38 protein-coding genes (1 of these 38 only partly in view) are annotated in these 40,811 nt (G+C 71.9%); 23 read left to right on the top strand and 15 right to left on the bottom strand.

Going from position 1 to position 40,811, the window contains the following annotated elements; all coding sequences use genetic code 11:
- Window positions 1-413 precede the first annotated feature (413 nt).
- From tsaB to ABZV00_RS19830, 6 genes are all read left to right on the top strand, one after another.
- Window positions 414-1,091: a tRNA (adenosine(37)-N6)-threonylcarbamoyltransferase complex dimerization subunit type 1 TsaB gene (gene tsaB / locus ABZV00_RS19855; protein WP_328420390.1), complete on the top strand. Its 678-nt coding sequence runs from the start codon at window positions 414-416 to the stop codon at window positions 1,089-1,091.
- A gap of 55 nt (window positions 1,092-1,146) precedes the next feature.
- Complete coding sequence (rimI, locus tag ABZV00_RS19850) at window positions 1,147-1,629, top strand: ribosomal protein S18-alanine N-acetyltransferase (RefSeq protein WP_355608195.1); 483 nt, start codon at window positions 1,147-1,149, stop codon at window positions 1,627-1,629.
- On the top strand, window positions 1,622-2,668 hold the full coding sequence (tsaD, locus tag ABZV00_RS19845) for a tRNA (adenosine(37)-N6)-threonylcarbamoyltransferase complex transferase subunit TsaD (protein WP_355608193.1): 1,047 nt from the start codon (window positions 1,622-1,624) through the stop codon (window positions 2,666-2,668). The genes rimI and tsaD overlap by 8 nt, the downstream gene beginning before the upstream one ends.
- A 14-nt stretch (window positions 2,669-2,682) precedes the next feature.
- The gene (locus ABZV00_RS19840) at window positions 2,683-2,937 is read left to right on the top strand and encodes a hypothetical protein (RefSeq protein WP_328426103.1); all 255 of its coding nucleotides are present in this window, start codon (window positions 2,683-2,685) and stop codon (window positions 2,935-2,937) included.
- Between the two features lie 93 nt (window positions 2,938-3,030).
- Window positions 3,031-4,731 carry an ABC transporter ATP-binding protein gene (locus ABZV00_RS19835; RefSeq protein ID WP_355608190.1) on the top strand — a complete coding sequence of 567 codons (1,701 nt, stop codon included), beginning with the start codon at window positions 3,031-3,033 and terminating at the stop codon, window positions 4,729-4,731.
- A complete protein-coding gene (locus tag ABZV00_RS19830) occupies window positions 4,731-6,536 on the top strand; it encodes an ABC transporter ATP-binding protein (protein ID WP_355608187.1) in 1,806 nt (601 codons plus the stop codon). The genes ABZV00_RS19835 and ABZV00_RS19830 overlap by 1 nt, the downstream gene beginning before the upstream one ends.
- A 3-nt stretch (window positions 6,537-6,539) precedes the next feature.
- Here ABZV00_RS19830 and ABZV00_RS19825 read toward each other — a convergent pair whose 3' ends face one another.
- Complete coding sequence (locus ABZV00_RS19825; RefSeq protein WP_328420380.1) at window positions 6,540-7,280, bottom strand: DUF4142 domain-containing protein; 741 nt, start codon at window positions 7,278-7,280, stop codon at window positions 6,540-6,542.
- 401 nt (window positions 7,281-7,681) lie between these two features.
- Between ABZV00_RS19825 and ABZV00_RS19820 the strand changes: the two genes are divergently transcribed.
- The 7 genes from ABZV00_RS19820 (at window position 7,682) to ABZV00_RS19790 (ending at window position 11,082) form a co-directional block, all read left to right on the top strand.
- Window positions 7,682-8,221 (top strand): MauE/DoxX family redox-associated membrane protein, encoded by a 540-nt coding sequence (locus ABZV00_RS19820; protein ID WP_355608184.1) that lies wholly within the window; start codon window positions 7,682-7,684, stop codon window positions 8,219-8,221.
- A gap of 10 nt (window positions 8,222-8,231) precedes the next feature.
- Entirely contained in the window at window positions 8,232-8,756 is a 525-nt protein-coding gene (locus ABZV00_RS19815) for a hypothetical protein (protein WP_355608181.1), read from the top strand.
- Window positions 8,757-8,871: 115 nt separating this feature from the next.
- Entirely contained in the window at window positions 8,872-9,444 is a 573-nt protein-coding gene (locus ABZV00_RS19810; RefSeq protein WP_328420374.1) for a hypothetical protein, read from the top strand.
- Window positions 9,441-9,875 (top strand): hypothetical protein, encoded by a 435-nt coding sequence (locus ABZV00_RS19805; RefSeq protein ID WP_355608178.1) that lies wholly within the window; start codon window positions 9,441-9,443, stop codon window positions 9,873-9,875. Before ABZV00_RS19810 ends, ABZV00_RS19805 begins: the two co-directional genes overlap by 4 nt.
- Before the next feature lie 13 nt (window positions 9,876-9,888).
- Window positions 9,889-10,431, top strand: coding sequence for a hypothetical protein (locus ABZV00_RS19800; protein ID WP_355608175.1), 543 nt, complete (start codon window positions 9,889-9,891; stop codon window positions 10,429-10,431).
- Window positions 10,428-10,751, top strand: coding sequence for a hypothetical protein (locus tag ABZV00_RS19795; protein WP_355608172.1), 324 nt, complete (start codon window positions 10,428-10,430; stop codon window positions 10,749-10,751). Before ABZV00_RS19800 ends, ABZV00_RS19795 begins: the two co-directional genes overlap by 4 nt.
- Before the next feature lie 73 nt (window positions 10,752-10,824).
- Window positions 10,825-11,082 carry a hypothetical protein gene (locus tag ABZV00_RS19790; RefSeq protein ID WP_328420366.1) on the top strand — a complete coding sequence of 86 codons (258 nt, stop codon included), beginning with the start codon at window positions 10,825-10,827 and terminating at the stop codon, window positions 11,080-11,082.
- A gap of 53 nt (window positions 11,083-11,135) precedes the next feature.
- Here ABZV00_RS19790 and ABZV00_RS19785 read toward each other — a convergent pair whose 3' ends face one another.
- The 9 genes from ABZV00_RS19785 to ABZV00_RS19745 form a co-directional block, all read right to left on the bottom strand.
- Window positions 11,136-11,444, bottom strand: coding sequence for a DUF1707 domain-containing protein (locus ABZV00_RS19785; RefSeq protein WP_355608170.1), 309 nt, complete (start codon window positions 11,442-11,444; stop codon window positions 11,136-11,138).
- Between the two features lie 18 nt (window positions 11,445-11,462).
- Window positions 11,463-12,644, bottom strand: coding sequence for an ROK family transcriptional regulator (locus ABZV00_RS19780; protein ID WP_355608167.1), 1,182 nt, complete (start codon window positions 12,642-12,644; stop codon window positions 11,463-11,465).
- Between the two features lie 26 nt (window positions 12,645-12,670).
- Window positions 12,671-13,930, bottom strand: coding sequence for an ABC transporter permease (locus tag ABZV00_RS19775; protein WP_355608164.1), 1,260 nt, complete (start codon window positions 13,928-13,930; stop codon window positions 12,671-12,673).
- Window positions 13,927-14,751: an ATP-binding cassette domain-containing protein gene (locus tag ABZV00_RS19770; RefSeq protein ID WP_328420358.1), complete on the bottom strand. Its 825-nt coding sequence runs from the start codon at window positions 14,749-14,751 to the stop codon at window positions 13,927-13,929. Before ABZV00_RS19770 ends, ABZV00_RS19775 begins: the two co-directional genes overlap by 4 nt.
- Before the next feature lie 107 nt (window positions 14,752-14,858).
- Entirely contained in the window at window positions 14,859-15,956 is a 1,098-nt protein-coding gene (locus ABZV00_RS19765; protein ID WP_355608161.1) for a substrate-binding domain-containing protein, read from the bottom strand.
- Between the two features lie 192 nt (window positions 15,957-16,148).
- Window positions 16,149-16,628: a Cys-tRNA(Pro) deacylase gene (ybaK, locus tag ABZV00_RS19760; protein ID WP_328420354.1), complete on the bottom strand. Its 480-nt coding sequence runs from the start codon at window positions 16,626-16,628 to the stop codon at window positions 16,149-16,151.
- Between the two features lie 10 nt (window positions 16,629-16,638).
- Window positions 16,639-17,841, bottom strand: coding sequence for a methyltransferase domain-containing protein (locus ABZV00_RS19755; protein WP_355608157.1), 1,203 nt, complete (start codon window positions 17,839-17,841; stop codon window positions 16,639-16,641).
- A gap of 43 nt (window positions 17,842-17,884) precedes the next feature.
- The gene (locus ABZV00_RS19750; RefSeq protein ID WP_355608154.1) at window positions 17,885-18,073 is read right to left on the bottom strand and encodes a DUF397 domain-containing protein; all 189 of its coding nucleotides are present in this window, start codon (window positions 18,071-18,073) and stop codon (window positions 17,885-17,887) included.
- Window positions 18,064-18,864, bottom strand: coding sequence for a helix-turn-helix transcriptional regulator (locus ABZV00_RS19745; protein ID WP_355608151.1), 801 nt, complete (start codon window positions 18,862-18,864; stop codon window positions 18,064-18,066). Before ABZV00_RS19745 ends, ABZV00_RS19750 begins: the two co-directional genes overlap by 10 nt.
- Window positions 18,865-19,199: 335 nt before the next feature.
- Here ABZV00_RS19745 and groES point away from each other — a divergent pair, with 335 nt between their 5' ends.
- The 3 genes from groES (at window position 19,200) to ABZV00_RS19730 (ending at window position 22,993) form a co-directional block, all read left to right on the top strand.
- The gene (gene groES, locus ABZV00_RS19740; RefSeq protein WP_130404589.1) at window positions 19,200-19,514 is read left to right on the top strand and encodes a co-chaperone GroES; all 315 of its coding nucleotides are present in this window, start codon (window positions 19,200-19,202) and stop codon (window positions 19,512-19,514) included.
- Window positions 19,515-19,584: 70 nt separating this feature from the next.
- Entirely contained in the window at window positions 19,585-21,225 is a 1,641-nt protein-coding gene (groL, locus tag ABZV00_RS19735; RefSeq protein WP_328420342.1) for a chaperonin GroEL, read from the top strand.
- A gap of 124 nt (window positions 21,226-21,349) precedes the next feature.
- Window positions 21,350-22,993, top strand: a complete 1,644-nt coding sequence (locus tag ABZV00_RS19730) for a molybdopterin-dependent oxidoreductase (RefSeq protein ID WP_355608147.1) — start codon at window positions 21,350-21,352, stop codon at window positions 22,991-22,993.
- A 171-nt stretch (window positions 22,994-23,164) separates the two neighbouring features.
- Here the strand turns inward: ABZV00_RS19730 and ABZV00_RS19725 are convergent, their stop codons facing one another.
- Window positions 23,165-23,548 (bottom strand): WhiB family transcriptional regulator, encoded by a 384-nt coding sequence (locus tag ABZV00_RS19725; protein ID WP_328420336.1) that lies wholly within the window; start codon window positions 23,546-23,548, stop codon window positions 23,165-23,167.
- Between the two features lie 252 nt (window positions 23,549-23,800).
- On the opposite strand from ABZV00_RS19725, the gene ABZV00_RS19720 reads away from it, so the two are divergent.
- Entirely contained in the window at window positions 23,801-24,622 is an 822-nt protein-coding gene (locus ABZV00_RS19720; RefSeq protein ID WP_355608144.1) for a helix-turn-helix transcriptional regulator, read from the top strand.
- A gap of 127 nt (window positions 24,623-24,749) precedes the next feature.
- On the opposite strand, the gene ABZV00_RS19715 is transcribed toward ABZV00_RS19720, so the two are convergent.
- Entirely contained in the window at window positions 24,750-25,169 is a 420-nt protein-coding gene (locus tag ABZV00_RS19715) for a DUF5319 domain-containing protein (RefSeq protein ID WP_328420332.1), read from the bottom strand.
- Between the two features lie 186 nt (window positions 25,170-25,355).
- Between ABZV00_RS19715 and guaB the strand changes: the two genes are divergently transcribed.
- A complete protein-coding gene (gene guaB / locus ABZV00_RS19710; protein ID WP_355608141.1) occupies window positions 25,356-26,918 on the top strand; it encodes an IMP dehydrogenase in 1,563 nt (520 codons plus the stop codon).
- Window positions 26,919-26,945: 27 nt separating this feature from the next.
- Entirely contained in the window at window positions 26,946-28,064 is a 1,119-nt protein-coding gene (locus ABZV00_RS19705; RefSeq protein WP_328420328.1) for a GuaB3 family IMP dehydrogenase-related protein, read from the top strand.
- 69 nt (window positions 28,065-28,133) lie between these two features.
- Here ABZV00_RS19705 and ABZV00_RS19700 read toward each other — a convergent pair whose 3' ends face one another.
- The gene (locus ABZV00_RS19700) at window positions 28,134-31,451 is read right to left on the bottom strand and encodes a ThuA domain-containing protein (RefSeq protein WP_355608138.1); all 3,318 of its coding nucleotides are present in this window, start codon (window positions 31,449-31,451) and stop codon (window positions 28,134-28,136) included.
- 195 nt (window positions 31,452-31,646) lie between these two features.
- Entirely contained in the window at window positions 31,647-32,774 is a 1,128-nt protein-coding gene (locus ABZV00_RS19695; protein WP_355608135.1) for a sugar phosphate isomerase/epimerase, read from the bottom strand.
- Between the two features lie 392 nt (window positions 32,775-33,166).
- On the opposite strand from ABZV00_RS19695, the gene ABZV00_RS19690 reads away from it, so the two are divergent.
- Both ABZV00_RS19690 and ABZV00_RS19685 read left to right on the top strand, forming a co-directional pair.
- The gene (locus tag ABZV00_RS19690; RefSeq protein WP_355608132.1) at window positions 33,167-34,591 is read left to right on the top strand and encodes a M1 family metallopeptidase; all 1,425 of its coding nucleotides are present in this window, start codon (window positions 33,167-33,169) and stop codon (window positions 34,589-34,591) included.
- A 108-nt stretch (window positions 34,592-34,699) separates the two neighbouring features.
- Window positions 34,700-36,157 (top strand): M1 family metallopeptidase, encoded by a 1,458-nt coding sequence (locus tag ABZV00_RS19685; protein WP_355608130.1) that lies wholly within the window; start codon window positions 34,700-34,702, stop codon window positions 36,155-36,157.
- Between the two features lie 63 nt (window positions 36,158-36,220).
- Here the strand turns inward: ABZV00_RS19685 and ABZV00_RS19680 are convergent, their stop codons facing one another.
- Window positions 36,221-37,342, bottom strand: coding sequence for an LCP family protein (locus tag ABZV00_RS19680; RefSeq protein WP_355608127.1), 1,122 nt, complete (start codon window positions 37,340-37,342; stop codon window positions 36,221-36,223).
- Window positions 37,343-37,488: 146 nt separating this feature from the next.
- On the opposite strand from ABZV00_RS19680, the gene ABZV00_RS19675 reads away from it, so the two are divergent.
- Both ABZV00_RS19675 and guaA read left to right on the top strand, forming a co-directional pair.
- A complete protein-coding gene (locus tag ABZV00_RS19675; protein ID WP_355608123.1) occupies window positions 37,489-39,186 on the top strand; it encodes a GMC family oxidoreductase in 1,698 nt (565 codons plus the stop codon).
- A 150-nt stretch (window positions 39,187-39,336) separates the two neighbouring features.
- Window positions 39,337-40,811, top strand: the 5' portion of a protein-coding gene (guaA, locus tag ABZV00_RS19670; protein WP_328420314.1) for a glutamine-hydrolyzing GMP synthase. Its footprint extends 82 nt past the window's final position; 1,475 of the gene's 1,557 nt are visible here — the first part of the coding sequence; its start codon is at window positions 39,337-39,339; its stop codon lies off the right edge, out of view.

Genomic DNA, 40,811 nt, shown 5'->3' with positions numbered 1-40,811 from the left:
CGACACACCCGCACCCGAGCCACCAACAACGACTCAGCCTGATCGAACTCGACACCCTCAACAACCGCCTGCTCGACCCCGAACAGCACAGCCCATACCCTGGCAGAACGCATGCCGTTGCTCCGTCACCAAGTTTTCGCACTTTCGCAGGTCGAAAACTCCAACGGACCAACGGCATGCGCCGTCACCAGCCCCCACCACCACCCACTAACACGACACAAGACCCATAAATATGACTCACAGGTATCACGCCTATCGGCGGATGTGCCGCCCCTGCGGGTACGCCGTCGCCGGCCCACGCTGAACCGCGCCGGGCCGCGTCGGTAGTCGGGGCGGTGGTCGGGCCGGGGCGGTGCTGTGTGCGGGGCGGGGCGTGACCGGGGCGGCGGGCGGGGCGGCTAGGCTGGCTTACCGTGCTCGTACTCGTGGTGGACAGCTCGACCCCCGCGGTGACCGCGGCGCTGGTGGAGGTCTCGGCGGACGGTGTGGCGTCCCGAGCGCACCGGTGCACGGTCGACGCCCGCGCCCACGGCGAACTGCTCGCGCCTCAGGTTGACGCGGTCCTCGCCGATGTTGACGCGCGCCCGCGCGACCTGGGTGCGATTGTCACCGGGCTCGGTCCGGGGCCGTTCACTGGGCTGCGGGTCGGCCTGGTCACCGCAGCCACCATGGGCCAGGTGCTCGGCATCCCCACGTACGGCGTCTGCTCCCTGGATGGGATCGGCTACCCGGCGGCGGCCGGCGAGCCGGTGCTGGCTGCCAGCGACGCTCGCCGCAAGGAGCTCTACTGGGCCGTCTACGACGGCGCCGGCCAGCGGATCGTCGGACCCGAGGTGTCCGCGCCGGCGGTCGCCGCCGCCCGCGCCCGGGAGCTGGGGGCGACGGTCGCGGTGGGTGATGGTGCCCACCGGTACGCGGACACGCTCGGTCTGCCGGTCCGGGTGGAGCCGCGCTACCCGGACGCTACCGTGCTGGCGCTGCTCGCCGCCGAGCGGATCCGGGCCGGGGCGCCCACCGAGCGGCTCACCCCGCTCTACCTGCGCCGCCCGGACGCCGTGGCGGCGACCAGCCACAAACCGGTCCTCCCGTGAGCGCGAGGAGTGAGCCGGGGTTGCGAGCCCCGCAGTCGCGAACCCAGGTCACACCGTGACGGCGGTGCGGCTGGAGCGGTTCCGCTGGTGGCACATCGACCAGGTGCTGCCGATCGAGGCGGACCTCTTCGGCGCCGAACAGTGGTCGCCGGCGATGTTCTGGAACGAGCTGGCCAACCGGCACCACTACCGGGTAGCCATCGATGCCGACGGCGCGGTGCTCGGCTACGCCGGGCTCGCCGGGGCTCCGCCGGACGAGGTGTGGGTGCAGAACATCGCGGTCCGCCGCGACGCCCAGCGGCGCGGCGTCGGCCGTGCCCTACTGGAGGAGTTGCTCGCCGAGGCCGCCCGGCGCGGTGTGCGCAGCACCCTGCTGGAGGTCGCCGTGGACAACGCCCCCGCCCAGCGGCTCTACGCGACGTACGGGTTCGAGCCGATCGGGGTGCGGCGCGGCTACTACCAACCGAGCAACACCGACGCGTTGGTCATGCAGCGCGTCGCCGAGCCGACCGGGGACGGACCACACGATCATGGCTGACGAACCGCTGATCCTGGGCATCGAGACCTCCTGCGACGAGACCGGCGTCGGCATCGTGCGGGGGCACACCCTGCTGGCCGACGCGCTCGCCTCCAGCGTCGAGGAGCACGCCCGGTTCGGGGGAGTGGTACCCGAGGTGGCCAGCCGGGCCCACCTGGAGGCCATCGTGCCGACCATGGACCGGGCACTGAGCGAAGCCGGGGTCACCCTGGCTGACATCGACGCGATCGCGGTCACCTCCGGCCCCGGGCTGGCCGGCGCGCTGCTGGTCGGCGTCGCCGCCGCCAAGGGGTACGCGCTCGCCGCCGAGAAGCCGGTGTACGGGGTCAACCACCTGGCCGCGCACGTCGCGGTGGACACCCTGGAGCACGGCCCGCTGCCCGAACCCGCAATCGCGCTGCTGGTCTCCGGCGGGCACTCGTCTCTCCTGCTGATCGACGACCTGGCCCGGGGCGTCACCCCGCTCGGCGCCACCATCGACGACGCGGCCGGTGAGGCGTTCGACAAGGTCGCCCGGCTGCTCGGGCTGCCGTTTCCGGGCGGCCCGCCCATCGACCGCGAGGCGCGGGCAGGGGACGCCGCCGCCATCGCCTTCCCGCGTGGCCTGACCGCCGCGAAGGACCTCGCCGCGCATCGGTACGACTTCTCGTTCTCCGGGCTGAAGACGGCGGTGGCCCGCTGGGTCGAGGCGCGGCAGCGCGCCGGTGAGTCGGTGCCGGTGCCCGACGTGGCCGCGTCGTTCCAGGAGGCGGTCTGCGACGTGCTGACCACGAAGGCGCTCGCCGCCTGCCGGGCGAACGGGATCGAGACCCTGGTGATCGGCGGGGGAGTGGCGGCGAATTCGCGGCTGCGGGCGATGGCCGAACAGCGGGCCGAGAAGTACGGCATCCGGGTTCGGGTGCCTCGGCCGAAGCTGTGCACGGACAACGGGGCGATGGTGGCCGCGCTCGGCTCGCACCTGGTCGCCGCAGGGGTCGCCCCGAGCCGGCTGGACCTGCCGGCCGATTCGGCGCTGCCGCTCACCACGGTCAGCGTGTGACGGAGGCGACGGACATGATCGTGCGGATGTGGGAGGCACGCGCGGAGGCGTACGGCGTCGCCGACCTGATCACCTGGGTGTGTGACACTGCCCTGCCCGAGTTGGAGCACGACCCGCTGTACGTGTCCAGCGAGGTCTTCTCCTCCACCGACCACCGGGTGGTGGTCATCTCCAAGTGGCGCAGCAACCCGCGCCCACTGCCCGAGCCGCCCGCGTTGCTGGTGGCCCGCGCCCCGCACTCCTGGGACTTCACCCAGGTCGACCGCTGACCCCGTCGGGCCCGGTGTCAGCCGTGAGCCGCGGCACCTCCGGGCGGTAATTGGTTCGCCGGTCCGCTGCCGGCCGCCTAGCGTCAAGCCGCTATGCGCTTCTCACTGGCCGGCGAACCCGGCGTACCCGATTCCCGGTCGCCGACCCGCTACCTGATCTGGTTGGCCAGCCGGCACAAGCGGCTGTTCACCGGCGGCATCGCACTCGGTGTGGTGTGGATGGTGGCCCAGGCGCTGATGCCGGCCGCCGTCGGTCGTGCTGTCGACGGGCTTGCCCACCGCGACGAGGGCTCTTTGCTCACCTGGGGTCTCGTGCTGTTCGGGCTGGGCGTGCTTCAGGCGGTCGCCGGGATCCTGCGGCATCGTTTCGCGGTGCACAACTGGCTGGCCGGGGCGTTCCGGACGGTGCAGTTGACCGTCGGGGCGGCGAACCGGCTCGGCGCCGCGCTGCCCCGTCGGGTGGCCGCCGGCGAGGTGGTGAGCATCGGCACGGCCGACATCGGCCAGATCGGGAGCGCCATCGACATCACCGCCCGAGGCACCGGGTCGCTGGTCGCGATCGTCACCGTCGCGGTGATCCTGTTGAACGCCTCGGTGCCGCTCGGGCTGGTCGTGGTGCTCGGCGTACCGGTGCTGATGGCGGTGGTGGCGCTGCTCATCCGGCCGCTGCACCGCCAGCAGCAGGCGTACCGGGACGCGGAGGGGGCGCTGACCACCCGGGCCGGCGACATCGTCTCCGGGCTGCGGGTGCTGCGGGGTGTCGGCGGCGAGCCGGTGCTCTCCGCCCACTACCGGACCCGTTCGCAGGAGTTGCGCACGCGCGGCCTGCGGGTGGCCCGGGTCGAGTCGCTGCTGGAGGCGGCGCAGGTGCTGTTGCCCGGGGCCTTCCTGGTGCTGGTGACCTGGCTGGGTGCGCGGTTCGCGTTGCAGGGCCAGATCAGCGCCGGGCAACTGGTGGCCTTCTACGGCTACACCGCGTTCCTCGTCAGCCCGCTGCGCAATCTGACCGAGGCCGTCGACAAGCTGACCCGGGGGCACGTGTCGGCCCGCCGGGTGGTCCGGTTGCTGCAGCTCACCCCGGAGCTGGTCGACCCGGCACAGCCGGTGGCGCTGCCAGACGGGCCGGGTGAGCTGGCCGATCCAGAGTCCGGGGTGGCGCTGCGGCCGGGGAGGTTCACCGCGTTGGCGACCGCCGCCCCCGAGGACGCGGTGGCGATCGTGGACCGGCTCGGCCGGTACACCGATTCGGATGCCACGCTGCACGGCGTACCACTGCGGGCGCTGGCACTGGCGACGGTGCGCGGGCGGATCCTGGTGGCCGACAACGACGCACATCTGTTCACCGGCCCGCTCCGGGCGGAGCTGGACCCGCACGATCGGGGCGATGACGAGGTGCTCGGCGCGGCGCTGGCCGCGGCGAGCGCGACGGACATCGTCGAGGCGCTGCCGGACGGGCTGGACAGTGCGGTGGCCGAGCGCGGCCGGGAGTTCTCCGGCGGGCAGCGGCAGCGGTTGCGGTTGGCCCGTGCGCTGGTCGCCGACCCGGAGACGCTGCTGCTGGTCGAGCCGACCAGCGCGGTCGACGCGCACACCGAGGCCCGGATCGCGCAGCGGCTGGGTCCGGCCCGCGCGGGCCGGACCACCCTGGTCTGCACCACCAGCCCGCTGGTGCTCGGCCGGGCCGACCGGGTGATCTTCGTGGAGGACGGCAAGGTGGTGGCCGAGGGGACACACGCCGAACTGCTGGACGGCGAGCCGCGCTACCGGGCGACGGTCAGCCGGGAGGAGGACTGATGGCCACCGCACTGCCGGTCGCCGACGCGCGGCAGGTCCGCCGGTACGCGCGGACGCTGGTCCGCCGGCACCCGCGCGCGCTGGCCCTCGCGCTCGGCCTGCACGCGCTGGCCGCCGCCGCCGGGCTGGTCGCCCCACGGCTGCTCGGCGACCTGGTGCAGGGCATCTCCCAGGGTGTCGTGCAGTCCACCGTGGACCGGATCGCGCTGCTGATCGCCGGGTTCGTGCTGGCTCAGTCGGTGCTGGTCCGGTTCGCCCACCTGGCGTCGTCCCGGCTCGGTGAGCGCGTCCTCGCCGAGCTGCGCGAGGAGTTCGTGGACCGGATCCTCGACCTGCCGCTGGCCACCGTCGAGCGCGCCGGCACCGGGGACCTGCTCACCCGGACGTCCCGGGACGTCTCCGCGCTGTCCCGTACCGTGCGCCTGGCGGTGCCCGAAACGTTGATCGCGGTGGTCACCTCCGGCTTCATCGTCGGCGCGCTGCTGCTGATCGGTCCGCTGCTCGCGTTGCCCTGCCTGCTGGCGGTGCCGCTGCTCTTGGCCGGCACCCGCTGGTACCTGCGCCGCGCCCCCGCCGGCTACCTGCGGGAGAACGCGGCCTACTCGGACATCACCGACGGGATCAGCGAGACCGTCGAGGGTTCGCGGACCACCGAGGCACTGCGGCAGCAGGCGCGCCGCCGGGCCCGCACCGACGCGGACATCCGCCGGTCGTACGGGGCCGAGCGGTACACCCTCTACCTGCGGACCGTCTTCTTCCCGGTGGCCGAGATCGGGTACGTGGTGCCGGTGGTCGCCACGCTGCTGATCGGCGGCTGGTTCTACCTGCGGGGCTGGGCCAGCCTCGGTCAGGTCACCGCGGCCACTCTCTACGTGCAGCAGTTGGTGGACCCGGTCGACCGGCTGCTCTCGTGGTTGGACGAGCTCCAGGTGGGCGGCGCCTCGATGGCCCGCCTGCTCGGGGTGGCCCGCACCGGTGAGACTCCCGCCGCCGTGCCCGCCGACGGCGGCGCGCCGGCTCGGGCCGCGTCCTCCGATGCCGGCCCGGAGCAGCTCGTCGCCCGGGACGTCCGGTACGCGTACCGGACGGGACGGGACGTCCTGCACGGGGTGACCCTGGTGCCGCGGCCGGGGGAGAAGCTGGCCATGGTCGGGCCGTCCGGCGCCGGCAAGTCCACCCTGGGTCGGCTGCTGGCCGGGGTGCACGCCCCGCGCAGCGGCTCGGTGACCGTGGCCGGTCGTCGGCTGGACGAGCTGCCGTTGGACGAGCTGCGTTCGCACGTCGCGCTGGTCACGCAGGAGCACCACGTCTTCATCGGGCCGCTGCGCGAGAACGTGGCCATGGTCCGTCCGGGCGCCGACCCGGCGCAGGTGCGGGCGGCGCTCGCCGCGGTGGCCGCCCTGGAGTGGGCCGAGGCGCTGCCCGACGGGCTGGACACCGTGGTCGGTGCCGGTGGCCACCCGCTCTCCCCGGCGCAGGCGCAGCAGGTGGCGCTGGCCCGGCTGGTGCTGGCTGACCCGCACACCCTGGTGCTGGACGAGGCGACCTCACTGATCGACCCGCGCGCGGCCCGGGAGCTGGAACGCTCCCTGGCCGCCGTGCTGGCCGGCCGTACCGTGATCGCCATCGCGCACCGGCTCTTCTCGGCGCACGACGCCGACCGGGTGGCGGTGGTGGAGGACGGCCGGATCACCGAGCTGGGCCCGCACGAGGAGCTGGTGGCGGCCGACGGTTCGTACGCCGCGCTGTGGCGCTCCTGGCACCAGCCCGGCACCGATCCGGCCGCCGGCCCAGCCCGCGACTAGTGGTCAGGTGCGGCGCAGCATCCGGTAGGTGGCGATCCCGCCGGTGCCCAGCGCGGCGAGGAAGACCAGCCAGACGACGGTGCTGCTGACGCCGACCTGTGGGCCGGTGTTCGCCGCGGCGGCGGCGAGCAGGCCGTCGTTGCCGGGGGCGGGCAGCGCCGCCGGTGGCAGCTCGGGCCAGCGGACCAGCCCGGTGCTCTCCAGCATCTGCATGTGGTGCATCACGAACCCGTTGGCGTCGTCGCAGAGCTTGCGGACGGTGGCGTCCCGGGTGCTGGCCCGTACCGCGCCGATCACCGGGAAGATCTTGCCGTGAGCCACTCGGAGCCGGGTGACGAAGATCTGGTCGAACCGGGCGCCGGAGGCCTTCTGCATCTCCGACAGCCAGCCTTTCTGCTCGGCGGTCGGCTCGCTCGGGATGGTCGCGCCCAGCTTGTTGGCGGCGTTCACGACGAGCTGGTCGAGTTCCTGGTGCTCGTTGGCGATGCCCGCGCCGATCTCCCGGACCTTGGCCGACTGCCCCTTCTCGGCGGCCATCTGACCGGCCGGCATCTCCCACAGTCCGGCCAGCCGTACGCCGTTGAGCAGGGTCATGTCGGCGGCGTTGAGCTGCTGCCCGCCGGCGGGCGCGGCGACGGCCACGCCGGGCAGGACACCGACCCCCGCGACGATGGCGATGAGCAACATCGCCGCCCGGTGGGTCCGGTTGCCCAGCCGGCGACGGGCGGATCTGAGCGGTGCCATGTCTGCGGTGCCTCCTCGGTCCCGACCGATACGCGTCTGGACCGGGCAGCCGCACCCTGCCGGCCGCCCGTCCGTCCACTGGTACGGACTGACCGCCCGATTAGTTCATCGGACGGCCCGGCTCGGCGGGTGTGGTGTGGGAGCCGCCGGGCGGCCCGCTTGCGGTCGTCGTCGAAGGCGCGCGGCGCGACATCCACGCCGGATGGGATGGGCGGCCAGAGGAATCGACTACAGCAAATAAGCCTTCCCGTGAACCTTGACGATCATCGATGCGCACCGTAGGAATTGGGTCTCGCAGAGCGACGATCGATCGGCGAAGGTGAATCCCTCAGGGGAAGGCCGGTCAACACGGGGGGTGGCGCGGTGTCGATGACCTATGCCCGGACACGGGTGACCGGAGCATGACCGGATCCGCCCTCGCTGTGGGCCTGATCATCTGCGGAACCACCGCCGTCTTCGTCTCCGCCGGGCTCGGCAAGCTGGCGGCTCCCGAAGCGAGCCGGGCAGCGGTAGCGGCGCTGCTCCGGCTGCCCGAGCCCAGCGCGCAGCGAGCGGTACGCCTGCTGGCCGTGGTGGAGACGCTCACCGGCATCGCCCTCATCGTTCCCAGCCTGCGAACCGCCGGAGCGGCGGTCGCCGGCGTGCTCGGCCTGCTCTTCGCCGGCGCCGGGCTGGTCGGCCGGGCACGCGGCCTCGCCACGCCGTGCGGTTGCTTCGGGCAACGCGACAGTCGCCCGCTGGGCCTCCGGTCGGTGCTCGTCGGGCTCGCTCTCGGTGCCGGGGCGCTCGTCGTGCTCCGCGGCGGAGCGGACGCCGTCCCCCGCCCCGACCTGCTCCCGATCGGCGTCGCCGGCCTGACGGTGCTGCTCGCCGTCTGGATCTGGCGGGACATGGTTCGTGAGCTGGTCCGCCCCCGGCCGACGGCCGCCACACACGACTGAGGAGTGCGCCATGACGTACGTGTTCGGGATCGCCCTTCTGGTCCTCGCCGGGGGCGTGGTGGTCCTCTTCGCGATGCTCGGTCAGCTCGCCGACCGCGCGGGCGTCACCCCGGCCCAGGGCAGCGGCATCCGACTGCTGGAGGAGGCCCACGTCGGCCGGGTGCCGTCCGCCTGGCCCGCCGGTCTGGCCGGATTCGGCGACGGGCCGCTGCGGATCGTCCTGGTGCTCAGCACGGCCTGCTCCAGTTGCCGTACGGTGGCCGGCCAACTCGCCGACCATGCCGACGTGGCGGACATCGCCGTAGCCGTCTCCACCGCGGATGCCGCCGCCGGCGCGGAGTTCGTCGCCACGAACGGGCTGGCCCGGCTGCCGCACCACGTCGACGAGGGCGGTGACTGGGTTGCCGGCGAGTTCGGCATCGCGGTCAGCCCGGCCGCCCTCGTGTTCCGGGACGGGATGCTGATCTCCGCCTTGGCGTTCACCGACTTCACCATGCTGCGGTCGACGGTCTCGCCGACCCGCCAGCGCGTGTAGGACCAACCCGCCGTCGCACCCGCCGTCAACCGGGAAGGAGTCCGCCATGGTTCTCTGGGTCGTCCTCGGCATAACCGGAGCCATGCTGCAGGCCCTCAGCCCTTGAGGCGTGTCCATGGCCGGGGTCGCCGGTCCCATGTTGCGGCGGAACGCGTTCGAGGGCGTCCGGTTCCTCGTCGGCCTCGCGGTCGGCGGGCTGATCGCCGGTGTGATCCTCGCGGTTCCGGTGTATTTCGCGGGCTCCCTGCTCCAGCAGGCGCTGCCCGAGTGGCTACGGCTGGTGCTGTTGGCGGCAGTCGCCGGGTGGCTGGGCGTGTCCGATGTGCGCGACCGTACCCCGCACATCTGGCGACAGGTCCCGCAGCGGCTGGTCCGCACCCTGCCGGGCGGGACGCTCGGCGTGGTCTGGGGCATTGACCTGGGACTGCTCTTCACCACACAGAAGACGGTGTCGCTGATCTGGCTCTCGCTCGCTGCCGTCCTGCTGGTGGACGCCGGGTCGGCGCCGTTGGTGCTCTTCTGCGTCGTCCTCGTCGCCAGCCTGCTGGTGTCGCTGTGGAGCCTCACCAGGTATGCCGACCTACCGGAGAAGAGGAGTCGGAAATGGGTGGTCCGGGCACGGCGCGTCTCAGGCGTGACGATCCTGGCCGTCGCGCTGTCCCTCGTCGCGACGGTCGTCCAGACATGACCCCGGTGCTGGAGCCGGACCCCGCCAAGGGGCAGGTCGTGGTGACCCGGTTCAACTGCGGCAGCCTGCCCAAGGTCCTGCTGATCCTGGTGCTGCACCTACGCCTGAAACGGCACGTCCGACGGGCCGCCAAGGGATACCTCGGCATCAAGGTGCTGGTCGACTGGCGGCAGCGGGTGGTGCTCAGCATCTCGCTCTGGCAGGACCTGGACAGCGTCTACTCGATGGGCGGCATCCCACGACACGTGGGCGCGTCGCGGGCCCCCGGCCGGTTCGGCATCACCACCACCTGCGGCGTCTTCTGCTACGCCGGCGAATGGACGCGGGTCATGTTCGGCGGATCCACCCGGGCCACCTCGCCGCTGCATCCGCCGGCCCCGGCTCCCGAGCCGGAGCCAGAGCCACGACCGGCCGACACCTCGACCGCATGAAGGAAGGGCCTCGATGAACTACCTGACCATCATCGTGATGCTGCTCGTGGCGGGTGCCGTCGTGCTGCTGTTCGCCATGGCCGGCGAGATGTACGCCCGGACCGGCGGACTGGAGGGCTCGCCCGAGTCGACCCCCGGCGGCACCGGGGTACGACCGCTTGAAGGCGCCCGGTTCGGCTCCCGGCCGGGCACGTGGCCGGAGCCGTTCGCCCGATTCGGCACCGGCGGGCCGTACCTGCTCCTGGTGCTCAGCACCAGTTGTGCGAGCTGCGAGGACGTCGCGGCGCAGCTCGCTGATCAGCCCGACACCGGTGACATCGGCGTCGTCGTCACCTCTGCCACGTTCGGCGACGCGGTCGAGTTCGTCCAGCGTCATGGCCTCGCCCGGTTGCCGTACCTCATCGATGAGGGCGCGGCCTGGGTCTCCACCGAGTTCGGCGTCAAGATCAGCCCGTCCGCCGCGGTCGTCAAGGACGGACGGCTGGTTTCCGCATTGTTGTTCACCGATGTCGCGGCAGTCCGTGCCGCGGTGCAGGCAACGAAGGAGGCGGTATGAGCAACGACGAACACGAGGCCCCCCGGTCTCGTGGAGGCGGGACCCGGCGTGGGTTCCTCGCCAAGTTGGGCGCGATCGGCCTGGTCACCTCGGGCGCGGTGTTCGCCCGATCCACGCCGGCGATGGCGGCCAACTACCAGTGCTGCAACCTGGTCTTCCCGCCGCCCAGCAGCAAGTTCATCAGTTTCAGTTCGTGCCGGGCGGCCACGAACTACACCTGGTCGTGTACGACCTCCGGCGGCTTCCTCTGGTGCCAGTGCTGCGAGAAGAAGTCCGGCAGCACGACCGTCGGGTCGGCCGCGTCCTGCCAGTACGGCTGATCGTCCGCGCTCGACAGCGCCAGCAACGTCCGAGATTCCAGCACCGCCACTGAGACCAGAGAGGGGTCGTGCAGTGAAACTTCCCATCGACCGGGGCCTCGTCGTCGTGGACGAGGAGGCCGACGGCACCCGGACCGTCAAGGTCTGTGCCGACATCAGGAACGGCCAGGCCGTCGACGTCTTCGCCGAGCACAACGGCGCCGACCGGGTGAAGATCCACGACGGGGTGGACCTCACCCGGCGTGGTCGGCGTAGCTTCTCCACCCAGATCCTCGAAGTGTTCGACGAGGAGGGTGTGGTCAACATCAAGCGGGTCAGCTCCCACAGCTGACCGGCGGGCTGTCGGGTGGGGCGAGAACGAGCCCCACCCGGCGGTGGCCCGGATCAGCGGGTGACGGCGAGGAACCCGCCGAGCAGCAGCAGGGTCAGCGCGGCGACGGCGAAGAGCACCAGCAGCTCTCGACGGCCTTGCCCGGTAAGGTCGCCGTCGGCCGTCGCGTTGGCGGACGGGTCGGGCAGGACCGGCAGGTCGCGGGTGAGCGCGGCCAGGTCACCGAGGGTGCGTGCGGTCCACACCGCACCGACCCGGTCGGAGAACTCGTCCAGGGTTAGCCGGCCCGCCGTGGTGTGCCGGTGCAGCTCGGCGACCACCCGGTTGCGGTCGTCGTCGGAGGCGCGCAGCTCGACATCCACGCCGGACAGGGTACGCGCTCAGCCGGCGTCGAGCGGGTCCGCGAGCAGCCGCTCGAACGCCAGCTCGGCAGCACCGATCAGGGCCGCGTCCTGACCCAGCTTGGGCGTCCGCAGGCGGACGTGCTCCAGGCAGGCACCGAGCGCGTTGGAGTTGAGCCGGCTGCGTACCTGGGCCGCCGAGGCGAGGTACAGGTCGCGGATGGTGCCACCGAAGATGACCATCTCCGGGTTGAAGATGTTCACCAGGTTGGCCACGCCGAAGCCGAGCCAGTCACCCGCCTGGCGGACCGCCGTCTGGGCGCGGGCGTCGCCCCGGCCGGCGGCGTCGAAGAGCGCCAGCAGCGCGTCCCGGCCGCGGGCGTCCGGCCGGCTGGCGGCACGGAACAGGCCGTACTCACCGATCACGGTCTGCCAGCAGCCCCGGGAGCCGCATTCGCAGGGCTCGCCCTCGCGCACCACCTTCATGTGGCCGACCTCGCCGCCGTACCCGCCGTGCCCGGTCAACCGGCGCCCGCCGGCGATGATCCCGGCTCCCACCCCGACGTCGCCGTACAGGTAGATGACGTCGTCGCAGCCGGCTGCCACTCCCCGGGCGTGCTCGGCGACGGCGGCCACGTCGGCCACGTTGCCCACGGTGATCGGCTGGTCCACGCCCAGCTCCGCGCTGAGCGCCGCGCCGATCGGCTCGTCCACCCAACCGCTGGTCGGCGCGAGCAGCGCCAGGCCGTCGTCGCGGCGCACCATCCCGCAGACGGCGACGCCGGTGCCGACGCACATCGCGCCGGCTGGCACCGCCTGCTGCATCTCCTTGGCCGCCCCGGCCAGCAGCGGCGCGGCCTCCGCGGCCAGCAACCCCCGGGGCCGGTCCAGCTCCCGGCGGTCCAGCACCGCGCCACCGAGACCAACCCGGGCGGCCCGCAGCCGGTCCACCTCAATGGAGTACGCGTACGCGTAGACCCGGACCGACTCGGGCCGGACCTCCAGGGACGGTCGGCCGGCACGCCTGGTCTGCTTCGGCGTCGCCTCGGTGACCAGCCCGGCACCCGCCAGGTCGGCGGTCAACGCGCCGATGGTGCTGCGGTTCAACCCCAGCGTGGTGGTCAGCTCGGCGCGGGTGGTCGCCCCATGGACGTGCACGTGGCGCAGCAGGGCGCCGAGGTTCTGCCGGCGGATCTCGTCCTGGCTCGGCCCGGTGCGCATGGTCGACGACACCGCGACGCCCGCCGTCAGCGGGTGCCGGTCGTGGCCGAGCGGCGACGGGAGAAGGCGTCGACGCTGGCGGCGAGCAGCAGCACCACGCCGGTGACCACGTACTTGACCCCCGCGCTGTACCCCATCAGGCCCATCCCGTTGTCGATGACCGCAACCACCGCCCCACCGAGCACGGCGTCGAGGATGCGGCCCTTGCCGCCGAAGAGGCTGGTGCCGCCGATCACCGCCGCGCCGACGGCATAGAGCAGTACGTTACTGCCCCCGGTGTTCGGATCGACGGAGTTGGCCCGGCTGGCCGCGACGATGCCGCCGACCGCGGCCATCGACGAGCAGATCACGAAGACCGAGATGCGGATGCGGTCGACGTCGATGCCGGCACGGCGGGCCGCCTCCTTGTTGCCGCCGACCGCGTAGACGTGCCGGCCGTAGCTGGTGCGTTGCAGCACGAAGGTCAGCAGAACGAGCAGCGCCGCCATGATCGGCACCACCACCGGTACGCCCCGCAGCGAGACGGCCGGCACGTTGCGGCTGCGCTCCAGGTTGAGGATGAACACCGCCATGCCCAGCAGGATGGCGAGCCCGGCGATGCGCGCGACGACCACCGCGAACGGGTCGGTGACGAGCCCCCGAGCGGCCCGGTTGCGGTGCCGCAGCAGTTGCGCCGCCGCGAAGCCGGTGATCGCCACGGCGGCCAGCAGCCAACCGGCGGCCGGGCTGAGGTTGCGGTTGGCGATGGCGAGCAGCACGTCGTCGCGGACCGAGATGTTCCGGCCCTCCTTCATCAGCATCAGCACGATGCCCTGGAAGGCGAGGAAGCCGGCGAGGGTGACCACGAAGGACGGAATGCCGATCTTCGTGACCAGGAAACCGAGGGTGGTGCCGATGAGCACCCCGGTGACGATCGCGGCGAGCACCGCGACCCACCACGGGTAGCCGAGCACGGAGGCCACGTTGGCCAGTACCGCGGCGCATACGCCGCTGGCGAAGCCGGCGGAGAGGTCGATCTCACCGAGCAGCAGGACGAAGACCAGGCCCATGGCGATCAGCGTGACCGCCGCGCCCTGCGTGAACAGGTTGGCGAAGTTGCCGGCCGACAGGAACGACGGCCGCATGATCGAGAAGACCGTGCCGAGGACGACCAGCCCCAGGACGGCCGGTAGGCCACCGACGTCACCACCGCGGACCCGGCTCAGGTAGGTGCGCAGGTGACTGCCGATGGTCGGCACCTCGGGCACGGTCGGGGAGTCATCCCGGCGTACGGCGGTGGTGGTCATCGGACGCCTCCTGTGCTCACATCGGCCGGCCACAGGCCGTTGTCGGTGCCGCCCGGGGCGGGGTCGGCGGCGAGCCCGAAGCCGCCCGAGCGGCCGGAGGTGATCAGCTCGACGACCTGGGCGTGGGTGATCTCGGTGGTCCTCACCTGGGCGACCATCTGGCCGAGGTACAGCGCGGCGATCCGGTCGGAGATGGCGAAGACGTCGTTCATGTTGTGCGAGATGAGCACCACGGCGAGGCCGTTGTCGGCCAGCCGGCGGACCAGTTCGAGGACCTGGGCGGTCTGCGCCACGCCGAGGGCGGCGGTCGGCTCGTCGAGGATGACCAGCCGGTTGTTCCACAGCACCGCCTTGGCGATGGCCACGGTCTGGCGTTGCCCGCCGGAGAGGCTGGAGACGTGCTGGCGCAGCGACGTGACGCTGCGGACGGAGAGCCCGGCGAGCGTCTCGGCGGCCATCTGCTCCATGGTCGCCTCGTCCAGCACGATGCCGTTGCGTTTCTCCCGGCCGAGGAACATGTTCTGCACGATGTCGAGGTTCTCGCAGAGCGCGAGGTCCTGGTAGACGATCTCGATGCCGAGGGCGGCGGCGTCCCGGGGGCTGCTGATGGTCACCGGCTCGCCGTTGAAGAGGAACTCACCGGCATCGGTGGGGTGGATGCCGCTGATGCACTTGACCAGGGTCGACTTGCCGGCGCCGTTGTCGCCGACCAGCGCGGTCACCTCACCCGGATGGGCCGAGAAGGCCACGTCGCGCAGCACCTGGACGGGACCGAAGCTCTTGTCGATCCCACGGAGTTCCAGCAGGGGTCTCCCGGACACGGGGGGTCTCCTTCGGATGGAGGGGATGCTCTGGGACGCGCCCGGCGGGCACCGTCCGGCGCGGAGGTCTGCTGCCGTGCCGGTCGGCGGGGTCGCCTGGACGCCGATCAGCGGACGCCGGCTTCGGCGCAGAGTTTGGCGTATCCACCGGAGCAGACCTCGTCCCGGGTGACGAAGTCGTCCGCGATGACGTCCGCGATGTCCTCCCGGTAGACGGCCCGGGGGCTCAGCAGGACCGCGGGGACGGCCCGGCCGGTCTCCGGGTCGCGGACCGTCTGCCCGGTGTCCTTGGTCCTGCCCCGGGCGACCGCGACGGCGAGGTCGGACGCGGCCTCGGCCTCCTCCTTGATTGCTTTGTAGACCGTCATGCACTGGTCGCCGGCGAGGACGTTCTGCAGGCCCTGTGGGTCAGCGTCCTGGCCGGTGACCGGCACCCTGCCGTTGAGCTTGTTCTTCTTCAGCACCGAGATGACAGCGTTGGCGACGCCGTCGTTGGCGGCGATCACCCCGTCGATGCGGCCGTCGGCCTGGGTCAGCTGCTGCTCGAAGATCGTGGCGGCCTGGGCGTTGTCCCAGTCCGGCACCGCGTCCATCGGTCCCTGGGTGTACTCGCCCGCGTCGAACTTCGGCTGGAGCACCGAGTTGTAGCCGCTCTTCAACTGACTGGCGTTGTTGTCGGTCGGTGCACCGTTCAGATAGGACACGGCCGGCTTCCGCACGCCCTTGTCGGCCAGGCACTTCACCAGGCCCTCACCCTGGAGTTTGCCGACGGCCTCGTTGTCGAAGCTGACGTAGTAGAGCGCCGAGCCGCCCACGGTGAGCCGGTCGTAGTCGATGGTGGCGACCCCCTGTGACCTCGCCTTGTCGAGTACGGCCTTGCCGGTGCCGGAGTCCAGGTTCACGATCATCAGGGTGGTGACGCCGTTGGTGATCATCTGTTCGGCGATGGTCTGGAACTGACTCTTGTCACCCTGGGCGTTCTGGATGTCGTACTTGACCCCCGCGCGCTGGAACGCCTCCTCCAGGAACCTGCGGTCGGCGCCCTCCCAGCGCGCCGAGGACTTGCTGTCCGGCAGGATCACGCCGATCTTCGGGGTCTTGGCGGAGCCAGCCTGGTCGACTCCGCCGAACGTGTCGCCACAGGCCGCCGTGCCGCCGGTGGCCAGTAGGCCCGCGGTGGCGAAGGTGAGGAGCCCCTTACGCATGTGCAGGGTCCTTTCCGGGGGTGGGGAGTGTGGTGTTTGTTGTGCCCGGCAACGTATGGCGCTGTCGCCGCGTCCACAAGACTGCCGGGGCGGGGACTTCGTTCGTCGGGGTAACAGTTCGGCAACGCGGCCGTCACCCGGTGATCATCTGGCGCGGACGTGGGCGCTGTCGGCCTCCCCTGGACCGAGCGGTCAGTGGGCCTGGAGCGGAGCGGTCCGGGCTTCGGTCAGCGCCACCAGATCCGCGGCGGCCAACTCAAGCTCAAGACCACGCCGGCCAGCGGAGACGTAGATCGTCGGCAGGTCCAGCGCGGAGTCGTCCAGCACGGTGGGCAGCCGTCGGCGCTGCCCGAGCGGGCTGATTCCGCCCCGTACGTAGCCGGTGGCCCGCTCGGCGACCGTCCGGTCGGCCAGCGCGGCCCGCTTGCCGCCGACCGCTGCGGCGAGCGCCTTGAGGTCCAGCTCGCCGGTGACCGGGACGACCGCCACGGTGAGCGCGCCGTCGACGTCGGTCACCAGCGACTTGAACACGCGCTCCGGCGGTACACCGAGCGCCGCCGCCACCAGCGCGCCGTAGTTCGGCGCGTCCGGCGCCACCCGGTACGGGTGCGTGCGGTGCGCGATGCCGCGCTTGGTCAGCAGTGCTGTCGCCGGAGTGCCCTGTCCCGCCACACTCTGGAACCTAGTCGACCGGGCGGCAGATCAGCACGGTCGGTGCCCCGGCGACCCGGGTGAGCACCAGACTCGCCGCCGTGTCACCGGCCAGCCGCAGGTCCCGCCGGAGCTGCTCCGGAGTGAGCGCGGAACCCCGCTTGAGGATCTCCACCCGACCCACCCGGCGGTCGCGCAGCAGCGTCCGCAGCCGCTTCAGCGAGAACGGCAGCACATCGGTGATCTCCAGGCAGCGCGCGTACGGGGTGCGGGTCGGGCGGTCGGCGTAGAGGTAGGCGATGCTCGGGTCGCCGAGGGTGGCGTCCAGTTCGCCGGCCAGTTCGGCGACGAGGTGCGCGCGGACCACCGCCGGATCCGGGTCGTACAGGTAGCGGCGTGGCGGCCCGACCGGCGCCTCGGCGGCACCCGAGCCGGTGAGCTGGTGGCAGCGGAATTCGTCACCGCCCGCCTCCTGCCGGTACACGGTGGCGCGGCGGGGCACCTCGGCCAGCTCACCGCACCAGAGCGCCGCCTCGACCAGGTCGCCGTCCACGCTGACCCACTCCGCCTCCGCGCCGGTCGGGATGAGCGCGTGGTCCAACCCCGGCGCGACCTTCACCACGGTGCGCGGCACCCGCTCGGCCAGCCCGGTGACGAAGTCCCACGGTGGCGAGTAGGCGCGCGGGTCGAAGATCCGTCGCCCCGTGCCGGCGCGGCGTCGGGCCGGGTCGCAGAAGACGCCATCGACGCCGGAGACGTCGAACGTGGTGGCGTCGCCGCACTCGACCGTGAACAGCTCGGCCAGCCCCGCAGCGGCGGCGTTGGCGGCGGCCATCGCGGCGGTCACCGGGTCGGCCTCCACCCCATACACCCGGATGCCGGCGCGGGCGGCGGCGAGCGCGTCGGCACCGAGCCCGCACCCGAGGTCGGCCAGGGTGCGCACGCCGGCCGCCCGCAGCCGGGCGGCCCGGCGGTCGGCGACCACCCGGCGGGTGGCCTGCTCCAGCCCGGCGCGGGTGAGGAACATCCCGGCGGCGGCCGGGCCGAACTTGCCGACCGCCCGGTGGCGCAGCTCGGCCTGGGTCAGTGCCGCCGAGGCCAGTGCCGGCGGCACGCCGGTCGCGCGCAGGGCCGACGCCGCGGCCAGCGGGTCACCGCCGGCCAGCCCGGCCGCCGCCGCGAGCGCGGCCGACCCCTCGGGGGTACGCAGCGCAGCGAGCTGGTCGAGATCCACCCGGTCATTGTCCCGGGCCGGCCGGGCTGGCTGGACGGTGGTGTCAGTCGGTGGGCGTGGCGGCGACGAAGGCCCGCCAGTTCGCCGGGGTGAAGGTGAGCGCCGGCCCGGTCGGGTCCTTGCTGTCACGCACGGCGACCACGCCGGGCAGGTTGTCGGCGACCTCGACGCAGGCACCGCCGTTGCTGTTGCTGCGGGAGGCCTTGCGCCAGGTGGCGTGGGTCAGGTCCATGTCTGCACCACTTCCTCGATCAGCCGGGCGGACTGCCGGCATGGCAGCGCCTCGCCGGTCACAGTCTCCCAGCGCCGCTCCAGGGCGGCAACGTCGTTCGGGCTGTCCACGGTCTGCCCCCGGAGCTGGTTGTCCAGGTGGACCAGCTCGGCACCGCTCTCAAGCCGGGCCAGGATGAACGGGCCGTTGAGCCCGACATGCCAGGGGGCGTCGGCCGGCACGACCCGGACCTGCACGTTCGGTGCGGTGCCCACGGCCAGCAGGTGCTGTAGCTGGTCGCGCATGGTCTCCCGGTCGCCGAGTTGGCGGCGCAGCGTGTGCTCCTCCAGCACCGCGACGAGCTGCGGGCGCGGGTCGGCGGTCAGCAGCGACTGCCGGGCGAGCCGGGCCACCACCCGCGTCTCCACCTCTTCGGCGGTCAGCTCGCCGCCCACGCCGAGCATCGCCCGCGCGTACCCCTCGGACTGGAGCAGGCCGGGGATCACCGTCGGGTCGTACCAGCGCAGCGCCGCCGCCTCCCGCTCGATCTCGTCCCACGGGCGGAACCAGTCGGGCGCGGCGTGGAAGCGGACCAGCTCCAGCATGCCGACGAAGAGGCCGCCGGTGTCCAGGATTGAGTCGATGCGGGCCAGGTAGTCCGGCTTGACCGGGCTCTGCCCGGTCTCGACCGCACTCACGTACGACGATGAGTAGTTGACCAGCTTGCCCAGTTCCTCCTGGCTGAGCCCGCGCGCCTGGCGTGCCCGGCGTAGCTGTTCGTGCAGGAACGTCAGGGTCGGTATCCGGGTCACTCGGCTCCCCTTCGTCGGCATCCGGTGGTGGCAACCGACGGTAGGGAGGTGGCCACGGTGCGGCGAGGTGCTCCCGGCGTGTTGCGGTAACGACTGGCGGAACTGTGGCGACACGGCGGAGGGTGCGTTGGCACTCTCCTTGACGGAGTGCTAGCCACGGAATAACCTGCGATTAGCACTCTCACCCTGAGGGTGCCAGCTCCCGGGTCTCACGACCCGGGTGCGAAACGCCAGGCGGACCGGCACCCGCGACGACGGCCCCGCCCGGTGGCATGAGGCAGATTGACGCTGGTTGGCCTCGCCGACCGGCAACGAAACCAGTACCCCAGGAGGGTATGCCCGTGACTACCGCGACCAAGGTTGCGATCAAGCCGCTCGAGGACCGCATCGTGGTCCAGGCGAACGAGGCTGAGACCACCACGGCGTCGGGCATCGTGATCCCCGACACCGCCAAGGAGAAGCCGCAGGAGGGCACTGTCCTCGCTGTCGGCCCGGGGCGCGTCGACGACAACGGCAACCGAGTTCCGGTTGACGTCAAGGTCGGCGACACCGTCCTCTACTCGAAGTACGGCGGCACCGAGGTCAAGTACGCCGGCGAGGAGTACCTGGTGCTCTCCGCCCGCGACGTCCTCGCGGTCATCGAGAAGTAAGCAACCGATCAGTGTCGTTGCCCCGGTCCGGCTCGCCGGGCCGGGGCAACGGCGCTTCGAAGGGACATTCATGGCGAAGATCCTTAGCTTCTCGGACGACGCCCGGCACCTGCTGGAGCACGGTGTCAACGCCCTCGCTGACGCGGTCAAGGTCACCCTCGGCCCGCGCGGGCGCAACGTCGTCCTGGACAAGAAATTCGGTGCGCCGACGATCACCAACGATGGTGTGACCATCGCCAAGGAGATCGAGCTCACCAATCCCTACGAGAACCTCGGCGCGCAGCTGGTCAAGGAGGTGGCGACCAAGACCAACGACGTCGCCGGCGACGGGACCACCACCGCGACCGTGCTGGCCCAGGCGATGGTCCGCGAGGGCCTGCGCAACGTCACCGCCGGGACCAACCCGGCCGGCCTCAAGCGAGGCATCGACGCGGCGGCCACCAAGATCTCCGAGGCGCTGCTCGGCCGGGCCGCCGAGGTCACCGGCAAGGAGTCGATCGCGAACGTGGCGACGATCTCCGCGCAGGACTCCACCATCGGCGAGCTGATCGCCGAGGCGATGGAGCGGGTCGGCCGCGACGGTGTCATCACCGTCGAGGAGGGCTCCGCGCTCACCACCGAACTGGACGTGACCGAGGGTCTCCAGTTCGACAAGGGCTTCATCTCGCCGAACTTCGTCACCGACCTGGAGGGTCAGGAGTCCGTCCTTGAGGACGCGTACATCCTGGTCACCACCCAGAAGATCTCGGCGATCGAGGAGCTGCTGCCGCTGCTGGAGAAGGTCCTGCAGAACAGCAAGCCGCTGCTGATCATCGCCGAGGACGTGGACGGCCAGGCGCTCTCCACCCTGGTGGTCAACTCGCTGCGCAAGACCCTCAAGGTCTGCGCCGTGAAGGCCCCGGGCTTCGGTGACCGCCGCAAGGCCATGCTCCAGGACATCGCGATCTCCACCGGCGCCGAGCTGGTCGCCCCGGAGCTGGGCTACAAGCTCGACCAGGTCGGCCTGGAGGTGCTCGGCACCGCCCGGCGCGTCGTGGTCGACAAGGAGAACACCACGATCGTCGACGGCGGCGGCCAGTCCTCCGACGTTGCCGACCGGGTGGCCCAGATCCGCAAGGAGATCGAGGCCTCCGACTCCGACTGGGACCGGGAGAAGCTGGCCGAGCGGCTGGCGAAGCTCTCCGGCGGCATCGCCGTGATCAAGGTGGGCGCGGCGACCGAGGTCGAGATGAAGGAGCGCAAGCACCGCATCGAGGACGCCATCGCGGCGACCAAGGCTGCGGTCGAGGAGGGCACCGTGCCCGGCGGCGGCGCCGCCCTGGTGCAGATCCTTCCGGTGCTCGACGACGACCTGGGCTTCACCGGTGAGGAGAAGGTCGGCGTCTCGATCGTGCGCAAGGCGCTGGTCGAGCCGCTGCGCTGGATCGCGCAGAACGCCGGCCACGACGGCTACGTCGTGGTCCAGAAGGTCGCCGGCAAGGAGTGGGGCCACGGCCTCGACGCCGCCACCGGCGAGTACGTCGACCTGGTCAAGGCCGGCATCATCGACCCGGTGAAGGTGACCCGCAACGCGGTCACCAACGCCGCCTCGATCGCCGGCCTGCTGCTCACCACGGAGAGCCTCGTGGTGGAGAAGCCGGAGCAGGCCGAGCCGGCCGCCGGCGGTGGGCACGGCCACGGTCACGGCCACCAGCACGGCCCGGGCTTCTGACCCGGTAGCGGTACCTTCCCGGGGCACACCGTCGTACGACGGTGTGCCCCGGTCCGCGTCCGGGGTCAGCACCGAGCGCTGACGTGGTTGGCGACCGGGTGAGATGACCGCGCACACTGGGCCGATGAGCACCATGTCGCGGCGGTACGCCGCGCTGGCCGGAGTCACCGCCGCCGCCGTCGCGATCGGGATCGCGGAACCGGTGGCGGTGCTGACCGGGCCCCGGTCGGCACCGCTGGTCGCGGTCGGCGGGGTGGTCGTCGACGCCGTCCCGGAGTCGCTGAAGCAGCTCGCTATCGACCTCTTCGGCACCGCCGACAAGATCGCGCTCCTGGTCGGCACCGCGCTGCTGCTGGGAGCGTTCGCCGCGCTGCTGGGGGTGCTGGCGGTGCGCCGGTTGGCCCTCGGCCTGGCCGGCATCGCGGCGTTCGCCGCCGTCGGCGTGGCCGCCGCGCTGACCCGTCCCGGCGCGGACGCCGCCGACGCGCTGCCGTCGCTGGTCGGCGGCGGTCTCGGCGCCCTGGTGCTGTGGATGTTCATCGCCGGTCCGCTGGAGCTGGACCCGTGGCCCTGGTCCCCACCCACTCCACCCACTCCGGCCGCGCCGGCGGGCTCGGTGGGCTCGGACGGCTTGCCGGGCTCGGTGACGCCGGCCGCGCCGCCGGTGCCCGTCGGGCGGGCGTCGGACGACGGGGTCAACCCGGAGTCGCGGCGGAGATTCCTCACCGGCGCCGGGGTGTTGCTGGGTACGGCCACGGTGGCCGGACTCGGCGGGCGCTGGCTGGCCGGGCGGCGCGGCGTGTCCGCCGCCCGGGAGGCGATCCGGCTGCCCGCGCCGGTCGCCCCCGCACCGGCCCTGCCGGCGGGCGCCGACCTCTCGCTGGCCCAGCTCGCGCCGTACGTCACCCCGAACTTCGGGTTCTACCGGATCGACACCGCGTTGGTGGTGCCGCAGGTGGACCCGGCGACCTGGCGGCTGCGGATCCACGGGCGGGTCGGCACCGAGCGCACCTACACGTACGCCGACCTGCTCGCCCGGCCGTTGGTCGAGCGGTACGTCACGCTGGCCTGCGTCTCCAACGAGGTGGGCGGGGACCTGATCGGTAACGCCCGGTGGCTCGGCGTACCCCTGCGTGAACTGCTGGACGAGGTCCAGCCGGACGCGGACGCAGACCAGGTCGTCGGCCGGTCGGTCGACGGCTGGACCTGCGGCACCCCCACCGCCGCGCTGCGCGACGGGCGGGACGCGCTACTGGCGATCGGCATGAACGGGGAGCCGCTGCCGGTCGAGCACGGCTTCCCGGTCCGCATGGTGGTGCCCGGCCTGTACGGCTACGTGTCGGCGTGCAAGTGGGTGACAGAGCTGGAGCTGACCCGGTTCGCCGACTTCGACGCGTACTGGGTGCCGCGGGGCTGGTCCGTCCAGGGGCCGATCAAGACCCAGTCGCGGATCGACGCGCCGCGCTCGCGTAACCGGCTGACTGCCGGCCCGGTGACGGTGGCCGGGGTGGCCTGGGCGCAGCACCGGGGCATCCGCCGGGTCGAGGTGCGCGTCGACGGCGGCCCCTGGCAGGAGGCGGAGCTGGCCCCGACGGTGTCGGTGGACACCTGGGTGCAGTGGTCGTGGCGCTGGGACGCCACGCCGGGCGAGCACCGGCTCCAGGTCAGGGCGACCGATGCGACCGGGGAGACCCAGACCGAGCGTGAGCAGGGTGTGGTCCCGGACGGTGCCACCGGCTGGCACACGGTCACCGTCAACGTCCGCTGACCGCGAGCCGGCGGCGGTGCAGGGGTTTCCCGTGGAGATCTTGGACAGTTTCCGCTCCGTGCGAACGGAGCGGAAACTGTCCAAGATCCGTGCGCTCCGACCCGGAAGACGCGGAAACCGCGCCCTCAGCGGGTGGGGGCGCGGTTCGCGGTGTCGCGGGGGAGTGCCGGGTCAGGCGACGTTGCGCTGGGCCGGGACGGTCGACTTGTGCGGGTGGCCCAGTCGGGCCTCCAGTCGGGTCACGTCGACCCGGGCCTGCCGGCGGTCCGCCAGGTCCTCCCAGCCGACGGCGAGCAGGCGTAGCCGCTCCGACTCGCTGAAGCCACCCCACACGCCGTACGGCTCGCGGACCGACAGCGCGTGCGCGGCGCACTCGGCACGGACCGGGCAGGCACGGCAGACCGCCTTGGCGGAGGACTCCCGACGCAACCGGGAGGAGCCCCGCTCGCCGTCGGGGTGGAAGAACTGAGCGCTGTCCCGCCCACGGCAGGCACCGAGACGCTGCCAGTCCCAGAGATCGACGATGGGTCCGGGCAGTCTACGTACGTTCGACATCAGCACCCCTCCTCCCGCGCGGCACCGCGAGATCCTTGTGGCCGGCTTCCGGGCGGCGGGCCGCGCAGGCGCACCGTTTCCGGCCTGGATTTCTCGGTACCCGGGCTGTCCCCGGCTCACACTTCTGTGATCGAGAACGCCCCAGAACTTGCGGCTTTTGCCCCATCTGTCGGAAAAGTTCGGAGGATTGCCGGGAACCCCCTCCCCGGCCGACCCCGTCATGGTCTGCTCGTGGTCGGAGAGGAGATCACAGTGCGTAGCGTTCTTGTGTGCGTTCGGACACCACTCGCGGCCCAGCACCTGACTTCCGCGGCCGCGCGGCTGGGGTTGTCCGCGATCGTTCGTACCGCTGTCTCCGATCCCGAGGTGATGCTGCGGCTGGCCGAGCGGCCGGCCGACGTGGTGCTGGCCGACACGGCCCTCACCCGGCCGGACAGCGCCGGCTTCGTGCGCCGGGTGCTGGCCCGCGCGCCGCAGGCCGCGGTGCTGCTGCTCGGCGCCGAGGAGTCCGAGGCCGCGGCGGCCACCATCAGCGCCGGCGCCCGGGGCCTCATCCAGAACGCCGACCACGACCTGACCAGCGCGGTGGCCAAGGCGCTGCTGCTGCTCACCGCGCCCGGCCGGGCCACCCGGCAACGGGCCACCGATCCGGCCCGGGACACGGCGGCGGTCGGGGGTTCCGCCCGCTCCGCGCCGTCGCTGCGCGGTTCGGCCGAGCCGGGCTGGGCCGCCGCGTCCGCCGAGGGCCCGGCTGGTGTGCCGTCGGTGCCGGTGCAGCGGGGCGACGACGAGCCTGAGCCGGCGACCGGTGAGTCGGCGACCGACCAGCAGAGCGACCCGCCCCGTCCCACCCCGGCTGCCCGGCCCGCCCGGGCGTCGATCGGGCTCACCGAGCGGGAGCTTCAGGTGCTGCTGGGCATGGCCGAGGGCAAGAGCAACGCGGAGATTGGCCGGGAGTTGTTCGTCTCGGAGGACACCGTCAAGACCCACGCCCGCCGGCTGTTCCGCAAGCTCGGCGCCCGGGATCGCGCCCACGCGGTGGCCGCCGGGTTCCGCGCCGGCCTGGTCGCCTGACCCACCCACCCACGTGCCTGATCGTGCTCGATCCAGGATGCAGTGGCCTCCCCGAACCGGGAGGCCACTGTTTCCTTGTCGCAGCACGATCTTGCCGGCGCGAACGCCGGCGGGGTCAGGACGGGGGTCAGTCGGTGGAGGGGGAAGCGCCCGGCTCGTCCTCGGTGCCCTCGGTCAGGGTGTCGTGCACCCCGTCGGCGTACCCGCGGGCATAGTCCCAGGTCACGTAGTGGTCCGGGTCCGGGTCGTACGCCGGCTCGTGCACCCGGGGCCGGCCCGAGTTGAGCAGGTGGCGCAGGTTGCCCCGGAGCAGATCCCAGTCGAAGTAGTGCGGCTCGCGGCAGTCTTCGCATTCGATGACCAGCCCGCGGACCCCGATCGGTGCCAGCAGCGCCTGGTAGATCTCCAGGTCGGCGAGGTCCTCCAGCACATCCTGCCGCTCGACGTCGGTCAGCGGATCCGGCGTCGCGTCGTCGCCCGGATCGTCCAGCCCCGCGGTCGGGTCGGCCGGGTCGCCGTTGAACGGGTCGATGGGCTCGTCGTGCACCCCCTCACCGTAGACCCAACGCGGCGGGGACGTCCGCCCCCGGCGCCGCGCCGGGCCGGCCCGCCACCGGCAGAGGTCGCCCAGCTCACTGGGTACGATGGGACGACGTGCCGGCACCGTGGCATGTTCCGGTGCCCGCCCGCGCCACCTCGCTGAAGCCCATCCGAGCAGCTCAGGGGAGCAATCGTGGAAAATTCGCCCAACAACGATCTTCCGGCCGGCGCCGAGCACGCCGACCTGGGCGGCCACCTGCCCGAGCTGCCCGCCGGCTCGGCCCGGGTGGTTCCGCTCGGCCTCACCTTCGATGACGTGCTGCTCCAGCCGGGCGAGTCGGACGTGGTTCCCAGCCGGGTCAACACCCGCACCCGCCTCACCCGCAACATCGAGTTGACCGTCCCGCTGCTCTCCAGCGCCATGGACACCGTCACCGAGGCGCGGATGGCGATCGCCATGGCCCGCCAGGGTGGCATCGGCGTGCTGCACCGCAATCTCTCACTGGAGGACCAGGCCCTCCAGGTCGACCTGGTCAAGCGCTCCGAGTCCGGCATGATCACCAACCCGGTGACCGCCAGCCCCGGCGACACCCTGCGCGATGTCGACGAGCTGTGCGGGCGGTACCGGATCTCCGGCGTGCCGGTGGTGGACGGCGACGGCCAGCTCGTCGGCATCGTCACCAACCGCGACATGCGCTTCGTCTCCGAGCCGAACACCCCGGTACGGGAGATCATGACCCGGACGCCGCTGGTCACCGCCCGGGTCGGGGTGAGCAAGGACGAGGCACTGGACCTGCTGCGCCAGCACAAGATCGAGAAGCTGCCGATCGTCGACGACTCGGGCCGGCTGCGCGGGTTGATCACCGTCAAGGACTTCACCAAGAGCGAGCAGTACCCGGACGCCACCAAGGACGACGCGGGCCGACTGCGGGTGGCCGCCGCCGTGGGGGTCGGCGAGGACGCGTACAAGCGGGCCCGCACCCTGGTCGACGCGGGCGTGGACGTGCTGATCGTGGACACCGCGCACGGCCACCAGCGGGCCGTGCTGGACATGGTCCGGCAGCTCAAGAGGGACGTCGCCATCGACATCGTGGGCGGCAACGTGGCCACGTACGCCGGCGCGCGGGCGTTGGTCGAGGCCGGCGCCGACGGGATCAAGGTCGGCGTGGGTCCGGGCGCGATCTGCACCACCCGCATCGTCGCCGGGGTCGGCGTGCCGCAGATCACCGCGATCATGGAGGCGGCCCGGGCCGCCCGCCCGGCCGGCGTGCCGGTGATCGGCGACGGCGGCATTCAATACTCCGGCGACATCGCCAAGGCGCTGGTCGCCGGCGCCGACACGGTGATGCTCGGCAGCCTGCTGGCCGGCTGCGAGGAGAGCCCGGGCGACCTGATCTTCATCAACGGCAAGCAGTACAAGGCGTACCGCGGGATGGGCTCGCTCGGAGCGATGCAGTCCCGGGGCCAGGCCAAGTCGTACTCGAAGGACCGGTACTTCCAGCAGGACGTGCTCGCCGAGGACAAGTTGGTCCCCGAGGGCGTCGAGGGCCAGGTGCCCTACCGGGGCCCGCTGTCCGCGGTCGCCCACCAGCTCACCGGCGGGCTGCGCGCCGCGATGGGGTACGTCGGCGCGGAGAGCATCCCCGAGCTGCACCGGCGTGGCCAGCTGATCCGGATCACCGCGGCCGGGCTCAAGGAGAGCCACCCGCACGACATCCAGATGACCGTCGAGGCGCCCAACTACCACTCCCGCTGACCATCCCCCAACAACCTGGAGTCCCCCATGCGTGACGTGGTCGAGATCGGGCTGGGCAAGACCGCGCAGCGCGGTTACCACCTGGACGACATCGCCATCGTGCCGAGCCGCCGGACCCGGGACGTCGACGACGTCTCCACCGCCTGGCAGCTCGACGCGTACCCGTTCGGCATCCCGTGCGTCGGGCACCCCTCCGACGCCACGATGAGCCCGTCGTCGGCGGTCCGGCTCGGTGAGCTCGGCGGCCTCGGCGTGCTCAACGTCGAGGGGTTGTGGACCCGCTACGAGAACCCGACCAAGGTGCTGGAGGAGCTGGCCGGCCTCGACGAGGACGCCCGCGCCACCAAGCGGCTCCAGGAGGTGTACGCCGAGCCGATCCGCCCCGACCTGATCGCGGAGCGGGTCCGCGAGCTGCGCGCCGGTGGCAGCACGGTGGCGGTGCGGGTCTCCCCGCAGCACACCCTGGCGCTGGCCCCGGTGATCCTGGACGCCGGGGTGGACATCCTCGTCATCCAGGGCACCATCGTCTCGGCCGAGCACGTCTCGACCACCGACGAGCCGCTGAACCTCAAGGAGTTCATCGCCGACCTCGACCTGCCGGTGATCGTCGGCGGCTGCACGGACTACAAGACCGCGCTGCACCTGATGCGCACCGGCGCGGCCGGCGTGATCGTGGGCATCGGCGGCGACGAGTGGTCGACCACCGAGTCGGTGCTGGGCATCCGGGTGCCGATGGCCACCGCGATCGCCGACGCCGCAGCGGCCCGCCGGGACTACCTCGACGAGACCGGCGGCCGGTACGTGCACCTGATCGCCGACGGTGACATCCAGACCTCGGGTGACATCGCCAAGGCGCTCGGCTGCGGCGCGGACGCGGTGATGCTCGGCGAGCCGCTGTCGCTCTGCGACGAGGCGCCCGCCGGTGGTGCCTGGTGGCACTCGGCGGCCAGCCACCCGTCGCTGCCCCGCGGCGCGTTCGAGGTCTCCGGCGACCCGATCGGGTCGATGGAGCAGCTGCTCTTCGGCCCGGCCGACGAGGCCGACGGCCAGCTCAACCTGTTCGGCGGGCTGCGCCGCGCGATGGCCAAGTGCGGCTACCGCGACCTCAAGGAGTTCCAGAAGGTTGGCCTGGTCCTCGACCGCTGACCCGTCCCCCGTGCGCCGGAAGGCCGGCCCCGCCACGTTGCGGGGCCGGCCTCCGTCGTACCGGGGGCGTCAGCCCTCGGTGAACTCGACCCAGTTCAGGTTGACCAGGCCGCTGGTCGGGCCGCCGGGTACGGCGGTGAAGACCAGGTAGAGCCGGTGCGCCCCGGCGGGCTGGTCCACCGGCACCGTGGTGCTGGTGAAGGCCCCGTTGCCGGTGGTCGCGTTCAGCGTCGCCGTGGCGACGACCGGGCCGGTCGGCGAGTCGAGCCGCAGCTCAACCCCGGCCCGGGCGGTGCCGGCAGTGGCCGCCGAGCCTCCCGAGTGCCGCAGCGTCACGGTGGTCACCCCGCCCAGGTTGATCGGGTCGAAGGCGACGTGGTCGCCCGGGTCGATCCCGCTGACGTGCTGCCCGCCGCCGGTGTCGCCGGTGTTGGCCACCTCGACACCCTGCTTCACCTGGGCGTTCTCGGCCTGCTGCCGGGGCGCCTGGATGATCGCCTGGCCGACCGTGGTGAGTGCCCCCTGGCCGCCGCCACCGAGGTCGGTGTACGAGGCGCTGATCCCGCCGTACAGGTACCCGCCGGCGTGGTCACCGCCGTCGGCCGGCGTGGCGAGGATGCCGGTGCAGCCGGTGGTGGAGCTGTCCGGGTGGCCGTGGCTGTCATGGCCGAGGACGAAGGTCACGGTCACCCGCGAGCAGTCCACCGGCCCGTCCTCCGGGTCGGTCACCGTGACGGTGAACGGCACGCTCTCACCCCAGGTGAAGAAGCTGCCGGCCACCGGGGAGGTGACGGTCACCGTGGGCGCGGTGTTGCCGACCACGATCTCCTTGGTGAGCACCGCGGTCCGTCCGCTGGAGTCGGTCACCGTCAGCTTGGCGGTGTACGTCCCGTTCGCGGTGTAGGTGAACGACGGGCTCGGGTCGGCCGAGTCGACCGTGCCGTCACTGGTGAAGTCCCAGGCGTACGAGATGGACTCGCCCGGGTCCGGGTCGTAGCTGCCGGCCGAGGAGAACTGCACGGTCAGCGGTGCCGTCCCCGAGGTCGGGGTGGCATCGAGCTTCGCCACCGGCGACCGCTGGCCCTTGACGTACCGGATCACCGACAGCTGTGCGTCCGGGTTGGCCCGGAAGAAGCCGTCGCCGTACTCCAGCAGGTAGAGCGAGCCGTCCGGGCCGAACTCCATGTCCATCGGGTTGTCGAAGACGACGCCCGGCAGGAACTGCTCGACCCCGGTCAGGGTGCCCTTGCCGTCGGTCCGCATCATGAAGATCTTGTCCCGGGTGAACTCACCGAACACCACCGCGTTCTGGTAGTACTCGGGGAACTTCACCTCCGAGGTCGACGCCGGGTCGTACGAGTAGATCGGGCCGCCCATCGGGCCGACGCCGCCGGTGCCGATCACCGGCCACTTGAAGTCGCAGCCGACCGGCGGGTTCTCCAGGTACGAGCCGGCACACGGGGTGCGTCCGTCGAACGTGTACCAGAACTGCGGCTGCTCGACCTTCGGCAGCACCCGCAGGCCGGTGTTACGCGGCGAGTTGTTGACCGGGGCGCCGCAGTTGAACGGGGCGCCCGAGGTCCGGGTGACGAAGTCGAAGTCGATGTACGGCAGGCTCGGCGAGTAGCAGTACGGCCAGCCGTAGTTGCCGGCCTTGTTGGTGGCGAACCAGCGGCCGGTGCCGTCCGGCCCGCGGGTGGCGCTGGGGACACGGGAGTCCGGCGAGTAGTCGCCGACGTAGACCATGCCCCGGGCGTCCACGTCGTAGCGGAACGGGTTGCGCAGCCCCATCAGGAAGATCTCCGGCCGCGTCTTCCCGGCGGTGTCCTGCTCCTCCGGGAAGAGGTTGCCCTTGGGGACGGTGTACGTGCCGTTGGCCCGCACCTTGATCCGCAGCAGCTTGCCGCGCAGGTCGTTGGTGTTGGCGGAGGAGCGCTGCGCGTCGTAGCCGGGGCCCTGGGTCGGCGACTCGTTGATCGGGGTGTACCCGTCGGAGCCGCCGGCGTTGGTGTCGTCCCCGGTGACCAGGTAGAGCAGCCCCTTACCGTCGAACTTGATCTCACCGGCTACGTGGCAGCAGATGCCGCGGTCCACGTCGACGCGGAGGATCTGCTGCTCGGTGCTCATGTCCAGGTGCGGGGTGGGGGAGTCCACCAGCTTGACCCGGGAGAGCTGGTTGTAGCCCTTGAACTTGTCCCAGACCGTCGGGTCGGTGGAGGTGGCCGGCGCGTCGCCCTCGTTGACGCCCGGGGTGGCCGGGTTGTCGACCGGGGTGTTCAGCTTCGGCGCGTAGTAGATGTAGACCCACTTGTTGGTCGCGAAGTCCGGGTCGATCGCCACCGACTGGAGGCCGTCCTCGTCGTGCTGGTACACGTCGACGGTGGTGATCACCGGGCTGGCACCGGTGGCCGGGTCGTAGAGTCGCACCTCGCCGCCGCGGGTGTTGTGCAGCACCCGGCCGTCCGGGAGCACGGCCAGCGACATCGGCTCGCCGGGGTCGTCGTTGAGGGTGACCTTCTCGTAGTTGCCGAGCACCGTGGCGCCACAGTCGCCCTCGATCACGCCGGCGGACCACTGGATGCCGCCGAGCAGGTGCTCGCGGAACTTCGCCGAGCGGTACGTCTCGATGCTGTGCCCGAGGCCGGTGTAGAAGGATCGACCGCCCTGGTAGTCCTTGCACCAGGTGACGGGGTGGTCGTACCCCATGGCGCCGCCGGTGTAGGTCTTCTCGTCCACCGTGCCCAGGACGTGCGCGGTGCCCCGGACGTTGCGGTTGAAGTTGTACCACTCCTCGGTGAGGGTGAGTGTGCGCGGCAGCGTCTCGGTCGCCGGGTGGGCCCGGTCGGCCACGTCCACCACGCCGCGGACGACCGGCGAGGCACCGGCCACCTTCGCGCCGACCAGGTCCTGGTAGAAGGCCCAGTCCGGCTCGGTCTCCGCCGCCGCGTGCACGCCGACGTAGCCGCCGCCGGCCTTGACGTACGACTCGAAGGCCGCCTCCTGGCTGGCGTTGAGCACGTCACCGGTGGTGTTGAGGAAGACCACCGCCCGGTACTTCGCGAGCTCGGCGGCGGTGAACACGGCGGCGTCCCGGCTCACCGTGACCTTGAAGTCGTTCGCCTGGGCCAGCTTCCGGATGGTGTCGACGCCGTCGGTGATGGATGCCCGGCGCTCACCGGCGGTCTTGGTGAACACCAGCACCCGGTAGGTCTGCGGTGCGCGGGCGGCGGAGCGGAGCGCGGCCGGCCCGTTCTCCACGACGGCCGGCGTGCTCGGGGGCGCGTCGTCGGTCGGTGCGGCGGCGGCGGGGACGGCGGAGGTGAGGGGGATGGTGAGGATGAGTCCAGCGGCGACGGCTAGCCATCGTCGTCCGGTCGGTCGGGTCATCGTTCCTCCGGTGGTCGGCAGGCGCGCGGCATCCCCGGCCTGTTGGGGCCGGCAGCGCGACTGCGTGGGGGATGGGACCGGGCGCGTCCCGTCGCCGTACGGGAGGCGCGGTGTGACCCGGCCGGTGGTCGACCGTCCGGTCACCGGCCGCCGGCGGCGTGGCCGGCGTCGGAGGGACGCCGGCCACGCCGGGGGTCACTTCTTGAGGTAGATCGTCAGGTCGGACATGTTGCGGTAGCTGAGCGCCGCGAAGTCGAGCGACTGGGCCCGGTTGGCGGTGCCACCGGGGGCGGTGTCCATCTCCCAGTTGGCGTGGTGGAAGTCCCGCTCGCCGATGGTCTGGAAGAACTGCTGGAAGTTGAGGTCGCCCTCGCCCAGCGGGGTCATCTGGTGGCCGTTGGGCACGCTGGTGTCCCGGTCGCCGTCCTTGGCGTGGAAGAGCGGGAACCGGGTGGTCCGGTCGGCCACGGTGAGGATCGGGTCGAACAGGTCGGTCACCTCGCGGCCGGTCGGGTCGATGTACTTCTGGTGCTTGTACCGGGCCACGTAGGCCCAGTAGATGTCGAGCTCGAAGTAGACGTACCGGGGGTCCGTCTTGCCGAAGAAGTACTCCAGCCGCCGGACGCCGGAGGAACGGGTGGGGCGACCCTGGTCGTCCAGCGGCCCGGAGTCGAGCAGGAAGCTGTACGCGGCGTCGTGGTTGTGCGTGTAGAGCCGCATGCCGCGGGCCCGGGCCTGCCGGCCCAGCTCGTTCCAGGTGTCGGCGGCGGCGTCCCAGTCGGCCTTGTACGCGCTGTTGGTCGGGTCGCTGCCGGTGCCGATGTTCTTCATGCCGAGTTCCTCGGCGATGTCCAGCTGCTGCTGGAAGGTGGCCGCCTGGATCGAGGCGTGGGTGCCGTTGGCCACCAGGCCGTTGTCGTCGAGGATCTTGCGGATCTCGGTCGGGGTGATCTGCCGGCCGAGGATCGCGGTGTTCTGGGTGTAGCCGGCGAACTCGATCTCCTTGTAGCCGATCTCGGCGAGCCGGGCGAGGACCTGCTCGAAGCCGTACGGCACGCCGCTGTCGTCGGGCGCCGCGGTGATCCGGTCCCGGACGCTGTAGAGGATGATGCCGCGGTTCTTCGACGGGATCAGCGGCTCGACCCGCAGCTTGCTCTTTCCCTTGTCCCTGTCCTTGGAGTGGGCGAGTGCGGGGGTGCCGGTGGCGAGCACCGGCAGGCCGGCCGCGCCGAGCGCGGCGGCGGCGCCGGCGGACGCGGCGAGCAGTGACCGGCGGCTGAGCCGACCGGCAGAAGAGGCGTCGGGTGCGATCTGGTCTGGCATTGTTCCACCTTTCGCGACGGCGGTTTGCCGTCGATAACGATCAGCAGAGGTGCGAGAGGGTAGGTCGCGGGGCGCCGCCGAGCGCCCGTTCCGCGCTCCCGGTGGACCGGGACCGCGCGGTGCCGCGAAGTTGAAGGGGCAGGTCCACGCCGCCGCCACGGCGTGTCGAGCCGGGACGAGGCCCCGTCTCCGGTAGCGGTCGGCGTGAATGTTCCGAACGCGTTACATCTTGGAGACAGACACTAACGTCGGTCGAAGCCAAAAGAAAGTATCGATCAGCACCAACTTTTGTTTGGATCGACGAAAGTCACTGATGATCGTCGATACCGGCCTCGCGTCCGCCTGCGCTGGCTACGCTCGTCGTGACCGGGGACGTCGCAGGAGGAGTGTGCATGGTCCTGACCGGACGGAGACCGCCCCGGCGCCGGGTGGCCGTCGCCGTCACCGCGCTGACCAGCGCGATCGCCCTGGGCGCGGCTGGCTGCACGGGCGCCGACCGCGACATGTTCCGGCCGGGTGCCGCCGACGCCGGAGACCCGTACGTTCCAGGCCACGGCAACGGCGGGTACGACGTCAAGAACTACCACCTGGACGTCCGCTACGACCCGGCGACCGACCGGCTGACCGGCCGGGCCACCATCACGGCGACGGCAACCCAGGACCTGTCCCGGTTCAACCTGGACCTGGTCGGTCTGCAGGTCGGCGCGGTCACCGTCAACGGCACCCGGGCCGAACACCGCCGCGACGACGGCGAGCTGGTGGTGACCCCGCCCGACGGGTTGTCACGCGGCCGGCCGTTCACCGTGGCGGTCGACTACGCCGGCGTACCCACCGCCGTCACCGACGGGGCGCTGGGCAGTGGCGGTTTCCTGCACACCGCCGACGGCGCGGTCGCGCTCGGCCAGCCCGCCTCCGCCGCCACCTGGTTCCCGGTCAACGACCACCCGTCGGACAAGGCCAGCTACGAACTGGCGGTGACCGTCCCGGACGGTCTCTCCGCCCTGAGCAACGGGGTGCCCGGGCCGAAGAGCAGCGCCGACGGCTGGACCACCTGGCGCTGGTCGGAGCGCACCCCGATGGCCAGCTACCTGAGCACCCTGGTGATCGGCGACTACCGGGTGGTGACCGGCAGTCACGCCGGCCAGCCGATGATCACCGCGGTGGCGGCGAGCCTGCCGGCGACCGGTGGCGCGGCCGGCTCGCTGGCCCGCACCGGAGAGATCGTCGACTTCCTGGCCAGCCGCTTCGGCCCGTACCCGTTCGAGTCGTACGGCGGGATCGTCGTCGCCGACGACCGGGTCGCCTACGCGCTGGAGACCCAGTCCCGGCCCGTCTACGGGCCCGCCTTCTTCGCCGACGACCGGCCCAATCCGGGCGTGGTCGCGCACGAGCTGGCCCACCAGTGGTTCGGCGACAGCGTGTCGCTCACCAGGTGGGGGGACATCTGGCTCAACGAGGGCTTCGCCAGCTACGCCGAGTGGCTGTGGGAGGAGCACGACGGCGGCCGGACCGCGCAGCGCAACTTCGAGCTCCAGTACGCGGCGACCGACTGGTCGCAACCAACGGTCGAGCCGGGCCGGGAGCGGATGTTCGGCGCCGCCGTCTACAAGCGTGGCGCGCTCGCCGTGCACGCGCTGCGCCGGACCGTCGGCGACGCCACGTTCTTCCGCATCCTGCACACCTGGACCACCGAGCGGGCGGCGGGCAGCGGCACCACCGCGGACTTCGTCGCGCTGGCCGAGCGGGTGGCCGACCGGCAGCTACGCCCGCTGTTCGACGCCTGGTTGGTGGGTGGTGCGGCGCCTACCCTGCCGTGACGGGGCCGTGATGACCGATCGATAGGCTGCCGCCTGCGATCGGCCGGGAGTTGCCGCTCGCGCGGAGCGGCGGAGGCCGCCTCCGCCACCGTACGGGGGAGGCTCGTGATGCGGGTGACGAGGCGCAGGTTGCGGGTTGGTGTCGGTCTGCTGGTGACCGGGGCGCTCGCACTGTCCGGATGCAACTCGGCCGCCCCGGAGGCGGCGCCGTCGCCGAGTGCGTCCCCGACGCCGTCGCGGACCTTCACCGCGGGCGCGGCCGGGGTCGGCGATGCCTACTTCCCGAGCTACGGCAACGGCGGCTACGACGTCGGGCGGTACACCGTCAAGGTGCGCTACGACCCGGCGAAGGATCGGCTGACCGGCACGGCCACGGTGCAGGCCACGGCGACGGCCGACCTGTCGACGTTCAACCTCGACCTGGCCGGCCTGACCGTCAAGACGGTCACCGTGGATGGCGCACCGGCCACCCACACCCGGGAGAAGAACGAGCTGGTGATCAAGCCGGCGGCCGGGCTGATCACGGGCAACGGCTTCGTCGCCGAGATCGCCTACGAGGGGGTGCCGAAGCCGCTGAAGAACGAGGTGCTCGGCGAGGGCGGTTTCCTGCACACCTCCGACGGTGCCATCGCGCTGGGCCAGCCCGAGTCGGCGAGCACCTGGTTCCCGGTCAACGACCATCCGTCCGACAAGGCGGCGTACGACTTCGAGATCACCGTCCCGGACGGCCTCACCGCGGTCAGCAACGGTGTGCCGGGCGGCAAGGCAAGCACGGACGGCTGGACCACCTGGAAGTGGTCGGAGAAGTCGCCGATGGCCAGTTACCTGAGCACGCTGGTGATCGGCAAGTTCCGGATCACCACCGCCGAGCACAAGGGACGTCCGGTGTACAGCGCGGTCACCACCACGGTGGCCAAGGGCGCCGCGGACGCGTCGATCGCGCAGACCGTCAAGGTGGCCGACTACCTGGAGAGCGTGTTCGGGCCGTACCCGTTCGACGCGTACGGCGGCGTGGTGGTCTCCGACAGCCGCATCGCGTACGCGCTGGAGACGCAGAGCCGTCCGGTCTACTCCGCCGGCTTCTTCCGGCGCGGCGAGAACACCGAGGTGGTCGCCCACGAGCTGGCCCACCAGTGGTTCGGCGACAGTGTGGCGCTGGCCAAGTGGGAGGACATCTGGCTCAACGAGGGCTTCGCGACGTACGCGGAGTGGCTCTGGGCCGAGCACACCAAGGAGTACACCGCCAAGCAGGCGTTCGACATCCGGTACGCCCAGGTGCCGGCCCAGGTGTGGAAGACGCCGCCGGGCAAGCCGGGGGCGAAGGAGTTGTTCAGCGAGTCGGTCTACCAGCGTGGCGGGATGACCCTGCACGCGCTGCGGGTGGCCGTCGGCGACAAGGCGTTCTTTGAGATCGTCAAGACCTGGGCGGCGGAGAAGCGCAACGGCACCGCCACCACCGCCGAGTTCGTGGCCCTCGCCGAGCGCATCTCCGGCAAGCAGCTCGGCGCTCTCTTCGACGCCTGGCTCTACGGCACCAAGAAGCCCTCAACCCCCAAAGCCCTCTGACGGCCCATCCCCTTCCCGCCGCGAATCGGGGACCGAAAGCTCAAGATCGCGGCGGGGAGGGGGTCAGGTTTTGATGCGTAGGGTGGGGTGGGCGGACAGGTAGGCGTCGGCGCGGCCGGCACGGAGTTCGGTGATGAACTTCTGGCCGACACTGGTGAGCTGTTCGCCGCGATAGGCGCTGCCCTTGCCGACGCCCGAGCCGGGCAGGCCGACCAGCACGAACCGGTCCTCCGGCACCCCACCCAACGCGTACGCCAGGTCGACGATCCGGCGGCCACCGACGTAGATCAGGGTGTCGCCCAGCGCGGCGACCACCTGGTCGACCCGCTCCGGCTGCCGGGCCAGGCCCTCGTCCAGGATCTTGCGAGTCAGCGCCCGGATCAGCTGCTGCTGGTGGCGCTGCCGGGCATAGTCGCCGCCGGTGATGTAGCGCTGCCGTGCGTAGTCCAGCGCCTGCCAGCCGTTGAGGTGCCGCTCGCCCTTTTCGTAGACCATCTGCGGCCCGGTGTACCCGCCGGGCACACTCTCCCGGTGCTTGCCGTCCGGCCGGCGGTGCAACGAGGCGACCCGCTGGTCGATGTAGACGTCCACCCCGCCCAGGGCGTTCACCAGCCGGTCGAACCCGGTGAAGGTGAGCACCGCGCCGGCGTCGATGCGGAGCCCGGTGTACCCGCTGACCGTGCTGCGCAGCAGTTCGTATCCCTGGGCTGTGCTCGGCTCTTTGGGCTTGCCCGGCACCCGGCTGCCGTAGCTCATCGCGTGGGTGAGTTTGGTCTTGCCACCGGCGTAGCCGGCCTTCGGGAACGCCGGGATGTCCACCAGCAGGTCGCGGGGGAGGGAGAAGAGGTACGCCCGGCCCAGCCCCTTGGGTACGTGCAGCACGAGCACGGCGTCGGCGTGCGGCTCCCAGCCGGGCACGCTGACCCGGGTGTCCACCCCGACCAGCAGCAGGTTCAGCGGACCGGTGATGTTGGCGCCCGGCGGCGGCCCGGACGGGCGGGGGGTGGGCGTGCCGGCCGGCGTGGCGCTCGGTGAGCCGGCCACCGGTGCCGTTCGGTCGGGCGTGTCGTTGCCGGTCAGCCGGGTGATCACCACTGCCCCGGCCGCGACCAGCGCGACGACGGCGAGGGCCGCCAGACCCAGCAGCAGCCACCGTCGACGCGGCGCCATCGACGCGAGGTTCATGTTGGACGTCCTTCCCACCCGTATCCGAACAACGCCCCGACGAGTGCTCCAGGTTGCGGCCGGGAGGCGCCGGGTCGGTCGGCCGGTGCATGATCGCGCGAAAACGGGCGCTGGCGCGAGCGCTACTCGCGAGTAATGATGCGTCCATGCGGTATGACGTGGTCGTCATCGGGTCCGGCTTCGGCGGCAGCGTCACCGCGCTCCGGCTGGCCGAGAAGGGCTATTCGGTCGGCGTGCTGGAAGCCGGCCGACGCTTCGCCGACGACGAGTTCCCGCAGACGTCCTGGCGGGCTCGCCGGTTCCTGTGGGCACCGAAGCTGGGCTGCTACGGCATCCAGCGGCTCACCCTGCTCCGCCCGGCCGACCGGCGATCGGGTGGCGGCGTGCTGGTGCTCTCCGGAGCGGGGGTGGGCGGCGGCTCGCTGGTCTATGCGAACACCCTCTACGAGCCGCTGCCGGCCTTCTACACCGACCCGCAGTGGCGGGACATCACCGACTGGCGTGACGAGTTGGCCCGTCACTACGACCAGGCGAAGCGGATGCTCGGTGTCACCACGTACCCGCTGAACACCGGCGCGGACCGGGCCATGCGGGCGGTGGCCGACCGGATGGGGGTGGGGCACACCTTCCACGCCACCCCGGTGGGCGTGCACATCGGCCGCCCCGGCGAGCGGGTCGCCGACCCGTACTTCGGCGGCGCCGGCCCGGAGCGCACCGGCTGTCTGCACTGCGGCTCGTGCATGACCGGCTGCCGACACGGGGCGAAGAACACACTGGTCAAGAACTATCTCTGGCTCGCCGAGCGGCTGGGCGCCACGGTGCATCCGCTGACCACGGTGACCGCCGTCAAACCGGCCGCCGGCGGCGGGTACGAGGTGCACACGGTCCGCACCGGCGCCTGGCTGCGTCACCGCCGCCAGGTGATCCACGCCGACCAGGTGGTCTTCGCCGCGGGCGCGCTCGGCACCCAACGGCTGCTGCACGAGATGAAGGCCGACGGTGCGCTGGCCGGGCTCTCGTCCCGCCTCGGCGAGCTGACCCGGACCAACTCGGAGGCGATCCTCGGCGCCTCGGTGGCGCGCCAGCGGGCCCGGGCCGAGCGGTTGGACTTCAGCGAGGGGGTGGCCATCACCAGCTCGTTTCATCCCGACCCGCAGACGCACATCGAGCCGGTCCGCTACGGGCGCGGCTCCAACGCGATGGGGCTGCTCCAGTCGCTGCTGGTCGACGGTGGTCCGCACCGGGTCCGGCGCTGGCTGGGCAGCATCGTGCGGCAGCCCGGGCTGGCCGCCCGGATGCTGTCGGTGCGCGGCTGGTCGGAGCGGACGGTGATCGCCCTGGTGATGCAGTCGCTGGACAACTCGCTGACCACCCGGTGGCGGCGCGGCGTGTTCGGCCGTCGGCTGGTCACCGGCCCGGGCCACGGCACGCCGAGCCCGACCTGGATCCCGGCCGGCAACACCGCGGCCCGGCTGCTCGCCGAGGAGATCGGTGGTACGCCCGGCGGCTCGCTCACCGAGCCCTTCGACATCCCGATGACCGCGCACATCCTGGGCGGGGCGGCGATCGGGGCCACCCCGGCCGACGGGGTGATCGATCCCTACCACCGGGTGTACGGGCACCCCGGGCTGCACGTGGTGGACGGAGCCGCGGTCTCGGCCAACCTGGGCGTCAACCCATCGTTGACCATCACGGCCCAGGCCGAACGCGCCATGTCCCTCTGGCCCAACAAGAACGACCCGGACCCGCGCCCCCCACTCGGCACCCCCTACCGCCGCCTGGACCCGGTCCCACCCCGAGCCCCGGCTGTCCCACCCGAGGCACCGGCCGCCCTGCGCCCCTGACTCACCCCTCGGCGATCTCGCGGGCAGGTTCGCCGCTACGGGGCATATGTCCTGGTTGGTGAGGCGGTCAGTGCAGGATCTTGGAAGGGAGGGTGCGGGGGCGGCGGGGCGGGGCGGGAGCGGCCGTGACTGTCGGTAGGCTTTGTGCACATGAGCCTGCCTCGCCCCGTCCTTGTGGTGGACTTCGGAGCCCAGTACGCCCAGCTCATCGCCCGCCGGGTCCGCGAGGCGAGGGTCTACTCCGAGATCGTGCCGCACTCGATGCCGGTCGCCGAGATGCTGGCGAAGAACCCGGCCGCGATCATCCTCTCCGGCGGCCCGTCCAGCGTCTACGCGCCGGACGCGCCACAGATCGACGCCGGCATGTTCACCGCCGACGTGCCGGTCTTCGGCATCTGCTACGGCTTCCAGGCGATGGCCCAGGCGCTCGGCGGCACGGTCGCGAAGACGGGCAACCGCGAGTACGGCGGCACACCGCTGCGCCCCCGCCTCCTCGACCCCGGTGTACTGCTCCGCGACCTGCCGGCCGACCTACCGGTCTGGATGAGTCACGGCGACTGCGTCACCGAGGCGCCCGAGGGCTTCACGGTGACCGCCGAGTCGGCGGGTGCGCCGGTGGCCGCGTTCGAGGATCTGGCCGGTCGCCGGGCCGGGGTGCAGTTCCACCCGGAGGTCGGGCACACCGCGCACGGCCAGGAGATGCTGACCCGCTTCCTGTACGACATCGCCGGCATCGAGCCGACCTGGACGCCCGAGAACATCATCGACGAGCAGGTGGCCCGGATCCGCGCCCAGGTCGGCGACAAGGAGGTCATCTGCGGCCTGTCCGGCGGGGTGGACTCGGCGGTCGCCGCCGCGCTGGTGCACAAGGCGGTCGGTGACCAGCTCACCTGCGTCTTCGTCGACCACGGCCTGCTGCGTGCCGGCGAGGCCGAGCAGGTGGAGAAGGACTACGTGGCGGCCACCGGCATCAAGCTGAAGGTGGTCGACGCGGCGGAGCGGTTCCTCGGCGCGCTGGCCGGGGTGACCGACCCGGAGCAGAAGCGCAAGATCATCGGTCGGGAGTTCATCCGGGTCTTTGAGGCCGCCGCCCGCGAGGTCGCCTCGCACGGCGATGTGGAGTTCCTGGTCCAGGGCACCCTCTACCCGGACGTGGTGGAGTCCGGCGGCGGCACCGGCACCGCCAACATCAAGAGCCACCACAACGTCGGCGGCCTGCCTGAGGACCTGAAGTTCGCGCTGGTCGAGCCGCTGCGCACGCTGTTCAAGGACGAGGTCCGGGCGCTCGGCCTGGAGCTGGGCCTGCCCGAGGCGATGATCTGGCGGCACCCGTTCCCGGGCCCCGGCCTGGCCATCCGGATCATCGGCGCGGTCGACCAGGAGCGGCTCGACCTGCTCCGCCAGGCCGACCTGATCGCCCGGGAGGAGCTGACCGCCGCCGGCCTGGACCGCGGCGTCTGGCAGTTCCCGGTGGTGCTGCTGGCCGACGTGCGCAGTGTCGGCGTGCAGGGTGACGGGCGCAGCTACGGGCATCCCGTGGTGCTGCGCCCGGTCTCCAGCGAGGACGCGATGACCGCCGACTGGTCACGGCTGCCCTACGAGGTGGTGGCCCGGATCTCCACCCG

The sequence above is a fragment of the Micromonospora sp. NPDC005173 genome, assembly GCF_040608515.1.
Taxonomy (GTDB): Bacteria; Actinomycetota; Actinomycetes; order Mycobacteriales; family Micromonosporaceae; genus Micromonospora.
This window is presented reverse-complemented; position numbering and strand designations above follow the sequence as displayed.

Excerpts from the sequence above, each read along its gene's own strand:
- tsaD (WP_355608193.1), top strand. The coding sequence starts at position 1,622 with ATGGCTGACGAACCGCTGATCCTGGGCATCGAGACCTCCTGCGACGAG.
- ABZV00_RS19840 (WP_328426103.1), top strand. The coding sequence starts at position 2,683 with ATGATCGTGCGGATGTGGGAGGCACGCGCGGAGGCGTACGGCGTCGCC.
- ABZV00_RS19835 (WP_355608190.1), top strand. The coding sequence starts at position 3,031 with ATGCGCTTCTCACTGGCCGGCGAACCCGGCGTACCCGATTCCCGGTCG.
- ABZV00_RS19830 (WP_355608187.1), top strand. The coding sequence starts at position 4,731 with ATGGCCACCGCACTGCCGGTCGCCGACGCGCGGCAGGTCCGCCGGTAC.
- ABZV00_RS19825 (WP_328420380.1), bottom strand. The coding sequence starts at position 7,280 with ATGGCACCGCTCAGATCCGCCCGTCGCCGGCTGGGCAACCGGACCCAC.
- ABZV00_RS19820 (WP_355608184.1), top strand. The coding sequence starts at position 7,682 with ATGACCGGATCCGCCCTCGCTGTGGGCCTGATCATCTGCGGAACCACC.
- ABZV00_RS19815 (WP_355608181.1), top strand. The coding sequence starts at position 8,232 with ATGACGTACGTGTTCGGGATCGCCCTTCTGGTCCTCGCCGGGGGCGTG.
- ABZV00_RS19810 (WP_328420374.1), top strand. The coding sequence starts at position 8,872 with ATGGCCGGGGTCGCCGGTCCCATGTTGCGGCGGAACGCGTTCGAGGGC.
- ABZV00_RS19805 (WP_355608178.1), top strand. The coding sequence starts at position 9,441 with ATGACCCCGGTGCTGGAGCCGGACCCCGCCAAGGGGCAGGTCGTGGTG.
- ABZV00_RS19800 (WP_355608175.1), top strand. The coding sequence starts at position 9,889 with ATGAACTACCTGACCATCATCGTGATGCTGCTCGTGGCGGGTGCCGTC.
- ABZV00_RS19795 (WP_355608172.1), top strand. The coding sequence starts at position 10,428 with ATGAGCAACGACGAACACGAGGCCCCCCGGTCTCGTGGAGGCGGGACC.
- ABZV00_RS19780 (WP_355608167.1), bottom strand. The coding sequence starts at position 12,644 with ATGCGCACCGGGCCGAGCCAGGACGAGATCCGCCGGCAGAACCTCGGC.
- ABZV00_RS19775 (WP_355608164.1), bottom strand. The coding sequence starts at position 13,930 with ATGACCACCACCGCCGTACGCCGGGATGACTCCCCGACCGTGCCCGAG.
- ABZV00_RS19765 (WP_355608161.1), bottom strand. The coding sequence starts at position 15,956 with ATGCGTAAGGGGCTCCTCACCTTCGCCACCGCGGGCCTACTGGCCACC.
- ABZV00_RS19750 (WP_355608154.1), bottom strand. The coding sequence starts at position 18,073 with ATGGACCTGACCCACGCCACCTGGCGCAAGGCCTCCCGCAGCAACAGC.
- groES (WP_130404589.1), top strand. The coding sequence starts at position 19,200 with ATGCCCGTGACTACCGCGACCAAGGTTGCGATCAAGCCGCTCGAGGAC.
- groL (WP_328420342.1), top strand. The coding sequence starts at position 19,585 with ATGGCGAAGATCCTTAGCTTCTCGGACGACGCCCGGCACCTGCTGGAG.
- ABZV00_RS19730 (WP_355608147.1), top strand. The coding sequence starts at position 21,350 with ATGAGCACCATGTCGCGGCGGTACGCCGCGCTGGCCGGAGTCACCGCC.
- ABZV00_RS19725 (WP_328420336.1), bottom strand. The coding sequence starts at position 23,548 with ATGTCGAACGTACGTAGACTGCCCGGACCCATCGTCGATCTCTGGGAC.
- ABZV00_RS19705 (WP_328420328.1), top strand. The coding sequence starts at position 26,946 with ATGCGTGACGTGGTCGAGATCGGGCTGGGCAAGACCGCGCAGCGCGGT.
- ABZV00_RS19700 (WP_355608138.1), bottom strand. The coding sequence starts at position 31,451 with ATGACCCGACCGACCGGACGACGATGGCTAGCCGTCGCCGCTGGACTC.
- ABZV00_RS19695 (WP_355608135.1), bottom strand. The coding sequence starts at position 32,774 with ATGCCAGACCAGATCGCACCCGACGCCTCTTCTGCCGGTCGGCTCAGC.
- ABZV00_RS19690 (WP_355608132.1), top strand. The coding sequence starts at position 33,167 with ATGGTCCTGACCGGACGGAGACCGCCCCGGCGCCGGGTGGCCGTCGCC.
- ABZV00_RS19685 (WP_355608130.1), top strand. The coding sequence starts at position 34,700 with ATGCGGGTGACGAGGCGCAGGTTGCGGGTTGGTGTCGGTCTGCTGGTG.
- ABZV00_RS19680 (WP_355608127.1), bottom strand. The coding sequence starts at position 37,342 with ATGAACCTCGCGTCGATGGCGCCGCGTCGACGGTGGCTGCTGCTGGGT.
- ABZV00_RS19675 (WP_355608123.1), top strand. The coding sequence starts at position 37,489 with ATGCGGTATGACGTGGTCGTCATCGGGTCCGGCTTCGGCGGCAGCGTC.